The sequence below is a fragment of the Pseudomonas sp. B21-059 genome (assembly GCF_026016285.1).
Taxonomy (GTDB): domain Bacteria; phylum Pseudomonadota; class Gammaproteobacteria; order Pseudomonadales; family Pseudomonadaceae; genus Aquipseudomonas; species Aquipseudomonas danubii.
On sequence record NZ_CP087201.1, the window covers coordinates 1,893,094 to 1,949,281 of the forward strand.

Annotated in this window: 51 protein-coding genes, 6 tRNA genes and 2 pseudogenes (2 of these 59 running past the window's edge); 42 read left to right on the forward strand and 17 right to left on the reverse strand. The window is 61.0% G+C overall.

Features of this window, described 5'->3' with window-relative positions; translation table 11 throughout:
• On the forward strand, positions 1-1,424 hold the 3' portion of the coding sequence (locus tag LOY69_RS08595) for a cation acetate symporter (RefSeq protein ID WP_102878885.1). Its footprint begins 235 nt before the window's first position; only the last 1,424 of its 1,659 coding nucleotides appear in the window; its start codon lies beyond the left edge, outside the window; it ends in the stop codon at positions 1,422-1,424.
• A 302-nt stretch (positions 1,425-1,726) separates the two neighbouring features.
• On the opposite strand, the gene gltA is transcribed toward LOY69_RS08595, so the two are convergent.
• The gene (gltA, locus tag LOY69_RS08600; RefSeq protein WP_011060047.1) at positions 1,727-3,016 is read right to left on the reverse strand and encodes a citrate synthase; all 1,290 of its coding nucleotides are present in this window, start codon (positions 3,014-3,016) and stop codon (positions 1,727-1,729) included.
• Positions 3,017-3,366: 350 nt separating this feature from the next.
• On the opposite strand from gltA, the gene sdhC reads away from it, so the two are divergent.
• The 12 genes from sdhC (at position 3,367) to LOY69_RS08660 (ending at position 17,987) form a co-directional block, all read left to right on the forward strand.
• On the forward strand, positions 3,367-3,753 hold the full coding sequence (gene sdhC / locus LOY69_RS08605; protein ID WP_015634665.1) for a succinate dehydrogenase, cytochrome b556 subunit: 387 nt from the start codon (positions 3,367-3,369) through the stop codon (positions 3,751-3,753).
• Entirely contained in the window at positions 3,747-4,115 is a 369-nt protein-coding gene (sdhD, locus tag LOY69_RS08610; protein WP_011060049.1) for a succinate dehydrogenase, hydrophobic membrane anchor protein, read from the forward strand. Before sdhC ends, sdhD begins: the two co-directional genes overlap by 7 nt.
• Positions 4,116-4,118: 3 nt before the next feature.
• Positions 4,119-5,891, forward strand: coding sequence for a succinate dehydrogenase flavoprotein subunit (gene sdhA, locus LOY69_RS08615; protein WP_102878886.1), 1,773 nt, complete (start codon positions 4,119-4,121; stop codon positions 5,889-5,891).
• 12 nt (positions 5,892-5,903) lie between these two features.
• Positions 5,904-6,608, forward strand: coding sequence for a succinate dehydrogenase iron-sulfur subunit (locus LOY69_RS08620; RefSeq protein ID WP_011060051.1), 705 nt, complete (start codon positions 5,904-5,906; stop codon positions 6,606-6,608).
• Positions 6,609-6,871: 263 nt separating this feature from the next.
• Positions 6,872-9,703, forward strand: coding sequence for a 2-oxoglutarate dehydrogenase E1 component (locus LOY69_RS08625; RefSeq protein ID WP_102863970.1), 2,832 nt, complete (start codon positions 6,872-6,874; stop codon positions 9,701-9,703).
• Positions 9,704-9,745: 42 nt separating this feature from the next.
• Positions 9,746-10,963 (forward strand): 2-oxoglutarate dehydrogenase complex dihydrolipoyllysine-residue succinyltransferase, encoded by a 1,218-nt coding sequence (gene odhB / locus LOY69_RS08630; protein WP_253084453.1) that lies wholly within the window; start codon positions 9,746-9,748, stop codon positions 10,961-10,963.
• Positions 10,964-11,066: 103 nt separating this feature from the next.
• Positions 11,067-12,503, forward strand: coding sequence for a dihydrolipoyl dehydrogenase (gene lpdA, locus LOY69_RS08635; RefSeq protein ID WP_102878888.1), 1,437 nt, complete (start codon positions 11,067-11,069; stop codon positions 12,501-12,503).
• A 229-nt stretch (positions 12,504-12,732) separates the two neighbouring features.
• Entirely contained in the window at positions 12,733-13,899 is a 1,167-nt protein-coding gene (sucC, locus tag LOY69_RS08640; protein WP_009047768.1) for an ADP-forming succinate--CoA ligase subunit beta, read from the forward strand.
• On the forward strand, positions 13,899-14,780 hold the full coding sequence (gene sucD, locus LOY69_RS08645; RefSeq protein WP_068587916.1) for a succinate--CoA ligase subunit alpha: 882 nt from the start codon (positions 13,899-13,901) through the stop codon (positions 14,778-14,780). Before sucC ends, sucD begins: the two co-directional genes overlap by 1 nt.
• Before the next feature lie 464 nt (positions 14,781-15,244).
• Positions 15,245-16,558 (forward strand): branched-chain amino acid transport system II carrier protein, encoded by a 1,314-nt coding sequence (brnQ, locus tag LOY69_RS08650; RefSeq protein WP_102878889.1) that lies wholly within the window; start codon positions 15,245-15,247, stop codon positions 16,556-16,558.
• A gap of 169 nt (positions 16,559-16,727) precedes the next feature.
• On the forward strand, positions 16,728-17,465 hold the full coding sequence (locus tag LOY69_RS08655) for a DUF599 domain-containing protein (RefSeq protein WP_102878890.1): 738 nt from the start codon (positions 16,728-16,730) through the stop codon (positions 17,463-17,465).
• Positions 17,466-17,516: 51 nt separating this feature from the next.
• Positions 17,517-17,987, forward strand: coding sequence for a hypothetical protein (locus LOY69_RS08660; protein WP_265074382.1), 471 nt, complete (start codon positions 17,517-17,519; stop codon positions 17,985-17,987).
• A 115-nt stretch (positions 17,988-18,102) separates the two neighbouring features.
• Here the strand turns inward: LOY69_RS08660 and LOY69_RS08665 are convergent, their stop codons facing one another.
• Entirely contained in the window at positions 18,103-18,354 is a 252-nt protein-coding gene (locus tag LOY69_RS08665; protein WP_016968094.1) for a hypothetical protein, read from the reverse strand.
• A gap of 158 nt (positions 18,355-18,512) precedes the next feature.
• Between LOY69_RS08665 and LOY69_RS08670 the strand changes: the two genes are divergently transcribed.
• The 4 genes from LOY69_RS08670 (at position 18,513) to LOY69_RS08685 (ending at position 22,233) form a co-directional block, all read left to right on the forward strand.
• On the forward strand, positions 18,513-18,989 hold the full coding sequence (locus LOY69_RS08670) for a PaaI family thioesterase (RefSeq protein ID WP_102863964.1): 477 nt from the start codon (positions 18,513-18,515) through the stop codon (positions 18,987-18,989).
• The gene (locus LOY69_RS08675) at positions 18,986-19,438 is read left to right on the forward strand and encodes a PaaI family thioesterase (protein WP_115581881.1); all 453 of its coding nucleotides are present in this window, start codon (positions 18,986-18,988) and stop codon (positions 19,436-19,438) included. Before LOY69_RS08670 ends, LOY69_RS08675 begins: the two co-directional genes overlap by 4 nt.
• Positions 19,439-19,528: 90 nt before the next feature.
• Positions 19,529-21,433, forward strand: coding sequence for a molecular chaperone HtpG (gene htpG, locus LOY69_RS08680; protein WP_265074383.1), 1,905 nt, complete (start codon positions 19,529-19,531; stop codon positions 21,431-21,433).
• 71 nt (positions 21,434-21,504) lie between these two features.
• Positions 21,505-22,233 (forward strand): dienelactone hydrolase family protein, encoded by a 729-nt coding sequence (locus LOY69_RS08685; protein ID WP_110595178.1) that lies wholly within the window; start codon positions 21,505-21,507, stop codon positions 22,231-22,233.
• Between the two features lie 100 nt (positions 22,234-22,333).
• On the opposite strand, the gene LOY69_RS08690 is transcribed toward LOY69_RS08685, so the two are convergent.
• Positions 22,334-23,206, reverse strand: a complete 873-nt coding sequence (locus LOY69_RS08690; RefSeq protein ID WP_110595179.1) for a pirin family protein — start codon at positions 23,204-23,206, stop codon at positions 22,334-22,336.
• 62 nt (positions 23,207-23,268) lie between these two features.
• The gene (locus LOY69_RS08695; protein WP_102878895.1) at positions 23,269-23,685 is read right to left on the reverse strand and encodes an OsmC family protein; all 417 of its coding nucleotides are present in this window, start codon (positions 23,683-23,685) and stop codon (positions 23,269-23,271) included.
• 193 nt (positions 23,686-23,878) lie between these two features.
• Between LOY69_RS08695 and LOY69_RS08700 the strand changes: the two genes are divergently transcribed.
• The 4 genes and pseudogenes from LOY69_RS08700 (at position 23,879) to LOY69_RS30515 (ending at position 27,158) form a co-directional block, all read left to right on the forward strand.
• On the forward strand, positions 23,879-24,856 hold the full coding sequence (locus LOY69_RS08700; RefSeq protein ID WP_110595180.1) for an amidohydrolase family protein: 978 nt from the start codon (positions 23,879-23,881) through the stop codon (positions 24,854-24,856).
• Positions 24,857-24,928: 72 nt separating this feature from the next.
• On the forward strand, positions 24,929-25,393 hold the full coding sequence (locus LOY69_RS08705) for a DUF3859 domain-containing protein (RefSeq protein ID WP_102863958.1): 465 nt from the start codon (positions 24,929-24,931) through the stop codon (positions 25,391-25,393).
• Between the two features lie 139 nt (positions 25,394-25,532).
• A pseudogene (locus LOY69_RS30510) lies at positions 25,533-26,303 on the forward strand (MCP four helix bundle domain-containing protein); the annotation flags it as partial.
• Complete coding sequence (locus tag LOY69_RS30515) at positions 26,295-27,158, forward strand: methyl-accepting chemotaxis protein (RefSeq protein WP_372342471.1); 864 nt, start codon at positions 26,295-26,297, stop codon at positions 27,156-27,158. The pseudogene LOY69_RS30510 and the gene LOY69_RS30515, both read left to right, overlap by 9 nt.
• Positions 27,159-27,278: 120 nt before the next feature.
• Here the strand turns inward: LOY69_RS30515 and fabB are convergent, their stop codons facing one another.
• The 5 genes from fabB to LOY69_RS08735 all read right to left on the reverse strand — a co-directional run bounded on the left by fabB (position 27,279) and on the right by LOY69_RS08735 (position 34,228).
• Positions 27,279-28,499, reverse strand: coding sequence for a beta-ketoacyl-ACP synthase I (fabB, locus tag LOY69_RS08715; protein ID WP_047302756.1), 1,221 nt, complete (start codon positions 28,497-28,499; stop codon positions 27,279-27,281).
• Positions 28,500-28,510: 11 nt separating this feature from the next.
• On the reverse strand, positions 28,511-29,026 hold the full coding sequence (gene fabA / locus LOY69_RS08720; RefSeq protein WP_011060067.1) for a 3-hydroxyacyl-[acyl-carrier-protein] dehydratase FabA: 516 nt from the start codon (positions 29,024-29,026) through the stop codon (positions 28,511-28,513).
• Positions 29,027-29,272: 246 nt separating this feature from the next.
• Positions 29,273-31,174 carry an ATP-binding protein gene (locus LOY69_RS08725; RefSeq protein ID WP_102878898.1) on the reverse strand — a complete coding sequence of 634 codons (1,902 nt, stop codon included), beginning with the start codon at positions 31,172-31,174 and terminating at the stop codon, positions 29,273-29,275.
• On the reverse strand, positions 31,171-32,100 hold the full coding sequence (locus LOY69_RS08730) for an ABC transporter substrate-binding protein (protein ID WP_265074384.1): 930 nt from the start codon (positions 32,098-32,100) through the stop codon (positions 31,171-31,173). Before LOY69_RS08730 ends, LOY69_RS08725 begins: the two co-directional genes overlap by 4 nt.
• Before the next feature lies 1 nt (position 32,101).
• The gene (locus LOY69_RS08735; RefSeq protein ID WP_265074385.1) at positions 32,102-34,228 is read right to left on the reverse strand and encodes a TonB-dependent receptor plug domain-containing protein; all 2,127 of its coding nucleotides are present in this window, start codon (positions 34,226-34,228) and stop codon (positions 32,102-32,104) included.
• A gap of 195 nt (positions 34,229-34,423) precedes the next feature.
• Between LOY69_RS08735 and LOY69_RS08740 the strand changes: the two genes are divergently transcribed.
• The 10 genes from LOY69_RS08740 to LOY69_RS08785 all read left to right on the forward strand — a co-directional run bounded on the left by LOY69_RS08740 (position 34,424) and on the right by LOY69_RS08785 (position 42,994).
• The gene (locus tag LOY69_RS08740; RefSeq protein WP_102878901.1) at positions 34,424-35,449 is read left to right on the forward strand and encodes an NAD(P)H-dependent glycerol-3-phosphate dehydrogenase; all 1,026 of its coding nucleotides are present in this window, start codon (positions 34,424-34,426) and stop codon (positions 35,447-35,449) included.
• Between the two features lie 18 nt (positions 35,450-35,467).
• Positions 35,468-35,815 (forward strand): DUF4389 domain-containing protein, encoded by a 348-nt coding sequence (locus tag LOY69_RS08745; RefSeq protein ID WP_102863952.1) that lies wholly within the window; start codon positions 35,468-35,470, stop codon positions 35,813-35,815.
• Entirely contained in the window at positions 35,812-36,261 is a 450-nt protein-coding gene (gene sixA, locus LOY69_RS08750; protein ID WP_265074386.1) for a phosphohistidine phosphatase SixA, read from the forward strand. The genes LOY69_RS08745 and sixA overlap by 4 nt, the downstream gene beginning before the upstream one ends.
• A 172-nt stretch (positions 36,262-36,433) precedes the next feature.
• The gene (locus tag LOY69_RS08755; protein ID WP_265074387.1) at positions 36,434-38,101 is read left to right on the forward strand and encodes an AMP-binding protein; all 1,668 of its coding nucleotides are present in this window, start codon (positions 36,434-36,436) and stop codon (positions 38,099-38,101) included.
• A gap of 33 nt (positions 38,102-38,134) precedes the next feature.
• Complete coding sequence (locus LOY69_RS08760) at positions 38,135-38,578, forward strand: hotdog fold thioesterase (protein ID WP_102863949.1); 444 nt, start codon at positions 38,135-38,137, stop codon at positions 38,576-38,578.
• A gap of 114 nt (positions 38,579-38,692) precedes the next feature.
• Complete coding sequence (locus LOY69_RS08765; RefSeq protein WP_102863948.1) at positions 38,693-39,499, forward strand: alpha/beta fold hydrolase; 807 nt, start codon at positions 38,693-38,695, stop codon at positions 39,497-39,499.
• Positions 39,496-40,350: an alpha/beta hydrolase gene (locus LOY69_RS08770; RefSeq protein ID WP_102878905.1), complete on the forward strand. Its 855-nt coding sequence runs from the start codon at positions 39,496-39,498 to the stop codon at positions 40,348-40,350. The genes LOY69_RS08765 and LOY69_RS08770 overlap by 4 nt, the downstream gene beginning before the upstream one ends.
• A gap of 50 nt (positions 40,351-40,400) precedes the next feature.
• Entirely contained in the window at positions 40,401-41,060 is a 660-nt protein-coding gene (locus LOY69_RS08775) for a glutathione S-transferase family protein (RefSeq protein WP_102878906.1), read from the forward strand.
• A gap of 8 nt (positions 41,061-41,068) precedes the next feature.
• On the forward strand, positions 41,069-41,872 hold the full coding sequence (locus LOY69_RS08780; protein WP_180988369.1) for a DUF4892 domain-containing protein: 804 nt from the start codon (positions 41,069-41,071) through the stop codon (positions 41,870-41,872).
• A gap of 69 nt (positions 41,873-41,941) precedes the next feature.
• Positions 41,942-42,994: an AI-2E family transporter gene (locus LOY69_RS08785; protein WP_102863944.1), complete on the forward strand. Its 1,053-nt coding sequence runs from the start codon at positions 41,942-41,944 to the stop codon at positions 42,992-42,994.
• A 197-nt stretch (positions 42,995-43,191) separates the two neighbouring features.
• Here LOY69_RS08785 and LOY69_RS08790 read toward each other — a convergent pair whose 3' ends face one another.
• Together LOY69_RS08790 and LOY69_RS08795 are read right to left on the reverse strand one after the other, a co-directional pair.
• Complete coding sequence (locus LOY69_RS08790; RefSeq protein ID WP_102878908.1) at positions 43,192-44,241, reverse strand: sensor histidine kinase; 1,050 nt, start codon at positions 44,239-44,241, stop codon at positions 43,192-43,194.
• Positions 44,241-45,002, reverse strand: coding sequence for a response regulator (locus tag LOY69_RS08795; RefSeq protein WP_102878909.1), 762 nt, complete (start codon positions 45,000-45,002; stop codon positions 44,241-44,243). The genes LOY69_RS08790 and LOY69_RS08795 overlap by 1 nt, the downstream gene beginning before the upstream one ends.
• 316 nt (positions 45,003-45,318) lie before the next feature.
• Between LOY69_RS08795 and pyrF the strand changes: the two genes are divergently transcribed.
• The gene (gene pyrF / locus LOY69_RS08800; protein WP_162884117.1) at positions 45,319-46,020 is read left to right on the forward strand and encodes an orotidine-5'-phosphate decarboxylase; all 702 of its coding nucleotides are present in this window, start codon (positions 45,319-45,321) and stop codon (positions 46,018-46,020) included.
• A gap of 42 nt (positions 46,021-46,062) precedes the next feature.
• Here the strand turns inward: pyrF and LOY69_RS08805 are convergent, their stop codons facing one another.
• Positions 46,063-47,067, reverse strand: a complete 1,005-nt coding sequence (locus tag LOY69_RS08805) for an NADP-dependent oxidoreductase (protein WP_123392174.1) — start codon at positions 47,065-47,067, stop codon at positions 46,063-46,065.
• A gap of 237 nt (positions 47,068-47,304) precedes the next feature.
• On the opposite strand from LOY69_RS08805, the gene LOY69_RS08810 reads away from it, so the two are divergent.
• The 3 genes and pseudogenes from LOY69_RS08810 (at position 47,305) to LOY69_RS30525 (ending at position 50,234) form a co-directional block, all read left to right on the forward strand.
• Positions 47,305-48,066, forward strand: a complete 762-nt coding sequence (locus tag LOY69_RS08810; protein WP_102878911.1) for an SDR family oxidoreductase — start codon at positions 47,305-47,307, stop codon at positions 48,064-48,066.
• Between the two features lie 1,082 nt (positions 48,067-49,148).
• Positions 49,149-49,373: pseudogene (locus tag LOY69_RS30520) on the forward strand (HAMP domain-containing protein); the annotation flags it as partial.
• Positions 49,371-50,234, forward strand: coding sequence for a methyl-accepting chemotaxis protein (locus LOY69_RS30525; protein ID WP_371826160.1), 864 nt, complete (start codon positions 49,371-49,373; stop codon positions 50,232-50,234). The pseudogene LOY69_RS30520 and the gene LOY69_RS30525, both read left to right, overlap by 3 nt.
• A 69-nt stretch (positions 50,235-50,303) precedes the next feature.
• On the opposite strand, the gene LOY69_RS08820 is transcribed toward LOY69_RS30525, so the two are convergent.
• Positions 50,304-51,062 carry a hypothetical protein gene (locus LOY69_RS08820; protein ID WP_170001250.1) on the reverse strand — a complete coding sequence of 253 codons (759 nt, stop codon included), beginning with the start codon at positions 51,060-51,062 and terminating at the stop codon, positions 50,304-50,306.
• A 379-nt stretch (positions 51,063-51,441) separates the two neighbouring features.
• Between LOY69_RS08820 and LOY69_RS08825 the strand changes: the two genes are divergently transcribed.
• From LOY69_RS08825 to LOY69_RS08850, 6 genes are all read left to right on the forward strand, one after another.
• A tRNA-Glu gene (locus LOY69_RS08825) sits at positions 51,442-51,517 on the forward strand.
• Positions 51,518-51,519: 2 nt separating this feature from the next.
• Positions 51,520-51,595, forward strand: a tRNA-Gly gene (locus LOY69_RS08830).
• Positions 51,596-51,699: 104 nt separating this feature from the next.
• A tRNA-Glu gene (locus tag LOY69_RS08835) sits at positions 51,700-51,775 on the forward strand.
• Between the two features lie 3 nt (positions 51,776-51,778).
• Positions 51,779-51,854 (forward strand) — tRNA-Gly (locus LOY69_RS08840).
• Between the two features lie 104 nt (positions 51,855-51,958).
• Positions 51,959-52,034 (forward strand) — tRNA-Glu (locus LOY69_RS08845).
• 3 nt (positions 52,035-52,037) lie between these two features.
• Positions 52,038-52,113: transfer RNA gene (locus tag LOY69_RS08850), tRNA-Gly, on the forward strand.
• A gap of 124 nt (positions 52,114-52,237) precedes the next feature.
• Here the strand turns inward: LOY69_RS08850 and LOY69_RS08855 are convergent.
• On the reverse strand, positions 52,238-52,870 hold the full coding sequence (locus tag LOY69_RS08855) for a LysE family translocator (RefSeq protein WP_265074388.1): 633 nt from the start codon (positions 52,868-52,870) through the stop codon (positions 52,238-52,240).
• Positions 52,871-52,913: 43 nt separating this feature from the next.
• Positions 52,914-53,540 (reverse strand): alanyl-tRNA editing protein, encoded by a 627-nt coding sequence (locus tag LOY69_RS08860; RefSeq protein ID WP_110595191.1) that lies wholly within the window; start codon positions 53,538-53,540, stop codon positions 52,914-52,916.
• An 89-nt stretch (positions 53,541-53,629) separates the two neighbouring features.
• On the opposite strand from LOY69_RS08860, the gene LOY69_RS08865 reads away from it, so the two are divergent.
• Positions 53,630-54,583 carry a LysR family transcriptional regulator gene (locus tag LOY69_RS08865; RefSeq protein WP_102863935.1) on the forward strand — a complete coding sequence of 318 codons (954 nt, stop codon included), beginning with the start codon at positions 53,630-53,632 and terminating at the stop codon, positions 54,581-54,583.
• Between the two features lie 161 nt (positions 54,584-54,744).
• On the opposite strand, the gene LOY69_RS08870 is transcribed toward LOY69_RS08865, so the two are convergent.
• Positions 54,745-55,152 carry a PA2817 family protein gene (locus tag LOY69_RS08870; RefSeq protein ID WP_016968255.1) on the reverse strand — a complete coding sequence of 136 codons (408 nt, stop codon included), beginning with the start codon at positions 55,150-55,152 and terminating at the stop codon, positions 54,745-54,747.
• Between the two features lie 85 nt (positions 55,153-55,237).
• Positions 55,238-56,188, reverse strand: partial view of an acyl-CoA dehydrogenase gene (locus tag LOY69_RS08875; protein ID WP_253084465.1) — the 3' portion only. Its footprint extends 1,497 nt past the window's final position; 951 of the gene's 2,448 nt are visible here — the last part of the coding sequence; its start codon lies off the right edge, out of view; the stop codon is at positions 55,238-55,240.

Here is a 56,188-nt window from a genome sequence, read left to right on the forward strand (position 1 = left end):
TGGCGATTGCCGGTGACTACATGTCGGCGGCGTCCTTCCTGGGGATTTCCGCGCTGGTGTTCACTTCCGGCTATGACGGCCTGATCTACTCCATCGGCTTCCTGGTGGGCTGGCCGATCATTCTGTTCCTGATCGCCGAGCGCCTGCGCAACCTGGGCAAGTACACCTTTGCCGACGTGGCGTCCTATCGCCTCGGGCAGACTCAGATCCGCACTCTGTCGGCCTGTGGTTCGCTGGTGGTGGTGGCGTTCTACCTGATCGCGCAGATGGTGGGTGCCGGCAAGCTGATCCAGCTGCTGTTCGGCCTCGACTACCATGTGGCGGTGATCCTGGTGGGGATCCTGATGTGCCTGTATGTGCTGTTCGGCGGCATGCTGGCCACCACTTGGGTACAGATCATCAAGGCAGTGCTGCTGCTGTCCGGTGCGTCCTTCATGGCGCTGATGGTGATGAAGCACGTCAACTTCGATTTCAACACCCTGTTCTCCGAGGCGATCAAGGTTCACCCCAAAGGTGAGGCGATCATGAGCCCTGGCGGACTGGTGAAGGATCCGATCTCGGCGTTCTCCCTGGGTCTGGCGCTGATGTTCGGTACAGCCGGCCTGCCGCATATCCTGATGCGCTTCTTCACCGTGAGCGATGCCAAGGAAGCCCGTAAGAGCGTGCTCTACGCCACTGGCTTCATCGGTTACTTCTACATCCTGACCTTCATCATCGGTTTTGGCGCGATCCTGCTGGTGAGCACCAATCCGGCCTTCAAGGATGCCGCAGGCGCCTTGCTGGGTGGCAACAACATGGCGGCAGTGCACCTGGCCAATGCGGTGGGCGGCAGCGTGTTCCTCGGCTTCATCTCGGCGGTGGCTTTCGCCACCATCCTGGCGGTAGTAGCGGGCCTGACCCTGGCAGGTGCTTCGGCGGTGTCCCACGACCTGTATGCCAGTGTGGTCAAGAAGGGCAAGGCCAACGAGAAGGATGAGATTCGCGTTTCCAAGATCACTACCGTGGCCTTGGGCGTGCTGGCCATCGGCCTGGGCATTCTCTTCGAGAGTCAGAACATTGCGTTCATGGTGGGCCTGGCGTTCTCCATCGCTGCCAGTTGCAACTTCCCGGTGCTGCTGCTTTCCATGTACTGGAAGAAGCTCACCACGCGTGGCGCCATGATTGGCGGCTGGTTGGGTCTGGTCAGTGCGGTGGCATTGATGGTTCTCGGTCCGACCATCTGGGTGCAGATCCTGCACCACGAGAAGGCAATTTTCCCGTACGAGTACCCGGCGCTGTTCTCGATGATCATTGCCTTTGTCGGTATCTGGTTCTTCTCCATCACTGACAAGTCGGCTTCGGCGGCCAATGAGCGGGCCTTGTTCTTCCCGCAGTTCGTGCGTTCGCAGACCGGCCTGGGCGCCAGTGGCGCGGTGTCGCACTAAGCTCGGCCTGTGTATCGGCTTCTATATAGAAGCTGCGTAATAGCAAAATGCCTCGATCGAAAGATCGGGGCATTTTTTTGTCTGCTCGCCCTGTTCAGATACCCTCGACTGCGGGCGCAGCGATAGTCCAGATACAAGGAACTGGCGTGCCAGCGAAGGCTTATTCGAGGGGGAGGCAGGGCTGCGGGGTTCTTCGCCGGCAAGTCGGTTCCGACAGGGTGTAGGTGAGGGGAGCAGAAACAAATACGACCTCTGTTAGAGGCCGTATCCGGTGCAGCTAAGACGTGTGCGCAAGGCAGGTCTTACTTGCGGTCTTCCAGCTTGGTGATGTCGCGCGATTCGTAGCCGGTGTACAGCTGACGAGGACGGCCGATCTTGTAAGGGCTGGAGAGCATTTCCTTCCAGTGGGAGATCCAGCCGACGGTCCGCGCCAGGGCGAAGATCACGGTGAACATGCTGGTTGGAATGCCGATCGCCTTGAGGATGATCCCCGAGTAGAAGTCGACGTTCGGGTACAGGGAGCGTTCGATGAAGTACGGATCGGTCAGGGCGATCTCTTCCAGGCGCATGGCCAGTTCGAGCTGAGGATCGTTGTTGATGCCCAGTTCTTTCAGGACTTCGTCGCAGGTCTGCTTCATTACGGTGGCGCGCGGGTCGCGGTTTTTATACACGCGGTGACCGAAGCCCATGAGTTTGAACGGATCGTTCTTGTCCTTGGCCTTGGCGATGAACTTGTCGATGTTCGATACATCGCCAATTTCGTCGAGCATGGTCAGTACGGCTTCGTTGGCGCCGCCGTGGGCAGGGCCCCAGAGCGCGGCGATACCGGCAGCGATACAGGCGAACGGGTTGGCACCCGAAGAGCCGGCCAGACGCACGGTGGAAGTCGAGGCGTTCTGTTCGTGGTCGGCGTGGAGGATGAAGATCCGGTCCATCGCCTTGGCCAGTACCGGGCTGATCGGTTTGATCTCGCACGGGGTGTTGAACATCATGTGCAGGAAGTTTTCCGCGTACGACAGGTCGTTGCGCGGATACATCATCGGCTGGCCCATGGAGTACTTGTAAACCATCGCTGCCAGGGTCGGCATCTTGGCGACCAGGCGCACGGCGGAAATTTCGCGGTGCTGCGGGTTATTGATGTCCAGGGAGTCGTGGTAGAACGCCGAGAGTGCACCCACTACGCCGCACATTACCGCCATTGGGTGGGCGTCGCGGCGGAAACCGTTGAAGAAGCTCTTCAGCTGCTCGTGAACCATGGTGTGGTTTTTCACGGTGCTGACGAACTGGGCCTTCTGTTCGGCGGTAGGCAATTCACCGTTGAGCAGCAGGTAGCAGGTTTCCAGGTAGTCCGACTTTTCAGCCAGCTGTTCGATCGGGTAGCCGCGGTGCAGCAGAATGCCGTTGTCGCCGTCGATATAGGTGATTTTCGACTCGCAGGAGGCGGTCGACATGAAACCCGGGTCAAAAGTGAAGCGGCCCGTGGCCGTCAGGCCCCGAACATCAATTACATCGGGACCAACGGTGCCGGTTAAAATGGGCAGCTCGACGGGGGCTGCGCCCTCGATGATCAACTGCGCTTTTTTGTCAGCCATGTGGCCTCCTATTTATGCTTGAAATCATCAGACAGACCCCCCACGCAGGGCCCGCACCACTATAGTGAGATAAATCTGAATGTCAATTTGCCTAAAGTCTTGTCCCAGAAGGCTTTGGGAGGGATTTTTTAGCGAAATTCAGCGCCATTTACGCCTTTTATAAGGCTAACGCAATCAGCTATTAGGGGAAGGTGTTTGCGTTGTCATTAGTAGCCTAACTGTCTATACTCGGCCACCGACCTCCGTAGGCTTCTGGGCCCGCTTTATTGGGGGTCGCACTCCCTGGGTAGTGGTTACCTGACCAGTGCACTCCCCAACAACTTTGCCCTGATTGTTAGGGGCTCTTCAGTGTGAAAAAAGCCGTGAATAGCCAACGACCTGTAAACCTAGACCTAAGGACCATCAAACTCCCCATCACCGGCGTTACGTCGTTTCTTCACCGTGTTTCCGGCATCATCCTCTTCCTGGGCATCGGCATCATGCTTTATGCATTGAGCAAATCCCTGGGCTCCGAGGAAGGCTATGCCGAGGTGAAGGCGTGCTTGACCAGTCCGCTGGCCAAATTCGTTGCGTGGGGCCTCCTGTCCGCCTTGCTGTATCACTTGGTGGCCGGTGTACGCCATCTGATTATGGACATGGGCATCGGTGAGACGCTGGAAGGCGGCAAGCTGGGCTCGAAAATCGTTATCGCCGTATCCGTGGTGGTAATCGTTCTGGCGGGAGTTTGGATATGGTAACCAGCGTTACGAACCTGTCGCGTTCGGGCCTTTATGACTGGATGGCACAGCGTGTGTCTGCGGTCGTTCTCGCGGCTTATTTCATTTTCCTGATCGGATACCTCGTAGCGAATCCGGGCATTGACTACACCCAGTGGCATGGCCTGTTCGCAAACAACTGGATGCGTATCTTCAGTCTGCTGGCCATGGTGGCCCTGGGCGCTCACGCCTGGGTCGGTATGTGGACCATCTCGACTGACTACCTGACGCCGATGGCGCTGGGCAAGTCGGCGACAGCAGTGCGTTTCCTTTTCCAGGCAGTATGCGGCGTTGCAATGTTCGCTTACTTCGTCTGGGGTGTGCAGATTCTCTGGGGTATCTGATTCATGGCTAACATTCCAACCATTTCTTTCGACGCCATCATCATTGGCGGCGGCGGCGCCGGCATGCGTGCCGCACTGCAGCTGGCCCAGGGCGGCCACAAGACTGCTGTGATCACCAAGGTGTTCCCGACCCGTTCGCACACTGTGTCTGCCCAAGGCGGCATCACTTGCGCGATCGCCTCGGCGGACCCGAACGATGACTGGCGCTGGCACATGTACGATACCGTCAAGGGTTCCGACTACATCGGTGACCAGGACGCTATCGAATACATGTGTCAGGAAGGTCCGGCTGCGGTCTTCGAGCTGGACCACATGGGGCTGCCGTTCTCTCGTACTGAAACCGGTCGTATCTATCAGCGTCCTTTCGGTGGTCAATCCAAGGATTACGGCAAGGGCGGCCAGGCTGCTCGTACCTGTGCTGCGTCCGACCGTACCGGTCACGCGCTGCTGCACACCCTCTATCAGGGCAACCTGAAAGCCGGCACCACGTTCCTCAACGAGTGGTACGCGGTCGATCTGGTGAAGAACCAGGACGGCGCTTTTGTCGGCGTGATCGCGATCTGCATCGAAACCGGCGAAACCACCTACATCCGCTCCAAGGCCACCGTTCTGGCTACCGGCGGTGCAGGTCGTATCTACGCTTCCACCACCAACGCCCTGATCAACACCGGTGACGGTGTAGGCATGGCGCTGCGTGCCGGCGTTCCGGTGCAAGACATCGAAATGTGGCAGTTCCACCCGACCGGTATCGCCGGCGCTGGTGTACTGGTGACTGAAGGCTGCCGCGGTGAAGGCGGTTACCTGATCAACAAGCACGGCGAGCGTTTCATGGAGCGTTATGCTCCGAACGCCAAAGACCTGGCAGGTCGCGACGTTGTTGCGCGCTCCATGGTCAAGGAAATCATTGCTGGCAACGGCTGTGGCCCGAATGGCGACCACGTGATGCTCAAGCTCGATCACCTGGGCGAGGAAGTTCTGCACAGCCGCCTGCCTGGCATCTGCGAGCTGTCCAAGACCTTTGCCCACGTTGACCCGGTGGTTGCTCCGGTTCCGGTCGTTCCAACCTGCCACTACATGATGGGCGGCGTTGCCACCAACATTCATGGTCAGGCAATCACTCAGAACGCTGCTGGCGAAGACACCATCATCCCTGGTCTGTTCGCAGTGGGTGAAGTGGCTTGCGTATCGGTACACGGCGCCAACCGTCTGGGCGGCAACTCGCTGCTGGACCTGGTGGTGTTCGGTCGTGCAGCTGGCCTGCACCTGGAAAAAGCGCTGACCGACGGTATCGAATACCGCGATGCCAGCGACACCGACGTTGACGTTGCCCTGAACCGCCTGGCCAAGCTCAACGAGCGCACCACCGGTGAAGACGTTGCAACCCTGCGCCGCGAGCTGCAGAACTGCATGCAGAACTACTTCGGTGTATTCCGTACCGGCGAGTACATGCAGAAGGGTATTGCTCAGCTGGCTGAGCTGCGCGAGCGTATCGCCAACGTCAAGATCAACGACAAGTCTCAAGCTTTCAACACTGCGCGTATCGAAGCACTTGAGCTGCAGAACCTGCTGGAAGTGGCTGAAGCCACTGCCATCGCTGCCGAAGTGCGTAAAGAGTCCCGCGGCGCTCACGCCCGTGAAGACTTCGAAGACCGTGACGACGAAAACTGGCTGTGCCACACCCTGTACTTCCCGGGTGAGAAGCGCGTTGCCAAGCGTGCGGTCAACTTCTCGCCGAAGACTGTTCCGACTTTTGAACCAAAAGTCCGGACTTACTAAAGGGTGATCGATATGTTGCAAGTTGAAGTTTATCGTTACAACCCTGACACCGACTCGGCTCCGAAAACCCAGGTTTTCCAGGTCGACACCGGTGGCAAGGACTTGATGGTGCTGGACGTGCTGGCGCTGATCAAAGAGCAGGACGAGGGGTTCTCCTATCGTCGTTCCTGCCGTGAAGGCGTTTGCGGTTCCGATGGCATGAACATCAACGGCAAGAACGGCCTGGCGTGCATCACGCCGCTGTCCGCCGTGGTCAAGAAGAACAAGCTGGTTGTTCGTCCGCTGCCAGGTCTGCCGGTTATCCGTGACCTGGTCGTCGATATGAGCATCTTCTACAAGCAATACGAGAAGGTGAAGCCATTCCTGCAGAACGACACGCCGGCTCCGGCCATCGAGCGTCTGCAGTCCCCAGAAGAGCGCGAAAAGCTCGACGGTCTGTACGAGTGCATCCTGTGCGCTTGCTGCTCGACCTCTTGCCCGTCCTTCTGGTGGAACCCGGACAAGTTCCTGGGCCCGGCTGCTCTGCTGCAAGCCTATCGCTTCCTGGCAGACAGCCGTGACACCAAGACTTCTGAGCGTCTGGCTTCTCTTGATGACCCGTTCAGCGTATTCCGCTGCCGGGGGATCATGAACTGCGTCAACGTTTGTCCGAAGGGCCTGAACCCGACTAAGGCCATCGGTCACATTCGTAACATGTTGCTGCAGAGTGGCGTGTGATTCAGCTGTTGTACCCGTAGGACCGCTGTACCCGTAAAAGCCAAGGCGCGGGCTTCAACCCGCGTCATGGCTCTAACCTGAGCAGCAGCTCACAAAGTGGCTGCTTTTATTTTTGAAGAAATGAGACAAGCAGGGGCATCCGGGCTGGTACCCGGACTATCAGCGTGATCCTAAGTGGCTTGTTTTGGTCGCTGCATTCGGACTTCTGCAAGCTTGCTCGGTGTCTTCGCCGGTGGTGTTCCCCTAACCGAGGGTGACCAAGCATGCAAGAAAGCGTGATGCAGCGCATGTGGAACAGCGCCTACCTATCCGGTAGTAACGCTGCCTATGTGGAAGAGCTCTACGAGCTCTACCTGCACGACCCTAACGCTGTGCCAGAAGAGTGGCGCACTTACTTTCAGAAGTTGCCTACCGACGGCAGCACTGCCATCGATGTTTCGCACTCGACAATCCGCGATCATTTCGTCTTGCTGGCAAAGAACCAGCGCCGCGCCCAACCGGTATCCGCCGGCAGCGTGAGCAGTGAGCACGAGAAGAAGCAAGTTGAAGTGCTGCGATTGATCCAGGCCTATCGGATGCGTGGCCACCAGGCAGCCCAGCTGGACCCGCTGGGGCTGTGGCAGCGTCCTGCACCTGCAGACCTGTCGATCAATCATTACGGCTTGACCAATGCCGATCTTGATACGACCTTCCGTGCCGGCGACCTGTTCATCGGCAAAGAGGAAGCGAGCCTACGCGAAATTCACGAAGCGTTGCAGCAGACATATTGCCGCACCATCGGCGCTGAATTCACGCACATCACCGATTCCGAACAGCGTCAGTGGTTCCAGCAGCGTCTGGAAAGCGTACGCGGCCGTCCGACCTATTCCGCCGACATCAAGAGCCACCTGCTCGAGCGCGTCACCGCCGGCGAAGGCCTGGAAAAATACCTGGGTACCAAATACCCGGGCACCAAGCGTTTCGGTCTGGAAGGTGGTGAAAGCCTGATTCCAATGCTCGACGAGCTGATCCAGCGTTCCGGTTCCTACGGCACCAAGGAAGTCGTGATCGGCATGGCTCACCGTGGCCGTCTCAACGTCCTGGTCAACACCTTCGGCAAGAACCCGCGCGAGCTGTTCGACGAGTTCGAAGGCAAGAAGAAGGTCGAGCTGGGCTCCGGTGACGTTAAGTATCACCAGGGCTTCTCGTCCAACGTGATGACCGCCGGCGGCGAAGTTCACCTGGCCATGGCGTTCAACCCGTCCCACCTGGAAATCGTTTCTCCAGTGGTCGAGGGTTCGGTGCGCGCCCGTCAGGATCGTCGCAACGACCAGACCGGCGACAAGGTTCTGCCGATCTCGATCCACGGTGACGCGGCGTTTGCCGGTCAGGGCGTGGTGATGGAAACCTTCCAGATGTCCCAGACCCGCGGTTTCCGTACCGGCGGCACTGTGCACATCGTGATCAACAACCAGGTAGGTTTCACCATCAGCAACCCGCTGGACTCGCGCTCCACCGAGTACGCTACCGACGTTGCTAAGATGATCCAGGCGCCGATCCTCCATGTGAATGGTGATGATCCGGAAGCCGTGTTGTTCGTGACCCAGCTGGCCATCGACTACCGCATGCAGTACAAGCGCGACGTGGTGATCGACCTGGTCTGCTACCGTCGTCGCGGCCACAACGAGGCCGACGAGCCAAGCGGCACCCAGCCACTGATGTATCAGCAGATCACCAAACAGCGCACCACCCGTGAGCTGTATGCCGATCGCCTGATCCAGAGCGGTGTGCTCGACGCAGAGCGTGTTCAGGCGAAAGTCGATGAGTACCGCAATGCGCTGGACAACGGTCTGCACGTAGTGAAGAGCCTGGTCAAGGAACCGAACAAAGAGTTGTTCGTGGACTGGCGTCCATACCTGGGCCACACCTGGACCGCACGTCACGACACCACCTTCGATCTCAAGACCCTGCAGGAACTGTCCGCCAAGTTGCTGGAGCTGCCGGAAGGCTTCGTGGTTCAGCGTCAGGTTGCGAAGATCTACGAAGACCGTCAGAAGATGCAAGCCGGCGGCCTGCCGATCAACTGGGGGTACGCTGAAACCATGGCGTACGCGACCCTGGCGTTCGAAGGTCACCCGATCCGCATGACCGGCCAGGACATCGGCCGCGGCACCTTCTCGCACCGCCACGCCGTTCTGCACAACCAGAAAGATGCCAGCACTTATGTGCCGCTCAAGCATCTGTTCGAAGGTCAGCCGCGCTTTGACCTGTACGACTCCTTCCTGTCGGAAGAGGCGGTACTGGCATTCGAATACGGCTACTCGACCACCACGCCGAACGCGCTGGTGATCTGGGAAGCCCAGTTCGGCGACTTCGCCAACGGTGCGCAAGTGGTGATCGACCAGTTCATCACCAGCGGCGAGCACAAGTGGGGCCGTCTCTGCGGTCTGACCATGCTGCTGCCTCACGGTTACGAAGGTCAGGGCCCTGAGCACTCCTCGGCGCGTCTGGAGCGTTACCTGCAACTGTGCGCCGAGCACAACATTCAGGTGTGCATGCCGACCACTCCGGCACAGATCTACCACTTGCTGCGCCGTCAGGTGATCCGCCCTCTGCGCAAACCACTGGTGGTTCTGACTCCGAAGTCGCTGCTGCGCCACAAGCTGGCCATCTCGACTCTGGAAGATCTGGCCGAAGGTTCGTTCCAGACCGTGATTCCGGAAATCGACGTACTGGACCCGAAAAAGGTCGAGCGCCTGATTCTGTGTAGCGGCAAGGTCTACTACGACCTGTTGGAAAAACGCCGTGCCGAAGGTCGTGAAGACATCGCCGTCGTGCGTATTGAGCAGCTGTATCCGTTCCCTGAGGACGATCTGAACGAAGTCCTGGCTCCGTACACCAACCTCAAGCATGTGGTTTGGTGTCAGGAAGAGCCGATGAACCAGGGCGCCTGGTACTGCAGCCAGCACCACATGCGTCGCATCGTAGGCAATCACGACAAGTCGCTCGTACTCGAGTACGCGGGCCGTGACGCCTCTGCTGCGCCAGCTTGTGGCTACGCGTCGATGCACGCCGAGCAGCAGGAAAAACTGCTGCAAGATGCCTTCACTGTTTAACGCCTTCGCGCACCTGAAACCGAATTTAAGGAACCACTGATAATGGCTATCGAGATCAAAGCCCCCACTTTCCCGGAATCGGTTGCCGATGGCACCGTTGCCACCTGGCACAAGCAACCGGGCGAAGCCGTCAAGCGCGACGAGCTGATCGTCGACATCGAGACCGACAAGGTTGTGCTGGAAGTGCTGGCCACCGCTGATGGCGTGCTGGGCGCTATCGTCAAGAACGAAGGCGACACCGTTCTGTCCGACGAAGTTCTGGGCTCCATCGTTGAAGGCGCAGCTGCTGCCGCTGCTCCTGCTGCCGCCGCTGCTCCGGCCGCTGCTGCCCCTGCTGCCGCTGACGGCGAAGACGATCCAATCGCCGCTCCTGCCGCGCGCAAGCTGGCTGAAGAGAATGGCATCAACATCGCCTCCGTTGCCGGTACCGGCAAAGGCGGTCGTGTGACCAAGGAAGACGTGGTGGCTGCCGTTGCCGCCAAGAAAGCCGCTCCGGCTGCCGCGCCTGCCAAGGCTCCGGCTCCAGCCGCTGCTGCTCCAGTCTTCGCTGCCGGCGATCGCGTCGAGAAGCGCGTACCTATGACCCGTCTGCGGGCCAAGGTTGCCGAGCGTCTGGTTGAAGCCCAGTCGAACATGGCCATGCTGACCACCTTCAACGAAGTCGACATGACCGAAGTCATGGCTCTGCGTTCGAAGTACAAGGACCTGTTCGAGAAGTCCCACAATGGCGTGCGCCTGGGCTTCATGTCGTTCTTCGTCAAGGCCGCCACCGAAGCGCTGAAGCGCTTCCCGGCAGTCAACGCTTCGATCGACGGTTCCGACATCGTCTACCACGGCTACGCCGACATCGGTGTTGCGGTGTCCAGCGACCGTGGCCTGGTGGTTCCGGTCCTGCGTAACGCCGAGCTGATGAGCCTGGCCGAAATCGAAGGCGGCATCGCCACCTTCGGCAAGAAGGCCCGCGACGGCAAGCTGTCGATGGAAGAGATGACCGGTGGTACTTTCACCATCACCAACGGTGGTACTTTCGGCTCGATGATGTCGACCCCGATCGTCAACCCACCGCAAGCCGCTATCCTGGGCATGCATAACATCCTGCAACGTCCTATGGCGATCAACGGTCAGGTAGTAATCCGTCCGATGATGTACCTGGCGCTGTCCTACGATCACCGTCTGATCGACGGTAAAGAAGCTGTGACGTTCCTGGTGACCATCAAGAACCTGCTGGAAGACCCGGCGCGTCTGCTCCTGGACATCTAAAAAGCAGTTGCAAGCTGCAAGCGACAAGTTCCGAGCCCTTAAGGCGAGGGGCTTCAAGCTTGCGGCTTGCGGCTTCTAGCTTGCCGTTAAAAGGAACCTTTTTATGACTCAGAAATTCGACGTGGTAGTGATTGGCGCGGGCCCAGGCGGTTATGTCGCCGCAATCAAGGCCGCACAACTCGGTTTCACCACCGCTTGCATCGAGAAGTACACCGATAAAGAGGGCAAGCTGGCCCTCGGCGGTACTTGCCTGAACGTCGGTTGCATTCCTTCCAAGGCGCTGCTGGACAGCTCCTGGAAATTCCATGAGGCCCAGGACGGTTTCGCCATCCACGGTATCAGCCACGCTGGCGTGACCATGGACGTACCGGCCATGGTCGGTCGCAAGGCCAACATCGTCAAAGGCCTGACCAGCGGTGTTGCCACCCTGTTCAAAGCCAACGGCGTAACCTCGATCCAAGGCCACGGCAAACTGCTGGCAGGCAAGAAAGTCGAAGTCACCAAGCCGGACGGTTCGGTTGAAGTCATCGAAGCTGAAAACGTGATCCTGGCTCCAGGTTCGCGTCCAATCGACATTCCACCGGCCCCGGTCGATCAGAATGTCATCGTCGACTCCACCGGCGCGCTGGAATTCCAGGCCGTACCAAAACGTCTGGGCGTGATCGGCGCTGGCGTTATTGGTCTGGAACTGGGCTCGGTCTGGTCGCGTCTGGGCGCGCAAGTGACTGTCCTGGAAGCCCTGGACACCTTCCTGATGGCAGCTGACACCGCTGTTTCCAAGGAAGCGCTGAAAACCCTGACCAAGCAGGGTCTGGACATCAAGCTGGGCGCTCGCGTGACCGGCTCCAAGGTCAACGGCGAAGAAGTCGTGGTGACCTACACCGACGCCAACGGCGAACAGACCATCACTTTCGACAAGCTGATTGTCGCCGTTGGTCGCCGTCCGGTGACCACCGATCTGCTGGCTGCCGACTGCGGCGTGACCCTCGACGAGCGCGGTTTCGTGCACGTTGACGATCACTGCGCTACTACCGTACCGGGCGTCTACGCCATTGGTGACGTGGTGCGCGGCATGATGCTGGCTCACAAGGCCTCGGAAGAGGGCATCATGGTTGCCGAGCGCATCAAGGGCCACAAGGCCCAGATGAACTATGACCTGATCCCTTCGGTTATCTATACTCACCCGGAAATTGCATGGGTCGGTAAAACCGAGCAGGCCTTGAAAGCTGAAGGCGTTGAAGTTAACGTCGGCACCTTTCCGTTTGCCGCCAGCGGCCGTGCCATGGCAGCCAACGACACCGGTGGTTTCGTCAAAGTCATCGCCGATGCCAAGACTGACCGCGTATTGGGCGTCCACGTGATTGGCCCAAGCGCTGCGGAACTGGTTCAGCAAGGTGCAATCGGCATGGAATTCGGCACCAGCGCCGAAGACCTGGGCATGATGGTTTTCTCTCATCCGACCCTGTCCGAAGCCCTGCACGAAGCAGCTCTGGCTGTGAATGGCACTGCCATCCACATTGCCAACCGCAAGAAACGCTAAGCAATAATAAGAAACCACGGCGGTTGGCCCGTCGTGAGCCTTGTGCGCAAGACTCACCGCGGAATATCCGCTGGACTCGACCTCTTGAGGTAGCACCACACACTGGATCGGGGCCCAGGCTCCGGGTTCAGGTGTGGCGCTGGTTTGAGAGTAGCGGTCACAGGTGGTGCGGCACTCAATCTTGAGCGCAGCGCCGAATGCGCAGTACCTAACGAAGACGGTAAAAAGCATGAATCTTCACGAGTATCAGGGTAAGCAGCTGTTCGCTGAATACGGCCTGCCAGTATCCAAAGGCTACGCGGTAGACACCCCGGAAGAAGCAGCAGAAGCTTGCGACAAAATCGGCGGCTCCGAGTGGGTTGTCAAAGCCCAGGTTCACGCCGGTGGTCGCGGTAAAGCGGGCGGCGTTAAGCTGGTTCGCAGCAAAGAAGACGCTAAGGCATTCGCTCAGCAGTGGTTGGGCAAGCGTCTGGTGACCTATCAGACTGACGCCAATGGCCAGCCTGTCACCAAGATCCTGGTTGAATCGTGCACTGATATCGCTAAAGAGCTGTACCTGGGCGCTGTCGTTGACCGTTCGAGCCGTCGCATCGTGTTCATGGCTTCCACCGAAGGTGGCGTGGACATCGAGAAAATCGCTCACGACACTCCAGAAAAAATTCTGAAAGCCACTATCGACCCACTGGTTGGCGCTCAGCCATTCCAGGGTCGCGAGCTGGCTTTCCAGCTGGGTCTGGAAGGCAAGCAAGTTGCCCAGTTCGCCAAGATCTTCGTGGGTCTGGCCAAACTGTTCCAGGATCACGATCTGGCCCTGCTGGAAGTGAACCCGCTGGTGATCAAGGCTGACGGCGATCTGCACTGCCTGGACGCCAAGATCAACATCGACGCCAACGCCATGTACCGTCAGCCTAAGCTGAAGACCTTCCACGATCCGTCGCAGGACGATCCGCGCGAAGCGCACGCTGCCAAGTTCGAACTGAACTACGTAGCCCTGGAAGGCAACATTGGCTGCATGGTCAACGGTGCCGGCCTGGCCATGGGTACCATGGACATCGTCAACCTGCACGGCGGTAAGCCAGCCAACTTCCTCGACGTGGGCGGTGGTGCTACCAAAGAGCGCGTGACCGAAGCTTTCAAGATCATCCTGTCCGACACCAACGTCGCTGCAGTACTGGTCAACATCTTCGGCGGCATCGTTCGCTGCGACATGATTGCCGAAGGCATCATCGGCGCTGTGAAAGAAGTCGGCGTGAAAATCCCGGTTGTTGTTCGCCTTGAAGGCAACAACGCTGAACTGGGCGCTAAAGTACTGGCAGAAAGCGGCTTGAACATCATCGCTGCTACCAGCCTGACCGACGCTGCTCAACAAGTTGTCAAAGCTGCGGAGGGCAAATAATGAGCGTCCTGATCAATAAAGACACCAAAGTTATCTGCCAGGGTATTACCGGTTCGCAAGGTAGTTTCCACACCCAGCAAGCCATCGAATACGGCACCCAGATGGTGGGTGGCGTAACTCCAGGCAAAGGCGGTACCGAGCACCTGGGCCTGCCAGTGTTCAACACCGTGAAAGACGCTGTAGCTGCCACTGGCGCCACCGCCAGCGTGATCTACGTTCCAGCTCCTTTCTGCAAGGACTCGATCCTGGAAGCAGCTTTCGGCGGCATCAAGCTGATCGTCTGCATCACCGAAGGCATTCCTACCCTGGACATGCTGGACGCTAAAGTTAAGTGCGACGAGCTGGGTGTTACCCTGATCGGCCCTAACTGCCCAGGCGTGATCACTCCAGGCGAATGCAAGATCGGCATCATGCCAGGTCACATTCACTTGCCAGGCAAGGTCGGTATCGTTTCCCGTTCCGGCACCCTGACTTACGAAGCTGTGAAGCAGACCACTGACGCCGGTTTCGGTCAGTCCACCTGCGTCGGCATCGGTGGTGACCCGATCCCAGGCTCCAACTTCATCGACATCCTGAAGCTGTTCCAGGAAGACCCGAAGACCGAAGCGATCGTGATGATCGGCGAGATCGGCGGTTCGGCTGAAGAAGAAGCGGCTGCCTACATCAAGGCTCACGTGACCAAGCCGGTTGTTTCCTACATCGCTGGTGTGACTGCTCCTCCGGGCAAGCGCATGGGCCATGCTGGCGCAATCATCTCTGGCGGCAAAGGCACTGCAGACGAGAAATTCGCTGCGCTGCAAGACGCAGGCGTGAAAACCGTGCGTTCGCTGGCAGACATCGGCAAGGCCCTGGCCGAGCTGACCGGTTGGGCTGTCAAGTAAGCCTCGCGCTTAACTGACGCTTCAACCACAAAGGCCACCTTCGGGTGGCCTTTGTGCTTTCTGCCCCAGCAGCCGGCTTGCCGGCGAAGAGGCCTTCAGTTCAGTTGTTGCCCTGGGGGGAGGGCTTCGCTGGCAAGCCAGCTCCTATACAAGCCTCGCTTACCTAATTCGGCTTCTATACGGTTCGGCTCCCAGCATGCTGGCTGGTGTGCGGGGATGGGATTAAGCCCGATGGAAATATAATTTCGAAAATGCGACATCCCAATGTCGCATATCAGAAAATTCTCATTGCGCCGGTGCGTTCGTCTTGCAGATTCGGTAGGCTAGCCGCCTCTTTTTGCGTCTGCTGCCCACAAGGTAACTGCGCGCTAAACGGGTCAGTCTTATACGGATTGACAGCATTTCCCTCACCCATAAGGGAAATCCCTCTCTAAATTCCGATTCAGTAGTGTGGTATTTCCTTAATGAAAGTGTTGAAAGGCCAGGACATTCTGGCACTCGGCTTCATGACTTTTGCCCTGTTCGTCGGGGCTGGCAACATCATCTTCCCTCCTATCGTCGGTTTGCAGTCCGGACCCCATGTCTGGATGGCGGCGTTGGGTTTTCTGATCACGGCGGTCGGCCTGCCAGTGATCACCGTGGTTGCCCTGGCCAAGGTCGGTGGCGCCATGGATGCCCTGAGCAGCCCCATCGGTAAAGTCGCTGGCGGTCTGTTGGCGGCGGTCTGCTACCTGGCGGTTGGCCCGCTGTTCGCCACGCCGCGGACGGCTACTGTGTCCTTTGAAGTGGGCCTGGCGCCACTGACGGGCGAGAGCCCGCTGGCGCTGTTCCTCTACAGCTCGGCCTACTTCCTGCTGGTGTTCTTCATCTCCCTGTATCCGGGCCGCTTGTTGGATACCGTTGGCCGTTTCCTGGCGCCGTTGAAGATCATCGCGCTGGCGGTTCTGGGTATTGCAGCGGTCGCGCTGCCAGCGGGTACTGTTGGCGAGGCCACGCCCGAATATGTGGCAGCGCCGTTTTCTCAAGGTTTCATCAATGGTTACCTGACCATGGATACCTTGGGCGCTCTGGTGTTCGGTATCGTTATCGTCAACGCCATTCGCTCGCGAGGAGTCGAGTCGCCTCAACTGATCACCCGTTACGCGGTGATCGCCGGCCTGATCGCCGGGGTTGGTCTGGCGCTGGTCTATGTCAGTCTGTTCCGTCTCGGTTCGGGCAGCCATGAAGTGGCCGCCGGGGCCACCAATGGCGCGGCGGTGCTGCATGCCTATGTCCAACACACCTTTGGCTCCCTGGGCAGCGGCTTCCTCGCGGTACTGATCTCCCTGGCTTGCCTGGTGACCGCCGTGGGCCTGACCTGTGCCTGCGCCGAGTATTTCAGCCGCGTAACACCGTTGTCCTATAAGACTCTGGTGGTGATCCTCGCGGTCTTCTCGCTGTTGGTGTCCAACCTTGGCCTGACCAAGCTGATCGCCTTCTCGATCCCGGTACTGACTGCCATCTATCCACCGTGCATTGCCCTGGTGGCCCTGAGCTTCTGCAAGGACTTCTGGCAGGACCAGCGGCGTATCGTTGGCCCGGTGATGCTGGTGTCTTTCGTGTTCGGTCTGATCGATGCGCTCAAGGGGGCCGGCCTGGCCGATGGTTTGCCTAGCCAGCTGGCCCACTTGCCGTTGAGCGAGCAAGGCCTGGCCTGGCTGGTGCCTTCGGTGATCGTCCTGGCGGTTGCGGTGGTTTTCGACCGTATTCTGGGCAAGCCGGCCCAAGCCCTGGCTTGATCTGCCGCTGATGGCTCTGGATCGCCACAAGCGATCCATGAGCGCCAAGGAAAATGCCTCGTATCCATCGATACGGGGCATTTTTTATGGGGCTTGGGCGGTGTCTTTTTCCTCGGCGTGGCGTCGAAGCAGTGTCCTTGTCTTTTGCCAACGCCTTACAGGAATTTGCATGTCGTTTGTCCAAGCCAACCTGATTCATCTACTGGCCGCTCTGTGGTTCGTCGTCTGCTGGGGCGGCTATACCCGCTATGCCACCTGGAAGGGCCGGGACACGGCATGCCTGGCCAGCGTCCTGCACCTGTACCGCGAGGACTGGATGCGTCGCATGCTGCTGCGGGACAACCGTATCGCCGACGCCAGTGTGATCGGCAACCTGGAGCGCAACGCTTCGTTCTTCGCTTCCAGTACCCTGATCATCCTGGCAGGCATCCTCACAGTGCTCGGTGCATCGGAGCGCGCGGTGTCGCTGCTGGCGGACATTCCGCTGGTGCAGCAGGCGTCCCAGGGCATGTCGGAGATCAAGTTGCTGTGCCTGGCGCTGGTGTTCGTATATGCCTTTTTCACCTTCAGCTGGTGCATGCGCCAGTACAACTTTGCGGCGGTGCTGGTGGGGTCGGCGCCGATGATCGGCGAGCGACATGTCTCCGAGCAGGAGCGCAAGGCGTTTGCTTTGCGGGCAGCCCGGGTGATTTCCATGGCGGCCAACCAGTTCAACTTCGGGCTGCGTTCCTACTATTTCGGCATGACCATGCTGGCCTGGTTCGTCAGCCCCTGGTTGTTCATGCTGATGAGTGCAGGCGTGGTGTTTGTCCTGTACCGGCGGGAGTTTCATTCCGACGTACTTGACGTCATGGTCTATACCCCGACTGAACAGCCTTTGGCCGATAGCCCCAAAGACGCAGTCTGAGCGGGGAGGGCTGATCGATTGATCTGTTGCCCGGTTAAAAGGAGTTGGCCAATGAGTAAGCTGCGTGCCCTGATGTGCCTGTGCCTTTCATTCATTTTGTTGTCCGGTTGCCGGGTGCAAACCCTGTATCTGAATGGCGACGCCCGTGGCCAGGTGGTGGATGCATTGAGCGGCATGCCGATCGTCGGGGCCAGGGGCACCTTCTGTGGGGCGCAGTTCCTGACTGGCGAGGACGGACGCTTCCAGGTCGAGCAGGCAACCGACTGGGAACTGGTGATGGTGCTGGCCGGCCGCGCGCCCCAGGACACCCCGCACCCTTGCTACATGAGTATCACCGCGGTCGATTACCAGACTCGCCAGTGGTTGGCACCCTTTACCGCCCACTACGACTTTCCCATCAGGCTATTGCCCGTATCCAGTTCCTCGCACTATGCGTTGGAGTCTTCAGCCAGTGGAGTGTCTGGACACCCGTTGCAGGCAGAGCCGCTCCAGGATGAGTTGTTCCTGGAGTCAGGGTATTGAGCTTCAGTGCTTAGTTACCTATTCGACAACTAAACTCCGTTGTATTGAGCTGCTGTTTTGCAGACAAGAAAAAGCCCGCACTTGGCGGGCTTTTTGGTGTTGCGCTAAAACCGACTTAGTTGGTTTTAGGTGCTGCTTCCTTGGCGCTTTCTTCAGCAGCGGCCTTGTTGGATTCAGCCTGATCTTTGGCGGCTTCGGCGTTTTCTTTCGCTGCCTCGTTCACTTTATCCTGAGCTTCGTTCATTTTTTGTTGAGCTTGCTCAGCATGTTGGTTGGCATCTTGAGCTTTGTCCTCGGATTTTTTGTCGCAGGCAGCCAGACCGAGGGAAGCGGTCAGCATCAGGGCAATAGCTAAAGTCTTACGCATGGGGTGTTTCTCCTTAGTGAAGATATCTACTGGCCTTTCGATCATGGCCTTGTGATTTAAGTTCCTTGAGGCTCACAGATATATTAAGTATTCGTTTCACGGAACTTTTGTCTGCTTCATTCAATGCACATTCCTGACAATAACAAGAGGCATAAGCCATGGTGCAGAACCCAATTTTCGAGCGTGCGACGCGCTTTCTTTCCGCTCTGCGCCACTGTCAGGTGCTGGATATCAGGGTACACAGCGCCTCGGTGGAAGGCATGACTCTGACCTTGCCCTACAGCCCGCAGATTGTCGGTGACCCGCAAACCGGGATCATTCATGGCGGCGCCCTGACCACGCTGATGGACAGCGCCTGCGGCATGGCCACGCTTTGTGTGCTGCCGGAGTTCGAAGTGTGTCCGACCCTGGACCTGCGCATAGACTATATGCATCCGGCGATGCCTCATCATGACGTGCACGGCTTTGCCCAGTGTTACCGGGTCACCACTGACGTGATCTTCACCCGTGGCTTTGCCTATCAGGACGATCCCGAACGCCCCGTGGCGCACGTGGTCGGTACCTTCATGCGCATGGGCAAGGGGCTCAAGGGCAGTCGTGGGTTTGCCGGCTCCATCAAGGGAGAGCGGGCATGAGCGTGGGTCTTGCAGGGTTATTGGAGCAGGCTCGTCAGCAGGGCGATTACGCCGCGTTGCTGGAGCAGATTCCCTACGCCAGATTGATCGGCATCGAGTGCACGCCGCTGGGGGATGAGCTGCTGTTTCGCCTGCCGGCCAATAAGGACAATATCGGCAATCCTCTGCTGCCGGCCCTGCACGGTGGAGTGATCGCCGGTTTCATGGAGCTGGCGGCAGCCCTGCATTTGCTGATTCTCACCGGCTCGCCCGGCGTGCCGAAGATCATCGATTTTTCCCTCGACTACCTGCGTGCCGGACAGTTTCGTGACACCTTCGCTCGCTGCCAGGTGTGGCGGCAGGGGAGGAGGGTGGCCAACGTCGCCATCACGGCCTGGCAGAGCACCGCCGACGAGCCAATTGCTACCGCCCGGGCACATTTCAAGATTGAAGAGAGTCTCGCCCCTTGAAATCCAGTCAGCTACCCCCACTTCCATGTCATCCCGCCGCTCTCCGCTTCCGGAGCGCGACCACAGCCATCTGATTGGAGTTTGATGACCATGAGTGTGGAAACTCAAAAGGAAACCCTGGGCTTCCAGACCGAGGTGAAGCAACTGCTGCACCTCATGATCCATTCGTTGTATTCCAACAAGGAAATCTTCCTTCGCGAATTGATCTCGAACGCCTCTGACGCCGTCGACAAATTGCGTTTCGAAGCCCTGTCCAAGCCTGAGTTGCTGGAAGGTGGCGCCGAACTGAAAATCCGTGTGAGCTTCGACAAGGACGCGAAAACCGTCACCCTCGAAGACAACGGTATCGGCATGAGCCGTGAAGATGTCATCACTCACCTGGGGACCATCGCCAAGTCCGGCACTGCCGATTTCATGAAGAACCTCACCGGCGACCAGAAGAAGGACTCGCACCTGATCGGTCAGTTCGGCGTGGGTTTCTACTCCGCGTTCATCGTTGCCGACCAGGTTGAAGTGTTCAGCCGTCGTGCCGGCCTGCCGGCCAGCGAAGGCGTGCACTGGTCGTCCAAGGGCGAAGGCGAGTTCGAAGTGGCGACCCTCGACAAGGCCGAGCGCGGTACCCGCATCGTCCTGCACCTCAAATCCGGTGAAGACGAGTTCGCCGATGGCTGGCGCCTGCGCAACATCATCAAGAAGTACTCCGACCACATCGCGCTGCCGATCGAGTTGCCCAAAGAAGTCGCTGCCGCCGAAGGCGAAGAGAAACCGGCGTTGGAGTGGGAAACCGTCAACCGCGCCAGTGCCCTGTGGACCCGTCCGCGTACCGAGATCAAGGACGAGGAATACCAGGAGTTCTACAAGCATATTGCCCATGACTTCGAGAACCCGCTGAGCTGGAGCCACAACAAGGTCGAAGGCAAGCTGGAGTACAGCTCGCTGCTCTACGTGCCGGCCCGTGCACCGTTCGATCTGTACCAGCGTGAAGCGCCGAAGGGCCTCAAGCTCTACGTGCAGCGCGTGTTCGTCATGGATCAGGCTGAGTCCTTCCTGCCGCTGTACCTGCGCTTTATCAAGGGCGTGGTGGATTCCAACGACCTGTCGCTGAACGTCTCGCGGGAAATCCTGCAGAAAGACCCGATCATCGATTCGATGAAATCGGCACTGACCAAGCGCGTCCTCGACATGCTGGAAAAACTGGCGAAGAACGAGCCAGAGCAATACAAGGGCTTCTGGAAGAACTTTGGCCAGGTGATGAAGGAAGGCCCGGCCGAAGACTTCGCCAACAAGGAAAAGATCGCCGGCCTGCTGCGCTTCGCGTCCACTCAGGGCGACGACGGCGAGCAGACAGTATCCCTGGCCGACTACCTGGCTCGCGCCAAGGAAGGTCAGGACAAGATCTACTTCCTCACCGGCGAATCCTACGCTCAGGTGAAGAACAGCCCGCATCTGGAAGTCTTCCGCAAGAAAGGCATCGAAGTGCTGCTGCTCACCGACCGTATCGACGAGTGGCTGATGAGCTACCTCAACGAATTCGACGGCAAGAGCTTTGTCGACGTGGCGCGTGGTGACCTGGACCTGGGCAACCTGGACTCGGAAGAGGACAAGAAGGCTGCCGAGGAAGTCGCCAAGACCAAGGAAGGCCTGGTGGAGCGGATCAAGACCGCCCTGGGCGAGAGCGTCAGCGAAGTGCGGGTTTCCCACCGCCTGACCGACTCCCCGGCGATCCTGGCCATCGGCGAGCAGGACCTGGGGCTGCAAATGCGCCAGATCCTTGAAGCCAGCGGGCAGAAGGTTCCGGATTCCAAGCCGATCTTCGAGTTCAACCCGACTCACCCGCTGATCGAGAAACTCGACGGTGAGCAGAGCGAAGAGCGCTTTGGCGACCTGTCGCATATCCTCTTCGATCAGGCGGCCCTGGCGGCCGGTGACAGCTTGAAAGACCCGGCGGCCTATGTGCGCCGACTGAACAAGCTGCTGGTTGAACTGTCGGTTTAACCACGTTGCAAGAAAAACCCGCTTCGGCGGGTTTTTTCATTCTGGTGTCCCTCTACTGGAGAAGCTGAGTCATGAGTCAAATCACAGTGCGTTCCGTGGTCTATCAGATCGATGGCCAGCCCTATGAAGGTCGACTGGCCTTCGATGCCGCCCATCAAGGCGCGCGCCCGGGGTTGCTGATGGCGCCGAACTGGATGGGCGTCAGCGCCGGCGCGGAGAAGATCGCCGAGGCGGTGGCGGCCAAGGGCTACGTGGTACTGATCGCTGATCTGTATGGCCAGTCGCTGCGTCCCAGCGATGCCAGTGAGGCCGGGGCCGCGATGATGCCGCTCAAGGATGACCGGGCGTTGTTGCGCAAGCGCATGCAGGCGGCCTTTGCGGCCTTGCAGAGTCAGGGCGAAGCAGCGGTGGACACTTCCAGGCTGGCCACCTTCGGTTTCTGCTTTGGCGGCTGCTGCGCCCTGGAGCTGGCCCGCAGTGGCGCGCCAGTGAAGGCGGCGGTGTCGTTCCACGGCACCCTGGACACCCCCAACCCTAGCGACGCGAACAATATCAAGGGTTCGGTACTGGTACTGCACGGTGCGGCGGACCCGTTAGTGGCTAAGGAGCAACTGCCGGCCTTCGAGGCGGAAATGGATGCGGCGGGTGTGGACTGGCAACTGGTCAGCTATGGCGGTGCGGTGCATTCCTTCACCGATACCCACGCCAATGTACCGGGCAAGATGATGTACGACGCCAAGACCTCGGCGCGGGCCTTCGCCACCATGCATTACCTGCTGGACGAAGTTTTCTGCGGCTGACCCGCCGCCTCTGATTCCGGAGCTGGCTAGCCAGCGAAGGCGTCAGTGAGAGCAACGCCAGACTCACGGGCCTGTTCGCCGGCAAGTCGGCTCCTAGCGATCAGTGGCGGGCGGGTGGCAATTCGATGCGCTCGCTTTCTCCTGGCACCTGCGGCCAATCCCCGGCCGCCCAGCGTTGGCGCGCCTCCTCGATACGCGCCGGATCGCTGGCCACGAAGTTCCAATTGATCCGGCGCGGACCGTCCAGGGGCGCGCCGCCGATCAGCACTGCGTGACAATCGCTTTCGGCGAACAGTGTGGCGTTCTCCCCCTCCGGCAATACCACTAGCGCGTGCACGGGCAAAGGCTCGCCGTCCAGTTGTGCCTCGCCGTCCAGTACATACAGCGCGCGCTGCGGGTGCTCGGTGGGAATCAGCAGGCTGGTGGCGGTCTGCAGTCGCAGTTCGGCGTACAGGGTGGGGGAGAGTACCGGCACCGGCGATTCCAGGCAGAAGCCGCTGCCGGCGATCATGCGGATGCTCACCCCCAGGTTGTCGCTCACCGGCAGGCTGCTGGCCGGGTGATGGCTGTAATGCCCCGGGCCTTGCTCCTGCTCTTGGGGCGAGGCCAGCCAGACCTGCAGGCCGTGCATGGCGAACCCCTGGGCCAGCAAGGGGGCTGGCGTGCGTTCGACATGGGCGATGGCGCTGCCGGCGGTCATCCAGCTGACGTCTCCGGCCTCCACGATCTGGTCGGAGCCCAGGCTGTCCTTGTGCTGGATCTGCCCGGCGAACAGGTAGGTCAGGGTGGACAGGCCGATATGCGGATGTTGGCGGATATTCATGCCCTTGCCCGGCGGGTAGCGGGTTTCCAGCATATGGTCGAAGAACACGAAAGGCCCGACACTGCGGCACTGGGCCGAAGGCAGGGGGCGGAGGATGGGCTGGCCTTCAACGTCCTCGGCACGGGGACGGATCACGAGGGGTGAGTTCATGGCGGATTCCAGGCTGATCGGGTTATGCCTGGGAGCATAACCCGCGTGTGCCAGCCTTGCCGCTATTGGCTGAAGGCGCCTTCGGAGAGGTGGGTCTCGATGCTGACTTCGCTGGTGGTCATCAGCTTGTGGATCGGGCAACGGTCGGCCACCCGGTGCAGCTCATCACGCTGGGCATCGGTGAGCACGCCCTTGAGGGTCAGCTTTACATGCAGGGCGTATTTGCCTTGCGGCTCCTGGCTGTTGTCGTGCTTGAGCTCCACCGTGACCCCGGTCAGCGGGATGTTCTTCTTCTGCGCATAGAGCTTCAGGGTCAGGGCCTTGCAGGCCCCCAGGGCGGCATCGAAGTAGTCATGGGGCTCGGGGGCGGTGCCTTCGCCACCGGCGTACTGGGGCAGGTCGGTGAACAACTGGTGGTCATCCACCTGGATGCTGTGGCGGAAACCTTCGCTGGACTCGGTATTGACGGTAATGGTCATGGCAAACCTCAGGCAGTGATGAATATCGGATCAGGCTGTAAAGGTGCTGAAGTTATAGAGCATGGGGAGGCACAGGCGTTCCCCTTTTTTCTGAACCTGCTGCTGGGGTGCAGGGTCTACCCGGCTGCAACCCTTTGGAGACGCTGCGGTGTACTGGAATCATTTATACGGAACCTGCCTTGGAGCGTTGCTGATGCTGCTGCCCGGCGTGGCGGCCCAGGCACGGGATTACCGCTACAGCGATGCTCACTTGCATTACGTGGACTTCTTCCAGGAATCCGCCGGCATGGATGCGTTGCTCAAGGCCATGGCTGACAACCGTATTGAACAGGTGATGATTTCCGGCATTCCGGTGGCCAAGAAATGGCACGAGGATGAACCCAAGCGTCCACGCTATTACGCCGGTGATGATGCTGATGCCTATTGGTACAGCGCCACCGACGTGCTGGTGGCGGCTGCGGTTAAGCAACTGCCCCCTGAGCAGCGTCAGCGTTTTCATCCCTTCCTGTCCGGTTTCAATCCCAATGACAAGAACTCCGCGGCGCATATCCAGCGCATGCTCGACCTTGATCCGGGGCTGTGGCAGGGCATCGGTGAGGTCTTCACCCGCCATGACGACCTCACGGCCTTGACTGCCGGAGACACGCCACGGGCCAACAACGAGGCGATGACCAAGGTCTATCACCTGGCGGCGGAGAACGACCTGCCGGTCATGCTGCATTCCAACATCACCTCCAAGCGCGAACGCAACCCGCTGTACCTGGCAGAAATCGAAGAGCCGCTGCGCAATCACCCCCATACGCGCTTTATTTGGGCCCACGCTGGCACCAGCGCCGAGATCCATCGTCACCAGACCCGCCTGGAATTCTTGCTGCCGACACTGACGCGGCTGCTGGAGAGCTACCCCAATCTGTACATCGACCTGTCCTGGAGCCTGCTCACGCCCTATCTGCTGGATGAGCAGGGCAATCCCAGCCAGGCCTGGCTGCAGTTGGTGGAGCGCTTCCCGGAGCGCTTCATGCTCGGTTCGGATGTGGTCGGGCGCTTCAACAAGCTGGGGCGCGAGCTGCACAGCTTCGATGTCTTCCTTGATGCCTTGCCGGAGGAGGTGGCGCGCAAGGTGGCCCATGACAATTTCCTCGCCATCCTTCCCGCCAAAAGTCGCCCTTAGCAGGCCCCAGTCTGTCATCAGCCTGTCACGCCTGCTTCATAAGCTCGCGCCATCTCAATCAAGGAGCGCGATATGCACCTCACTCGTTTAAGCGCATTGGCGGCGCTGATGATCTTCACTGGCCTGGCCAGTGCCGAAGTCCGTGTTGAAGGACCGGTGGAATACGGCGTGTTCGAAGGGCCCAAGGCCGAGCTGCAATCGGGGGAGCGGGTGCTGCGCCGCAGCAACGAGAAGATCCAGCAAACCTCGGTGGTGCCCGCCAAGCTGGGGACCAAGTTCGGTATGCGTTACCAGTTGCTGGGCAAGGTGGCCGAGGATCAGCCCCTGACTCTGCTCTACCTGACTCCGGGCATCCGTACCCCGGACGGGGCGCGCCACGACAAGTTCGAGATCACCCAGAAACTGGTACCCAATGCTCCTCAGGATGTGATGGCCTACGAATTCACGGAGAACCATGAAGTGGTGCCCGGCGAATGGCACTTCATGGTCTTTCAGGGCGACCGTTTGTTGGCAGAACAGCGATTTTCTGTGCGCTGAATCGTTTTACGCCCAAGTATTGGAGTGCTAGGGCGTTTTGATATCACGTTTTTGTCTTACGCAATTTTCCAACGGCCCGATACCGTCTAAGAGCACCCTGCTGCAAGTTCTTGCAGCGCTCTAGGAAGGAGCCAGAGGAATGAGCCTTAGAAGTCTCAATATCGCGCCGCGCGCAGGCCTGGGTTTCGGCTTGCTGGCGCTGATGGTGTTTGCCCTCGGGGCATTCGCCCTGATGCAGATGGCCAATATGCGCCAGCAGTCCGATGAAGTGGAAAGCAATTGGCTGCCCAGCGTCATGTTCGTCGGTGACATGAGTCAGGACCTGCTGCGCATCCGTGCCCTGACCCTGCGTCTACTGATCAATCGCGACCCGCAAGCGATTGTCCAGAACGAAAAAAAGATCAACGACATCAAGACTGGCCTGGGTGTTGCCCAGGGGCGCTATGAGTCATTGATCGTGCTGCCCCAGGAACGGGTCCTGTTCGATCGTTTCAAGGCCATTGAGAAGCAGTACCTGCAGCGCCAGGCCCAGGTCATGGCCTTTTCCAGCCAGAACCAGCTGGAAGAGGCGATCAAGGTGGTCAATGGCGAAATGAATCAATTGGCCGATGACATGGCGGCGACCCTGCATGAACTGGTCGAGTTGAACAAGCAGAGCGCGACCCAGGCCACGGACCTGGCCCAGGCCGTGTTCAGCAAGTCGCGGGTCTGGGTGGTGGGCATGATCGCGGTGGCGGCGCTGGTGACCATTGGCCTGGCATTGTTGCTGACCCGCAGCATCGTCCTGCCCCTGGCCCAGTCCCTGAGTGTCGCCGAGGTGGTGGCCGGCGGCGACCTGACGGGTGACATCACGGTGGTTGGCAAGGATGAACCGGCGCGACTGTTGCAGGCGCTCAAGGCCATGCAGCACAGCCTGCGGGAAACCATCCGGCGCATTTCCGACTCTTCCAGCCAGTTGGCCTCCGCCTCGGAAGAGCTCAGTTGCGTGACCGAGGATGCGACCCGGGGCCTGCATCAGCAGAGCCTGGAAATCGAGCAGGCGGCCACTGCGGTGAATCAGATGACCGCCGCGGTGGAGGAGGTGGCCAGCAATGCCGTGGCCACCTCCGAAGCCTCTCGGGAGTCGGACCGGATCGCCCAGCATGGGCGTGAGCAGGTGCATCAGACGGTGCTCTCCATCGAGTTGCTGGCCGAGGATGTGACGACCAATGCCAGCCAGGTGGAAGACCTGGCACAGAAGGTCTATGGCATCAGCAAGGTGCTGGATGTGATTCGCTCCATCGCCGAACAGACCAACCTGCTGGCACTGAACGCGGCCATCGAGGCTGCGCGAGCCGGGGATGCCGGGCGCGGGTTTGCCGTGGTGGCGGACGAAGTGCGGGCCCTGGCCCATCGGACTCAGCAGTCGACCCAGGAAATCGAGCAGATGATTGGCGGGATCCAGCAAGGCACCGACCAGGCGGTCAGTTCCATGCAGCACAGCAACAGCCGGGCCCGCTCGACCCTGGAAGTGGCCAAGGCGGCAGGTCAGGCGCTGGAGGAAATCGCTTCGGCCTTCACCCTGATCAACGAGCGCAATATCGTGATTGCCAGTGCCTCGGAGCAGCAGGCCGCGGTGGCGCGGGAAGTGGATCGCAATCTGATGAACATCCGCGATCTGGCGCTGCAGACCTCGGCGGGGGCCAACCAGACCAGCGCCGCCAGCCAGGAGCTGTCGCGGCTGGCGGTGGATCTGAACACCATGGTGGCGCGTTTCTCGGTGTGAGGCACTTTCGCTGGCAAGCAGGCTCGTGCAGGTTGCTTGGGCGTCGGCTTACCGGCGAACGCCAGGCGAAAAAAAGCCCCGAACCAGTCGGGGCTTTTTCATTCGGCGAAGCGGCGGGGCTTACTTGCCCTGCCAGCGTTTCAGCACCAGGGTAGCGTTGGTGCCACCGAAGCCGAAGCTGTTGCTCATCACGGTGTTGATGGTGGCGTCTTCGCGAGTCTTGGTCAGGATCGGCATGTCGGCCACTTCCGGGTCCAGCTCGTCGATGTTGGCCGAACCGGCCATGAAGTTGCCTTCCATCATCAGCATGCAGTAGATCGCTTCGTGAACGCCGGCGGCGCCCAGGGAGTGACCCGACAGGCTCTTGGTGGAGCTGATGGCTGGAGCCTTGTCGCCGAACACTTCACGCACGCCCTTCATCTCGGCAACGTCGCCGACCGGAGTCGAGGTGCCGTGGGTGTTCAGGTAGTCGATCGGTGCGTCGACGGTGGACATGGCCATCTGCATGCAGCGGATTGCGCCTTCGCCGCTTGGAGCCACCATGTCGTAGCCATCGGAAGTGGCGCCGTAGCCGACGATTTCCGCGTAGATCTTCGCGCCACGGGCCAGAGCGTGTTCCAGCTCCTCGACCACCACCATGCCGCCACCGCCGGCGATGACGAAACCGTCACGCTTGGCGTCATAGGCGCGGGAGGCTTTTTCCGGGGTTTCGTTGTACTGGGTGGACAGGGCGCCCATGGCGTCGAACAGGAACGACTGGGTCCAGTGCTCTTCTTCACCGCCACCGGCGAAGACGATGTCCTGCTTGCCCATCTGGATCTGTTCCATGGCGGTACCGATGCAGTGAGCACTGGTGGCGCAGGCAGAAGCGATGGAGTAGTTCAGGCCCTTGATCTTGAACGGCGTGGCCAGGCAGGCGGAAACGGTGCTGCTCATGGTCCGCGTTACACGGTACGGGCCAACGCGCTTGACGCCTTTCTCGCGCAGGATGTCCAGTGCTTCCATCTGGTTCAGGGTCGAAGCGCCGCCGGAGCCGGCGATCAGGCCGGTGCGGGGGTTGGACACTTGCTCTTCGCTCAGGCCGGAGTCGGCGATGGCGTCTTTCATGGCCAGGTAGGCGTAAGCCGCTGCGTGGCCGACGAAGCGATAGATCTTGCGATCGATCAGTTCTTCAAGATTCAGGTCAATGGAGCCGGAAACCTGGCTACGCAGACCCATTTCGGCATATTCCGGGTTGAAGCGGATGCCAGGGCGACTTGCACGCAGGTTAGCGGAGACGGTCTCTTTGTCATTGCCCAGGCACGAAACAATGCCCAGACCAGTGATAACGACGCGGCGCATGCGGATAACCCTTAGAAGTTGTCAGTTGAGGTAAACACGCCGACCCGGAGGCCTTCGGCGGTATAGATTTCGCGGCCGTCAACGCTGACCGAACCATCGGCGATGGCCATGTTCAGCTTGCCCTTGAGCACGCGCTTGATGTGAATGTTATAGGTGACTTTTTTCGCGGTCGGCAGTACCTGGCCGAAGAATTTCACTTCCCCCGAACCCAGGGCGCGGCCGCGGCCCGGCAGGCCTTGCCAGCCGAGGAAAAAACCGACCAGTTGCCACATGGCATCCAGGCCCAGGCAGCCCGGCATCACCGGATCGCCTTCGAAGTGGCAAGCGAAGAACCACAGGTCTGGAGTGATATCCAGCTCAGCGACCAATTCACCTTTACCGTACTTGCCACCCTCTTCGCTGATATGGGTGATGCGATCCACCATCAGCATGTTGGGGGCGGGCAGTTGCGCGTTACCTGGGCCGAACAGCTCACCGCGACTGCAGCGCAGCAGGTCTTCCCGAGTAAAGGCGTTTTGTTTGGTCATGCGAGCTCCTCAATAGTCCCGTGCGGCAGGGTTGGGCAATCTTCCCGGCCGATCGAAGCGTTCATGCCTCGAGCCGGCAGCCTACTCATAGACTATTGCGTTGTAGTGAAAGTCACAGCGCAAAGGGCATGAATGTACACTTGTGCACTGAAATTTTTTTTGAGGGCCTTTTCGGGGCCCGTCGGGTGCCTAAGACTGCCGCACTTTCGCCCGTCACGCCAGTCGCACCTGTTGGAAAATAGCCTGTTACTGCACCCAACGTTGGAGAATTTGCTGCAGATCAGCCCGCTTGAACGGCTTGGCCAGGTAGTCGTTCATGCCCGCCGCCAGGCAGGCCTCACGGTCGCCCTGCAAGGCGTTGGCGGTCAGGGCGATGATCGGTAAATCAGCGCAGCCGGGCAGTTGGCGGATCTGCCGGGTGGCTTCGTAGCCGTCGACCAGTGGCAGTCGGCAGTCCATCAGAATGGCCTCGAAAATCAGGCTTTCGGCGCTGCGTACCGCCTGGGCGCCGTCGGTGACGATGCTGACGGTGAAGCCCAGGCTGCGCAACATGGCCTGGATCACGGTCTGGTTCACCGGGTTGTCCTCCACCAGTAGCACGTTGCGGCCTTCGCCCTGGTGAGCGGCGGTGTTCACTCGCGGCGCCAGCACGGGCAGGCTTTGCTGAAACAGCGCCAGGGGGATTTCCAGGGTGAACACCGAGCCCTGGCCTTCCTCGCTCTGGGCCCGCAGGGTGCCGCCCATGCGTTCAGCCAGGGTCCGGGCGATAGGCAGGCCCAGGCCCGTGCCGCCGTAGCGTCGGGAAATCGAGCTGTCGGCCTGCTGGAATGCATCGAACATCAGCTCCAGGCTGGCCGGGCTGATGCCGATCCCGCTGTCGCGCACCGAGCAGGTGAACCACAGGAGTTCGTGATCCAGGGCCTGCCACTGGGGTTCGATGGTGACGCTGCCTTGTTCGGTGAACTTCAGCGCGTTGCCGATCAGGTTGACCAGGATCTGGCGGATTCGCGTCGGGTCGCCCTTGACCTGCAGCGACTCCATGCCCGGCGGCAGCCGCAGTTGCAGGTCCAGGCCTCGTTGCAATGCGCTGTGCTGGAAGGCCTGGGCGCAGCTGCTGATCAACTCGGCGAGGTTGAACGGAATGTGTTCCAGCTCCAGGGCCGAGCGTTCGATGCGCGAGAAGTCGAGGATGTCATTGATCACCTTCAGCAGGTGCTCGGTGGACTCCGAGGCCAGTGCCGCGTACTCGCTCTGCTCTTGGGTCATCTCGGTGGTTTCCAGCAATTGCAGCATCCCCAGTACGCCGTTCATCGGGGTACGCAGCTCATGGCTCATCATCGCCAGGAAGTCCGATTTGGCCTTGTTCGCCCGCTCGGCATCTTCCCGGGTCTGGATCAGTTGTGACATTGCCTGTTGCTGCTCACGGCTAGCCAGTTCCAGGCCGGCGGCGAGGTTGTTGATATGTCGCGCCAGATTGCCCAGCTCGCCGTCGTCGACAATCGGCAGCGGCGTCTTGAAGTCGCCTTCCTGAATCGCCTTCACCGCGTGGCCCATGGCGCTGATGGGTTGCGCCAGGCCGGCCGCCAGGCGTCGGGCCAGGAAGAAGGTGAAGAGCAGGGCGAACAGGGCGAGAATCCCGGCCTTGAGGAGGATTTCCTGTTGACGCTGGCTGAAGGCGTCATTGGACATGCCGACAATGACCCGCCCCAGGTAACCGTCGCCCTGGGGGCTCAGGCTGGCGGGATCATTCTGCAGAAAGTCGTTGTGCACCTGAATGCGCTGCAAGCGCACCGGCGCCTGGAAGACCTTGATCTGCTGGGCATGGTTGTGACTGGCGGACGGCTGCTCGACATACACCAGGATGTTGTTGGCACTGTCCTGGACTTCCAGAAAGTGCACATGAGGCGTGGCCAGAGTGGCTTGCAACAGGCTTTCCAGGCCCTCGTTGTTGCCGGAGATCACCCCGTACTCAGTGGCCGGGGCCAACTGGTTGGCGATCAGTTGGCCGGTATGGTTCAACTCCTGGCGCAGATCCTGGAGGCGCACGAAGGTGAAAAAGCTGATCAGCAGCAGAGTCAGGAGCAGGGCCGGGCCCAGGCTGATGAGCTGAGTGCGGGTCTGGATATCCCACCGGCGACGCAATGTCATGGGCGTTTCTCTCCTTCACTCAACTGGTGCGCGACGGCTTGCGGGTCGATTTCCTCGATGCCCAGGGAGCGTGCCACCTGTGGATTGCTCAGTACTTTGAAGGCCGCCGGGTACAGCTCCCTGGGCCAGTGGGCTGGTGCTTGATCCAGCAGGCTGTCCAGGGTCTGCAGCCAGTCCTGCTGGTCGCTGTAGGTGCTGGCCAGGCTGCCGGCCCTGACGAAGCCGGCATTGGGCCCGATCAGCGCCTGTTGCCGGGCGTAGCTGCTCAGCAGCAGGTTCTTCACGGTTTTCGGGTTGTACAGCTTGGGGTCGTCCAGGCCCAGCAGCACCTGGCTGTTGCGCAACAGGTTTTGCAGCGGACGGCTGTCATTGGTGCTGTCCCAGGGTTCGGCGACGATTTCCATTTCCATGGATTGCGCTGCGTCGCGCAGTTCCCTGAGCAGGAACTGGCTGTCCTCGCTGTACAGCACGCCGATCCGGCGCACTTGGGGCAGCACCTTGTGGATCAGCCGCAGTTGGCGGCTCAAGGGCGGGTCGCTCCAGAGCAGGCTGAGTTTGGGGTGAGGCGCGCCTTGCAGGCGCTGCTGGGCCTGCAGGCGGCTGATCCGCAGGACCAGGGTGGCCGGCCCTTGCGGGTCTTGCAGGCGCCAGTCGAGGCTTTGCGGGTCCAGCAGGATCAGGCGCGTGGCTGCGGGCAGTTGGCTCGGTGCCGGCAGTTGTGCCAAGGGCACGAAGCGCACCTGGTCCTGAGGCCGCTGGGTGGCCAGTTCCTCGGTGAAGGTGCGCACGCTGTCGCTGCCTTCACTGGCGGTCAGCAACACGTCGGCTGCCCGCAGCGGAGTCGCCAGCAGCATGCCCAGGAGGATCAGGCAGATACCGAGACAGCGATGAATGCCCAGGGCCTTCCAGGGCCCGCGCTGGCCCATGCTAGAACTCCAGCTCGGCACTGAGGTAGGCCACGTGCCGTGAGTCGTAGAGGTTGTCGGCGAAGGTGGTGGGCTCATGGTCAAGCCGCTGTTGCAGCGTGCCTGCCAGTTCCAGGCTGGCCTTGCCCAGGGCCAGGCGCTTGGCAATGCGGGTGTCGATGCGCTGGAAGCGGTAGCCGTTGAGGGCGTTGTCACCATAGTAGAAGAGGGCGCTGGACCAGCCCTGGCCCCAATTGCGCAGCCAGCCGGCAGAACCGCTGTTGCTGGCGGTCAGGTGCTGGTCCAGGCGATTGCTGGCTTGCGCGTGGACATAGGCGTAGGTCAGGCGCAGGCGGTCGGCGCGGCTCAGTTGCCAGTCCAGCTGGCCCTCGGTGCCGGAGAAGCGCGCCGAATTGTTGTTGCTGGCGATGTACTGGTTGTTGCGCAGCGGTTCGCTGATCATTCCGCTGATTTCGTCGTAGAACAGCTTGATGTCCAGATTCAGTGCCTGGTCGCTGAAATAGCCGTTGTAGCCCAGCTCCCGAGAGCGCATGTGCTCTTGGTCAAGATTGCCGGGGCCACGGGTCCTGACGAAGTACTGGGCGCTGTTCTGGCCGTAGACCGGAGCGCTCAGACCGGTGACCCGGTAGCTCCAGTTGACGTTGTTCTCGAACATGTCCGCAGAGCGGATGGCTTCCGAATACACCGCGCGCAGCCCGTGGCGCGGGTTGATCAGGTAGTTGACGGCGATCCGTGGCGTCAGCGAGTTGCCGGTCAGCTGGGTGTCTTCGTACATAGCCCCGCCCTGGATCAGCCAGTGTTCGCTGGCCCGCCACTCCAACTGGCCGAACAGGCGCCAGGTGGTGTCGTCGAGGGTGCCGTTGAAGTAGGTTTCGGAGTCGGCCCGGTCGTAACGATAGTTCATGCCGCTGACCAGCCGCAGGTTATCGCTGAGGCTCAGGGTGTCCTGCAACTCCAGGTCGTAGCGGGTCTCCCGGGCGCTCTGGTCGATATTGCCGCAGACGGTTTGCTTGCCGCCGGCGTTCCACTGGGTGAGGACCTGCTGGGCTATGGCCTGCTCGGCGGGAGATCCCGGGGGCGGGGCACCGGCATCGCTGAAACCTTTGATGCCGCGCGCCAGGCGCTCGGCGTAATTCGGATTGATTTGCCACAGGCGGGTCAGCTCGGGGCTGAAGGAAATCGCCGCGTCACAGGCGCGCCAAGTCTGCTGGCGATCCCAGTGCTGGGCCGAGCCCTGGACATAAAGGCTGTGCTGCGGATTGAGTTCCAGGTTCCAGCGCAGTGACCCGGCGTAGTCCTTGGCCACCACATCGGAGTTGTTGCCCTGTTGGGACACGCCATAGAACACCGGCTTGTAGGTATAAGGTCGCTGGTTGGTGCCTTCCTTGGCGTTCAATTGCCAATCGATGCTCTGCTGTTCATTGAGCATCTGGCTCACCGACAGACTGACGCGATTCAAGCGCCTGCTGTCGCGGTAGTCCGAACCGTCGAGGCGGCTGTCGAAGCCATCGTCTTCCTGCCCCGACAACGACAGCCGCAGGTCGCCGCTTTCCCAGCCGGTGCCCTGGCTGGCGTACCAGTCGTTGATACCGCGCTGGCCCCTGGTCACCTTGAAGCGCGTGCCGTGGCTGTTGGCGGGTGAGCGGGTAATGATGTTGACCACCGCCATCAGTGCGTTGGCGCCGTAGCTGACGGTGTTGGGGCCGCGAAACACTTCGATGCGCTCGATGTCTTCCATGGCTACCGGAATATCGCTCCAGTCCACCGTGGCCAGACCTGCGCGATACACCGAGCGCCCATCGATCAGTACCTGCATGCGCCGGGCTTCGCTGGCGTTGGTGCCGTGGTAGTTGACCGTGGCCTGATTGCCGCTGATGGCGCCGACCATCATCCCCGGCACCAGGCGCAGCAGTTCGCTGATGTCCCGCGCGCCGCTGGCCTTGATCAGTTCATTGTCGAGCACCGTCATGCTGCCGGGGACGGCGGCTGGGGATTGCTTCAGGCGCGTGGCGGTGAGGACCTCGGGCAGGGCGCTGCCATCCATGAACAAATCGTCGGCCAGCACTGGGTAGCCGAACAACATGCCCAGCAGCAGCGACAGACGAAGAGGTGAGGGGCCAATGGACACGGCACAGCCTTGAATCTTGAAAGATGGCGCGCATGTTAACCGAGACAGTCGAGTTTTCCAGTCGATAAGCCCGACATTCCCCGAATGAGTCCACCCGTTCCCGACAGATCGTCTGAATGGCCGCTGGGGCTGGTGGTGGGGAAACCGCCCCGTATAATGCCGCCATCGCCACTGCTATGGATAAACGGATTGCATATGACACAACAGCGCCCTATTGCGGTCCTGGGAGGCGGAAGTTTTGGTACCGCCGTGGCCAATCTGCTGGCCGAGAACGGTCACCCGGTGCGGCAGTGGATGCGTGACCCCGAACAGGCCGAGGCCATTCGGGTCAATCGCGAGAATCCGCGCTATCTCAAGGGCATCAAGATTCATCCGGCAGTGGAGCCGGTCACCGATCTGCTGGCCACCCTGAATGACAGTGACCTGTGCTTTGTCGCCTTGCCTTCCAGCGCCCTGCGCTCGGTACTGGCCCCCCACGCACAACTGTTGAGCGGCAAGATGCTGGTCAGCCTGACCAAGGGCATCGAGGCCCAGACCTTCAAACTGATGAGCGAGATCCTCGAGGATATCGCCCCGCAAGCGCGGATCGGCGTGCTCTCTGGGCCCAATCTGGCCCGCGAAGTGGCCGAGCACGCCCTGACCGCCACCGTGGTCGCCAGCGAAGACGAAGAACTGTGCCAGCAGGTCCAGGCTGTGTTGCATGGCCGGACGTTCCGCGTCTATGCCAGTGCTGACCGCTTTGGCGTGGAGCTGGGCGGAGCGCTGAAGAACGTCTACGCGATCATCGCCGGCATGGCGGTGGCCCTGGGCATGGGGGAAAACACCAAGAGCATGCTGATTACCCGCGCGCTGGCGGAAATGACCCGCTTTGCCGTGAGCCAGGGTGCCAATCCCATGACCTTTCTCGGTCTGGCGGGTGTCGGTGACCTGATCGTCACCTGTTCCTCGCCCAAGAGCCGCAACTATCAGGTGGGCTTTGCCCTGGGCCAGGGCCTGAGCCTGGAAGAGGCGGTGACGCGTCTTGGCGAAGTGGCGGAGGGCGTTAACACCCTCAAGGTGCTCAAGGTCAAGGCTCAGGAGTTGGGGGTCTACATGCCGCTGGTAGCCGGCCTGCATGCGATCCTGTTCGAAGGGCGTACGCTTAATCAGGTGATCGAGCTCTTGATGCGCGGCGAGCCGAAAACCGACGTCGATTTTATCTCCACCAGCGGATTCAACTGAGTAGCACAGGAGCCAGACATGAACGATACGAATTCCGAAGCCAAATACGAATCCATCCTCCTGCGCGTGCTGTGGATGCTGGTGTTCGTGATGGTGTGGCAGGTGGCGCAGTTTCTCCTTGGTGCCCTGGTCCTGGTGCAGCTTGTTTATCGGTTGATCTACGGCGCTCCCAATGCCGGCCTGATGAACTTCGGTGACAGCCTGAGCCAGTTCCTGGCTCAGATCGGCCGTTTCGGCAGCTTCCATACCGAACAGAAACCCTGGCCGTTCTCGGATTGGCCAACCCCACGAGCACCTGAAGGGGAGGCTCCCCATAGCGTGCCGCCAGCCCCCCATCCGGTGCGCGATGAGGAGCCCAAGCTGTGAAACTGTGGGTCCTGCGCCATGGCCAGGCCGAATCCCACGCGCCCACCGATGCCCAGCGCAATCTCACCGCCCACGGCCGTGAGGAAGTGCTGGGCAGCGCCGCGCAACTGATTGGCCAGCCCATCAGCGCAATCATCGCCAGCCCTTATGTACGAGCCCAGCAAACGGCCCAGCTGGTACGTGAGGCCCTGGGGTTCGAAGCAGAGATCCGCACCGTGCCCTGGCTGACGCCGGAGGCCAATCCGCTGCAGGTGCTGCAGCAACTGGACGGTGCGGACAATCTGCTGCTGGTCAGCCATCAACCCCTGGTGGGTAGCCTGATCGGCCTGTTGCAGCATGGCCATCTGCGTGATCCCCAGCCCATGAACACCGCCAGCCTGGCGGAGCTGGAAGGCGACTGGCCTCTGGCGGGGCTGATGACCCTTAACGGCGTCAAGCACCCTTGATGCTGGCGGCGGCCAGGGAATCCCCTGGCCGTCATGACCTTTTGCCCCCGCTCGGTATCGGGTCGTGATCCGCTACATTTCTTAACTTGCAGCGCTCCTTTGTGCGTGGAATAGTCAGCCAAGCAAGTGCTTGGTTGGTGTCGCGAACAGAATAAAAACAAAGGAGCGAGTCATGGCTGCTGCTTTTCGTTTGCCGCTGCAAGTGTTCTACGAGCGCGAAGCTCGTCATCCCCAGCAACGTTTCCTGGTGCAGCCCAGCGCCGGAGGGCAGGTGCAGACGTTGAGCTGGTTCGACGTCGGCCAGCAGGCCCGTCGTGCCGCCCAGTGGCTACGGGAACGGCAGCTGGCTCCTGGCAGCCACATTGCAATCATTGGCAAGAACTCCGCGCACTGGATCATCAGCGACCTGGCGATCTGGATGGCCGGGCATGTGTCGGTGCCGCTGTATCCCAACCTCACAGCCGATTCGGTGGCCCAGGTGCTGGAGCACTCCGAGTCGGCCCTGGCATTCATCGGCAAGCTTGATGACTGGCCGGGCATGGCCCCGGGGTTGAAGCCCGGGTTGCCCACCATCCGTCTGCCGCTGGGCCCCGAGGGGCATTTCGATTTCGACTGGGAACAGGTGCAGCGTAGCGAGCCCCTGGCGGATAGCCCTTGCCCGCCTGCGGATCAACTGGCCACCATCATCTACACCTCCGGCACCACCGGCCTGCCCAAGGGCGTGATGCACAGTTTCGGCAACCTGGGCTTTGCCGCCAGCCACGGCGTCGGGCTTTTCGGCCTGGGCCCCGAGGATCGGTTGCTGTCCTACCTGCCGTTGTGTCATGTGGCCGAACGCATGTTCGTCGAGATGGCGGCGATCTACACCGGGCAGACCGTGTTCTTTGCCGAAAGCCTCGACACTTTCCTGATTGACCTGCAGCGGGCCCGGCCCACTGCACTGTTTGGCGTGCCGCGGATCTGGACCAAGTTCCAGATGGGGGTGTACAGCAAGGTGCCGGCCAAGCGTCTGGATTTTCTTTTGGGCCTGCCTTTTATCGGCAGGCGCGTCGGTCACAAGGTGCTGGCCGGATTGGGGCTAGACGCATTGCGCGTGGCCTTGTCGGGCGCGGCGCCGGTACCCCAGACCCTGTTGCATTGGTATCGCCGCCTGGGCCTGGACGTGCTGGAGGTTTACGGCATGACCGAAAGCTGCGGTTATTCCCATATCGGGCGGTCCGGGGAGCATGTTCCGGGCTGGATCGGCCGGCCCTGCCCGGAGGTCGAAGTGCGTATCGATGAGGCGGGGGAGGTCCAGGTGCGCAGCGGGGCCACCATGCTGGGGTATTACAAGGACCCGCAGAAAACGGCGGAAACCATCACCGAGGATGGTTTTTTGCGCACGGGGGACAAGGGGGAGCAGGATGCTGCCGGCAATTTGCGCCTGACTGGCCGGCTCAAGGAAATCTTCAAGACCAGCAAGGGCAAGTATGTGGCCCCGGCCCCCATCGAGAATCGCCTGGCGGTGCATGCCCATATCGAGCAGGTGTGTGTGGTGGGCGATGGCTTGAGCGCGCCCCTGGGGTTGTGTGTGCTTTCGGCGGCCGGCTTGCAGGCTGCTGGCGGCAGCTCCCGGGAAGGGCTGCACAGCAGCCTGGAAAGTCTCCTGGTTCAGGTCAACGGCAGTCTGGACAAACACGAGCGTTTGCATCGGCTAGTGGTGGTCAAGGACAACTGGGCCGTGGAGAACGGCTTTCTGACCCCGACCCTGAAGATCAAGCGCAATGTGATCGAAGCCACCTATGGCGGGAGTTTTCAAACCTGGAGCGAGCGTGGCGAAGCCGTGCTGTGGCAGGATTGATCGACAAGAACAACCCGAGAGAAGGAAGCGGCGATGAGTCTGTGGCGTACCACTCCGAACATCGAACAACTGAACGCAATCCAGAAGAACACCATCGGCGAAGTGCTGGATATTCGCTTTGAGTCCTACGACGAGGAGTCGTTGACGGCGAGCATGGTCATCGACCATCGCACCCACCAGCCCTATGGCTTGTTGCATGGCGGCGCGTCGGTGGTGCTGGCGGAAAGCGTCGGCTCCATGGCCAGCTATCTGTGCATCGATGCCAGCCAGTTCTATTGCGTGGGCCTGGAGATCAATGCCAACCACCTGCGGGGCTTGCGCAGCGGTCGGGTGACAGCGGTAGCCAGGGCCATTCATATCGGGCGAACTACCCATGTCTGGGACATCCGCTTGAGCAGTGATGAAGGCAAGGCCAGTTGCGTCTCGCGCCTGACCATGGCCGTGGTGCCGCTGGGACAGAAACCGCCGGTGGCTTGAAACAACGGGTCATAGGCTGAGCCCGGGTGTCAGCATTCCTGTCCGTTACGGTCATTGCCCTGGTACGGGGCCTTGCGGACAATCGTTGTTGGTTTGGTGGATGGATGAGTCGGTATGTCGCAACAGGTGTTTTTCGCTCACGCCAATGGGTTTCCCTCCGGGACTTACGGCAAGTTGTTCGCTGCCCTGGCGCCTGAGTTCCAGGTCAGCCATTTGCAGCAGCACGCCCATGACCCGCGTTTTCCGGTGGACGATAACTGGCGCAGCCTGGTGGACGAATTGATTCACCACCTGCAACAGCAGGCCCAGCCGGTATGGGGCGTCGGACATTCATTGGGCGGGGTGTTGCACTTGCATGCGGCCTTGCGTTGTCCGGAACTGTATCGGGGCGTGGTCATGCTCGATTCCCCGGTGCTGACCCGTGCCGATCAATGGGTGATCCGCGCCGCCAAGCGGTTTGGTTTCATCGACCGCTTGACTCCCGCCGGGCGCACTCTGGGACGTCGTGAGGAATTTGCCGATATCGAAGCGGCCCGCAGCTACTTCTCGCGCAAGACCCTGTTTCGCGCGTTCGATCCGGACTGTCTGGACGCGTATTTGCAGCATGGCCTGCAGCAAGTGGGCGACCGCCTGCGGTTGCGCTTCGATCCGGCTACCGAGATCAGCATCTATCGCGGCGTGCCCCACACCAGCCCTGGCAGCGCCCGCCAGCTAAAGGTGCCCCTGGCGGTGGTGCGGGGGCAGCAGAGCCGGGTAGTGATGCGTCATCACACCAGTGCAGTGGGGCGCATGCCCCATGGGGAATCGCTGACCATGCCCGGCGGCCACATGTTTCCTCTTGAACGGCCCACTGCCACGGCGGCCTTGCTCAAGGAGCTGTTCAGCCGCTGGGACGATCGCCAGCAACGGAGTTGTGCATGAGCCATACCGTCGAGGAAGTGCGCCTGAGTCTGCCCCACATCGAACTGGCGGCTCATCTGTTCGGGCCCGAGGACGGTTTACCGGTCATCGCCCTGCACGGCTGGCTGGACAACGCCAACAGCTTTGCCCGGCTGGCGCCCAAGCTCAAAGGTCTGCGTATCGTTGCCCTGGACCTGGCCGGCCATGGTCATTCCGGGCATCGCCCCCTGGGGGCCGGCTATGCCTTGTGGGACTACGTGTACGACGTGCTGCAAGTCGCTGAACAGCTGGGCTGGAAGCGTTTCGCCCTGATGGGCCATTCCCTGGGGGCGATCGTATCCCTGGTGCTGGCGGCCGCGCTGCCGGAGCGGGTCAGCCACCTGGCCTTGATCGACGGGGTCATTCCACCGACCGCCAAGGGCGAGGACGCCGCCGAACGCCTGGGCATGGCCCTGCAGGCGCAAATCAACCTGCAGGACAAGAGCAAACCGGTCTATCGCACTCTGGAACGGGCCATCGAAGCACGGATGAAGGGACTGGTCGCGGTCAGTCGCGAGGCTGCCGAGCTGCTGGCCCAGCGTGGCCTGATGCCGGTTGCCGGTGGCTACACCTGGCGCAGTGACAGTCGCCTGACCCTAGCCTCGCCGCTGCGGCTGACCGAGGAACAGGCCATGTCCTTCGTCCAGCGTGTCAGTTGTCCAACTCAACTGGTGGTAGCAGCCGATGGCATGTTGGCCAGGCATGAAGCGCTGTTGCAGCGTCTACCCTTTAGCCGTGAGCAGCTGCCAGGCGGCCACCATCTGCATCTCAACGATGAGACCGGTGCCCGCTTTGTCGCAGACTGTTTCAATCGGTTTTTCGCCGTTCCTTGACTTGACGGGGTCAACTGTCGAGGCTGGGCGGGTTGAAATGGGAGACAACCATGATAGATCTGTACACCGCTGCGACCCCCAATGGCCACAAGGTTTCCATCCTGCTCGAAGAGCTCGGCCTGCCCTATACCGTGCACGCCCTGAGTTTCGACAAGCGGGAGCAAAAGGCGCCAGCGTTTTTGAAGATCAATCCCAATGGACGTATTCCGGCCATCGTCGATCGCGACAATGGTGATTTCCCCGTATTCGAATCTGGCGCGATCCTGGTGTACCTGGCCGAGCGCAGTGGCCAGTTGCTGCCCGCCGACCCCAAGGGCCGCTCCATCGTCATGCAATGGCTGATGTTCCAGATGGGCGGGGTGGGGCCCATGCAGGGCCAGGCCAACGTATTCTTCCGTTATTTCCCGGAAAAGCTCCAGGGCGCCATCGACCGCTACCAGCATGAAACCCGGCGCCTGTACGAGGTGCTCGATACTCGTCTGCAGCAGGTCGAATACCTGGCCGGGGACTACAGCATTGCCGATATCGCCACCTTCCCCTGGGTGCGCGGTCATGAATGGTCCGGTGTCTCGGTACAGGGATTGCCGGCCCTGCAACGCTGGATGGCGGCCCTGGAGGCCCGGCCTGCGGTCCAGCGCGGCTTGCAGGTTCCGCAGCGCAATGATGACGCCAGCGTCGTCAAAGGCGCCCAGGCCATGCTTATCCGATGAGAGTGTTCATGCGTTCAATCAGTGCTTTGAGCTTGGCCTTGTTAAGCTCGCTGGCGCTTGCCGCCGATCTGCCGGGCAGTCATGACCTGCCTTTGGTTCCCCGTCTGACCGACGCACAAATCGTCGACTACCGCCCCGAAGTGGAGCAGGAGCGCGTCTACCCCTTGGGGTCGGTCCGCAGGATCAGCGGCCAGCTGCGTTTTGACGGACAGGTCAATGCCAGGGGCAAACTCACCGCCATTACCTACCAATTACCCGCCGAGCGCACCTCCAACGAGGCCTTCACCCTGGCCCGGGAGGCCCTGCAGAAGCAGGGGGCCGAGCTGTTGTTCTGGTGCCAGGCCAGGGATTGCGGCGAGAGCAGCCTGTGGGCCAATCAAGTGTTCGGCAACGCCAAGCTGTACGGCGCCGATGAGCAGCAGGCCTATCTGCTGTTGCGCCTGGCGGAGCCCCAGGAGAACACCCTGGTGGCCTTGTATAGCATCACCCGGGGTAATCGCCGGGCCTACCTCCATGTGGAACAGTTTGATGCTGCAGCGCCTCTGGGCGACCTGCTGCCCACCTCGGCGACCTTGCTACGGCAGCTGAAGGACACGGGAAAACTGGATCTGCCAAAACTCGCGGACCCCCAGCCCGTCTGGCTCAATCTGCTCTCTCGTGGCTTGAATCTGGACACCACGATGCGGATCAGCCTGTCCGGCAAGCAGGCTGAAGCCTGGCGCCAGGCCCTGATCAGCCAGGGCGTGCTGGCCACGCGCATGGAGACCGGCAACACCGAAGTGACCGGCTTGCACGTCGAACGGCTGCGTTAAGCTGTTTCAGGCGGCCCGCATTCGCGGGTTCGCCTACTCTTCTCTGATTCTTCTTGCGCGAGACATTTCATGCCCAATAACGATCGCCTGCTGGTGCAGATCCTGCTCCTGGTGTTGTTCGGTGCCAGCTTCTGGGTGATGGCGCCTTTCTGGTCGGCGCTGTTCTGGGGCGCGGTGCTGGCCTTTGCCAGTTGGCCTCTGATGCGATTGCTGACCCGTTGGCTCAATGGCCGCGAATCCCTGGCCGCAGCGCTGCTGACCCTGGGCTGGATGGTCCTGGTGGCGGCGCCCCTGGTTTGGCTGGGCCTCAATCTGGCGGACCATGTGCGCGATGCCACGGCCTTTATCAAGGACGTACAGGTGGACGGGCTGCCCGAGGCTCCCGCCTGGCTCGGTGGCTTGCCATTGGTCGGAGAGCGCTTGGTGGCGTTGTGGGACAGCATCGACCAGCAGGGCGCGGCCCTGATGCTGGCGGTCAAGCCGTACCTGGGGCAGGTCGGCAACTGGTTGCTGGCCCGCAGTGCGCAGATAGGCGGGGGCATCCTTGAGCTGACCCTGAGTATTGTCTTCGTGTTTTTCTTCTACCGCGACGGTCCGCGCCTGGCGCTGTTCGTGCACAAGCTGCTGGAACGCCTGATCGGTGACCGGGCCGGGTATTACATCGAACTGGTGGCCGGCACGGTGCAACGGGTGGTCAACGGAGTCATAGGTACCGCAGCGGCCCAAGGCGTGCTGGCGCTGATCGGATTCCTGATTGCCGGCGTTCCCGGGGCGCTGGTGCTGGGTATCGTCACCTTCCTGCTCAGCCTGATTCCCATGGGACCGCCCCTGGTATGGATTCCGGCCACGGCCTGGCTGGCCTGGAAGGGCGAATACGGCATGGCGGTGTTCCTGGGAATCTGGGGCACCTTCATCATCAGCGGCGTCGACAACGTGCTCAAGCCGTATCTGATCAGTCGCGGTGGCAATCTGCCCCTGGTGATCGTGCTGCTGGGCGTGTTCGGCGGCCTGATCGCCTTTGGCTTTATCGGCCTGTTTATCGGGCCGACCCTGCTGGCGGTGGCCTACAGCCTGCTGCTGGACTGGAGTGCCAGCCAGGCCCGGGCCCAGGAACCGCGCTGACGTGCGGATTGCCGCCCCCCGAGGGAGCGGCAAGGGGCCAACAGACGGCGACGTTGACGCTGCTGCCGGGGTTCAACTGATACTGCTTGCTGAGGGTGGCGATCATCTTGCCCAGGGCTTCGGCGATGTTGGCCTGCTGGTTCTGGGCGTCGCTGTCCTGGGTACTTGAGTTTAGTACCCGTCGCTACACAAGGCGCTCAGGGGCGAGGCAGGTGCAACACTGCAGTCAGGCCGCCGCCCGGGGTTTCGTCCAGCAGCAATTGCCCACCCATGCGCTCCGCCGCCTCGCGGGCGATGGTCATGCCCAGGCCGACGCCGCCGGAGTTGCGGTTGCGCGAGCCTTCGAGGCGGAAGAAGGGCTCGAACACGGCCTCACGCTTGTCGGCGGCAATCCCCGGCCCATGATCGATGACCCGGATCAGCAACTGCTCACGGTTGTCTTCCAGGGTCAGGGTGGCCTGCCCGGCATAGCGCAAGGCGTTGTCCAGCAGGTTGTTGAGGCAGGACTGCAGGGCCATCGGCTGCACCAGCAGGGGCGCGCAATGGCCTTGGGCCTGGACGTCGGCGCCCTGGTCCTGGGCGTTCTCGCACAGCGACTCCACCAGCGCCTGCACATCCATCCATTGCGCCGCCTCGCTGGTGCGCTGTTCATGTAGATAGCTGAGGGTGGCATCGAGCATCTTGATCATGTCGTCCAGGTCCTGGCGCATCTGTCCTTGCAGCTTGCTGTCCTCGATCTGTTCCAGGCGCAGCTTGAGGCGTGACAGTGGCGTGCGCAGGTCATGGGACACGGCGCCGAGCATGCGCCCCCGCTGCTGAACCTGTTCCTGTATGCGTTTTTGCATCTGGTTGAAGGCGCTGGCCGCTTGTCGCGCTTCCCGGGGGCCGACTTCTTCCAGGGGCGGGCTGTCGAGATTTTCACTCAGGCGTTCCGCGGCATCGCTGAGGCGCTGGATGGGGCGCGATAGCAGCTTGGCGCCGTACCAGGCGGCGATGATCAAGGAAATGAACTGGAAAGTCAGGGGCACCAGCGGGCCACCGAACCAGGGCCGTGGCGGGCGTCTCGGGAAATGCGGTGGCTGAACTGGAGGCTGGCCATTGTTGAACGTCGCCGAATGGGGCGGCGGCGGTGGGGGCGGTGGTCCGTAATGGTGAAACCAGAAGAACGCCAGCAGGTGGGCGAGTACGATCGCGATCAGCAGGACGCCGAACAGGCGGCCGAACAGCGTATCGAAACGCCCACGCATCAGCCGATATCTCGGGCGTCGAACAGGTAGCCCTCTCCGCGTACCGTCTTGATCAACTGCGGCGATTTCGGATCATCCCCGAGCTTCTGCCGCAGACGCGAGACCAGCAGGTCGATGCTGCGATCAAAGGCTTCGATGGAGCGTCCGCGGGCGGCGTCCAGCAGTTGTTCGCGGCTCAACACCCGGCGCGGGCGTTCGATGAATACCCACAGCAGGCGGAACTCGGCATTGGACAGCGGCACCACCAGCCCATCGGCCGAGATCAGTTGGCGCAGGACGCTGTTCAGGCGCCAGCTGTCGAAGCGGATATTGGCTCGCTGTTCGCTGCGATCATCACGGACCCGGCGCAGGATGGTCTGGATTCGCGCCACCAGCTCTCGGGGTTCGAAGGGCTTGGCCATGTAGTCGTCGGCCCCCAGTTCCAGGCCGATGATGCGGTCGGTGGGTTCGCAGCGGGCGGTGAGCATGAGGATCGGAATATCCGATTCGGTGCGCAGCCAGCGGCACAGGGACAGGCCGTCTTCCCCGGGCAGCATCAGATCCAGTACCACCACGTCAAAGTGTTCGGCCTGCAGGGCCTGGCGCATTGCTGTTCCGTCGGTGACGCCACTGGCATGGATGTTGAAGCGCGCCAGGTAGTCGATCAGCAGTTCGCGGATCGGTACGTCGTCGTCGACGATCAGGGCCCGGGTGTTCCAGCGCTTGTCATCGGCATTGACTGCTGCTTTGGAGTCGTTGAGAGGGGCTGGAGTGTTGTGCATGGGGCGTTCATCTGCCAGGTAGGCTTGCCGCCACTAGAAGGTGACGGCGGGGTTGTGGCTTCAGCATAGGCGTCCGGCCCGGGGGCTGGAAGTGCTGTTCGAGGGTATTGCGGCTGGGGAGGGTAGCGTCGGGGATTGTTGCTGACGTGTCGTCAGTGTATCCGGCTTGATACAAAGTCCGCGTCTCCCGGGGGATTTGTCGGCCGGATCGGCATTCGCGACCACCGTTGAGGATGTTTTACCTTTCATCGGGTCCCGGAGCGCCACGGCTTGCGCTACAATCCGCGCCGATTTCGACTTGCCTGAGAGCCCCTTCATGTCCGCCTGCCAGACTCCTATCATCGTCGCCCTGGATTTCCCCACCCGTGACGCCGCACTGAAACTGGCCGATCAACTGGACCCGAAACTGTGCCGGGTCAAAGTCGGCAAGGAACTGTTCACCAGCTGTGCCGCCGAGATTGTCGGGACCTTGCGTGACAAGGGTTTCGAAGTGTTCCTGGACCTGAAGTTCCACGACATTCCCAACACCACCGCCATGGCGGTCAAGGCTGCTGCGGAAATGGGCGTGTGGATGGTCAACGTGCATTGCTCCGGCGGCCTGCGCATGATGGCTGCCTGCCGCGAGGTGCTGGATCAGCGCACAGGTCCCAAACCGCTGTTGATCGGCGTCACCGTGCTCACCAGCATGGAGCGTGAAGACCTGGCCGGTATTGGCCTGGACATCGAGCCCCAGGAGCAGGTCCTGCGCCTGGCCGCCCTGGCGCAGAAGGCCGGCATGGACGGCCTGGTGTGCTCGGCCCTGGAAGCCCAGGCACTGAAGAGCGCCCATCCGACTCTGCAACTGGTGACCCCGGGGATTCGTCCGGCGGGCAGCGCCCAGGACGACCAGCGGCGGATTCTCACCCCGCGTCAGGCTCTGGACGCAGGCTCCGATTACCTGGTGATTGGTCGTCCCATCAGCCAGGCGGCCGATCCGGCCAAGGCCCTGGCCGACGTAGTGGCCGAACTGGCCCTGTAACACGCCTCCTCTTGCAGGAGCCGGCTTGCCGGCTCCTGCAGGTCAGACCTTCAGTACCAGCTTGCCGAAGTTCTCACCGCTGAACAGCTTGGTCAGCGTTTCCGGAAAGGTCTCCAGGCCTTCGACAATATCCTCCTTGCTCTTGAGTTGCCCCTTGGCCATCCAGCCGGCCATTTCCTGTCCGGCGGCGGCGAACTGCGAGGCGTAGTCCATCACCACGAACCCCTCCATGCGCGCACGGTTGACCAGCAGCGACAGGTAGTTGGCCGGTCCCTTGACCGCTTCCTTGTTGTTGTACTGGCTGATGGCGCCACAGATCACCACCCGGGCTTTGAGGTTCAGGCGGCTGAGCACGGCATCGAGAATGTCGCCGCCGACGTTGTCGAAATACACATCGACGCCTTTGGGGCACTCACGCTTGAGCCCGGCGTGCACGTCTTCGCTCTTGTAGTCGATGGCGCCGTCAAAACCCAGTTCCTCGATGAGGAACTTGCACTTGTCCTGGCCGCCGGCGATGCCCACCACCCGGCAGCCTTTGATCTTGGCGATCTGCCCGGCGATGCTGCCCACCGCGCCTGCCGCACCGGACAGCACCACGGTGTCACCGGCCTTGGGCGCGCCGACATCCAGCAGGGCGAAATAGGCCGTCATGCCGGTCATGCCCAGGGCTGAAAGGTAGCGCGGCAGAGGGGCCAGCTTGGGGTCGACCTTGTAGAAGCCCCGGGGCTCGCCCAGGAAATAGTCCTGCACACCCAGGGCACCATTGACGTAGTCGCCGACTGCGAATCCCGGGTTGTTCGAGGCAATCACCTGGCCCACCCCAAGGGCGCGCATGACCTCGCCAATCGCCACCGGAGGGATATAGGACTTGCCTTCATTCATCCAGCCGCGCATCGCCGGGTCCAGGGACAGGTATTGGTTCTTCACTAGAATCTGCCCCGCTGCCGGTTCGCCGACGGCGACCTGCTGGTAGGTAAAGGTCTCGCGGGTGGCTGCCCCGACGGGACGTTTGGCAAGCAGGAACTGGCGATTGGTCAGGGTGGTCATGACAGGCACTCAAGGGGTGAATGAAGCTCTAGTTGATAGACCCTCAAGGACGTTGTCGCAAGGTTTGCCAGTCCAGCGAATGGGAGCCAATCCAGTGTGGTGATGTAGAGAGGGGGGCGTTCATCACCAGCAGGCATAAGACCTCAACCGGCCTTTTGATAGTGCTGACGCGACCATGGCCGGCTGTGGCTAGATTGGATTGGGTAGCTGACCCGTACTTGATCGAGGATCTTTGCAATGAGCATGACGTTTTCCGGCCAGGTGGCCCTGGTGACCGGCGCGGCCAACGGTATCGGCCGGGCGACTGCCCAGGCGTTCGCCGCAGAAGGTTTGAAAGTGGTGGTGGCGGATCTGGATGTGCTCGGAGGCGAAGAGACGGTGGCGCTTATCCAGGCGGCTGGAGGCGAGGCGCTGTTCGTGTCTTGCGACGTCACCCGGGAGGCGGATGTGCAGAACCTCATGGCCCGGACAATCGAGGCTTATGGCCGTCTGGACTATGCCTTCAACAATGCCGGGATCGAGATCGAGAAGGGGCGGTTGGCGGAAGGCTCCCTGGATGAGTTCGACGCCATCATGGGGGTCAACGTCAAAGGGGTCTGGTTGTGCATGAAGTACCAGCTGCCGCTGCTGCTTGCCCAGGGCGGTGGCGCGATCGTCAACACCGCTTCGGTGGCTGGCCTGGGCGCCGCTCCGAAGATGAGCATCTATGCGGCGTCCAAGCATGCCGTGATCGGCCTGACCAAGTCTGCGGCCATCGAGTACGCCAAAAAGAAGATTCGGGTGAATGCCGTCTGCCCGGCAGTGATCGATACCGACATGTTCCGCCGTGCCTATGAGGCTGACCCGAAGAAGGCCGAATTTGCCGCGGCGATGCACCCGGTGGGGCGTATCGGCAAAGTCGAGGAGATTGCCAGTGCGGTGCTCTATCTGTGCAGTGATGGCGCTGCTTTCACCACTGGACACGCCTTGACCGTCGACGGCGGCGCCACGGCCATCTGACTGCAGGCTCGGGCCTTGGCGCAACAGCCCGCCGGGGCCCGATGGAATCGACCTCCAGTGTCCTGAAAACGACCTCGGCGTAGCTTTTTGCCATTATTCCGACGTCAGAGACTTGTGCGCCGGTGCACGCCGTTGCGACCCTTCGTAAAGACAAAATGGCCTTATTGCCATTGGGGATTGGAAGGGGACTGCGCACCATGACTTCGGCCGCGAGTGGACGTTTTGCCAACCTGGGCATGGCAAAGAAACTGGGTATCGGTTTTGCCCTGGTGTTGCTCTTGACGGCCCTGGTGGCCGGCATCGGCGTTTGGTCCCTGCAAACCGTCAGCCAGCGTTTCGATGGCCTCAAGCAGATGTCCCAGCTCAACAGTGGCGTGCTCAAGGTGCGACTGCTGGAGCAGGACTATGCCTTGCACGGCGACAGCAAGACGGTGGACAGCCTGCATGAAAGCCTGGATGCACTGTTGCTCCTGGCACAGCAGCTCAAGGGGCAGTCGACCGCCAACCAATCAGTGATGGGGGAGGTCGAACTGGCGCTGGCGGACTACCGCAAGGCCTTCGATGAATTCGTCGAGCTCACCCAGGCCAAGGACCTGGCCCTGGAAATGGCCAGTTGGTCGGTGTCCAGTGTGGCCAACAACCTTGACGTGCTGCAGGCCGGTCTGGCGGATGACGGCGCCTATACGCTCAAGGATTCCCAGGGCAAGGAGGGCGCGGAGTTCATCGAACAGGCCAATCAGATCAGCCAGGTTTCGCGCCTGATGCTGCAAGCCATGAACGAAGCTCGGGTGCGCCTGGACCAGAATCGCAAGGGGGATGAGCAAGGCAGTGCCGAGCAGGGCAATATCGAGCAGGCCGAGCAGGCCCTGGCTCAAGCCGAGCAGTTGAAGAGCGCAGTCAAGGATGGGGGCTACCAGACGGTGCTCAACGAGGTCGCTGGGCACATCGGCAACTTCAGCGAAAAACTCAACGAATACACCGGCCTGTTGGCTCAGGAGAAACAGGTCTATCAGACGTTGCATGAGCGCGCCGCCCAGGTGATGGCACGGGTCGACCAGGCTTATGCCGCTGAAGATCTGTCGATGCAGGGGGAGCTGGAGAAAAACACCCTGCTGATCATCGGCTCCTCGGCCTTGGCATTGCTGGTGGGACTGCTGGCGGCCTTGAGCATCACTCGCCTGATCGTTCGTCCGCTACGCAGTGTGATGCATGTGGCCCAGCAGATCGCGGCGGGGGACCTGAGCACCACGGTGATGGTCACCCGGCGTGACGAGATCGGCCAGTTGATGCAGGCGATGCAGCAGATGGGCAGTGGCCTGAGCGGTATCGTCAGTGGCCTGCAGGCCGGGATCGAGCAACTGGCCAGTTCGGCCCAGTCACTGTCCTCGGTGACCGAGCAGACCAACCTTGAAGTCAGTACCCAGAAGGAAGAAACCGAGCAGGTGGCCACCGCCATGAATCAGATGACCGCCACGGTGCACGATGTGGCGCGCAATGCCGAGCAAGCGGCCCAGGCCGCCCAGGCGGCGGATGACAAGGTGGAGAGTGGCCAGCAGGTCGTGCGCCAGAGCATGCAACGCATCGAGCAGTTGGCGGATTCCGCGACCCGGGCCAGCAGCGGCATCGAGAGCCTGAGCGCAGAGATCGACAACATCGGCAGCGTGCTGGATGTCATCAAGAGCGTTGCCGAGCAGACCAACCTGCTGGCCCTCAATGCCGCCATCGAGGCGGCAAGGGCGGGGGAGCAGGGCAGGGGCTTTGCGGTGGTGGCCGATGAAGTTCGGGCCTTGGCCAAACGTACCCAGCAGTCCACCGAGGAGATCGCGCGTCTGGTGACGGCATTGCATGCGGCTGCCGACTCTTCCGTGCAGCAGATCCAGAGCAGCGGCGAGCTGGTGAAGCTGGCGGTCAGCGATGCCCTGCAGACTGAAAGTGCCCTGGGCAGTATTGCCGCGGCGGTGTCGTTGATTCAGCAGATGAACCAGCAGATTGCCGCTGCCGCCGAACAGCAGAGTTCGGTGGCTGAAGAGATCAATCGCAGTGTCACCAGCATTCGTGCCAGTGCCGACCAGTCTTCCCTGGCCATGCAAGGCAATGCTGCGTCGAGCATCGAGCTGGCGCAGTTGGGTGTGGAGTTGAAGGGGATGGTGGGGCATTTCCGCTTGTAGCGGCGAAGAGGGTGCTGTTGCATCGAACCCCTGCCTGGCGCTGGATGCGCCAGGCAGGGGTTTTTCATATCAGTCGTAGATGGCTTTCTTCTTCCAGTCGGCGTCGGCTTCCACGGTCTTCAGGCCTTGGGTCAGCTCGTTGTCCTCATCTGGCGCGGGCTCCAGGGTCGATAGCACCATGGCGTTGGCACGGGCCAGGAGCTTATCCAGGTATTCCAGCTGTTCCTTGTAGACCGCCGGGTCCGGTTGCTTGCGCAGGTATTGCACGCCGCGTTCGAAGGCCAGGCGGGCCTGGCCCGGCTGGTTCTGTTGCAGGGCGTATTGGCCCAGGTTGTTGAAGAACTCGATATGCAGCAACACCAGGATATGGCGGATCTCCTTGATCCAGCGCTTGGCTTCATTGGGTTGCAGGAAGCCATCGTGGGCGGCACGGGTGACCTGGCCGTGCATGGCCTCCAGCAGGAAGCGAACATCCTTGGCCTTGGCTTCGGTCTGGATCGGCGACGGTGGATTGTTCACCGGAATCGATTCGCCCTGTCCCACCAAGGTATTGAGCTCGGCCAGACGCGCCTTGAGAGCGCTATCTGCCTTGTCGAGGTTGAGCATGCGCTGCACAACGTTGAGTTCCAGGCGTGTCAGCAGCAGCTTGAGGGCCGGTGACATGAACTGGCCAGGGAAGGTTTCGGTGATCTCGCCGCAGCGACGCAGGCGATCATTGAGTTCGACTTTGGTGCGGGCCTTTTCCAGTTTGTTGTTTTCCACCACATGGTTCATGTAGCCAATGGCGATCAATAGTGCGATCCCGGCTATTACCAGCAGGGTGATCATGAGTGGTGTCACCGTTAAAACCTCGTTATAGGATTCGCGTGCGAGTGTAGTGGCTTGGCATTTAGACGCATAGCGCCGCTCGACGAGCCGGGCATGAGTTGTGCTGCTTATATAGGTATAGAACCACCAGGGTGAGCCCCAGGTTCAAATTGCCATCACCGGCTGCGGGGGACTATAGCGTCTTGTCGAGTGCCAGAATATAGGCGTCAAAGCGCGGACGGCAGAAAAGCCCGAAGTGAGCCTAAAACCACTCCGAAGTCATTGATTTAAATAAAATTATATCTGGGGGTTGACGGCCTCCCAAAGCATCCATAGAATGCGCGCCACTTTCAACGGAAAGCAAAGCGCGAAACGTTGAAGGTAGTGAATGTTGTAGCGTGTCCCCTTCGTCTAGTGGCCTAGGACACCGCCCTTTCACGGCGGTAACAGGGGTTCGAGTCCCCTAGGGGACGCCAATGCGGGAATAGCTCAGTTGGTAGAGCACGACCTTGCCAAGGTCGGGGTCGCGAGTTCGAGTCTCGTTTCCCGCTCCAATTTTAAACGGCACTGCTTTCGGGCGGGGTCGAGTGAAACCAGAGCCAAGTCTTCGGATGCGGATCTGGACACCGAAACACACACCATGTGTTCCGGGTAGCGTGTCCCCTTCGTCTAGTGGCCTAGGACACCGCCCTTTCACGGCGGTAACAGGGGTTCGAGTCCCCTAGGGGACGCCATTTGCGGGAATAGCTCAGTTGGTAGAGCACGACCTTGCCAAGGTCGGGGTCGCGAGTTCGAGTCTCGTTTCCCGCTCCAATTTTAAACGGCACTGCTTTCGGGCGGGGTCGAGTGAAACCAGAACCAAGTCTTAGGATGCGGGTCTGGACACCGAAACACACACCATGTGTTCCGGGTAGCGTGTCCCCTTCGTCTAGTGGCCTAGGACACCGCCCTTTCACGGCGGTAACAGGGGTTCGAGTCCCCTAGGGGACGCCATTTGCGGGAATAGCTCAGTTGGTAGAGCACGACCTTGCCAAGGTCGGGGTCGCGAGTTCGAGTCTCGTTTCCCGCTCCAATTTCACAAGAACGCCGCTCACTGAGCGGCGTTTTTGTTTGTCTGCGATTCAACGCTTCGTCCTGCCATGGACAAAAAAAGGCCCGCCAGTCAGACGACTGTGCGGGCCTTTGTCGTGGGTCGCTTACAGCGACAGCAGCAGGCGTCCGGCGAACAGCAGCAGGATCAGCCCCATGCAGCGCTCGAACCAGTGGCCCAGGCGCATGAACAGCAGGCGGACCCGGGTGCTGGAAAAGAACAGCGCGACGATGACGAACCACAGCGCGTTCACCAGGCACATCCAGGCGCCATACAGCGCCTGAATGCTCAACGGCGTGGTGGCGCTGACCAGGGTGGTGAAGATCGCCAGGAAAAACAGGGTCGCCTTGGGGTTGGTGGCGTTGGTCAGGAAACCGGTGATAAAGGCCCGCAGCAACGTCTGCTGCGGCTCATCCGGCGCCGTGTCGCCTGGGATGCTGGTCTTGGCCTTGCTGCGCAACAGGCTGACGCCCAGGTACAGAATGTAGGCCGCGCCCAGCAGCTTGGCGGCGCTCAGCAGCCAGGGCGTCGCGTGCATCAGTGCACCGACCCCCAGCAGGGTGTAGAGCACATGCACCGAAATGCCGGCACCGATCCCCAGGGCGGTACAGACACCGGTCATTCGGCCAAAGCGCACGCTCTGGCGAATGGTGACGGTAAAGTCCGGGCCTGGGGCGACCACGGCAAGAAAGTGAACGACGGCCAGGGCAAGAAATTCCCCAAGATAGTTGGACAGCATGCGGACTCCGCAAGGCAGGAAGGTGGGTAAAAGCGTGGGTGGCTCAGCCGAGGCTGTAGCTGACTGAAAGGGTGCCTTTTTTCTCCGCGACCGAGTCGATGAGCACCCGTCCCAGCTGTTGCAGGTGCTGGACGTGAGTGCCGCCGCAACCGTAGGCGGGCAACTGGCCGAAGCTGATCTGGCGCGATCCGGCGGCCAGGGAAATATGCCGGGGAAAATCGTCGCTGATCCATTGTGCGAGGGCGTTCTGCACCCGGGCGCAGTCGATTGCCTGAGGCTGTTCGCCGGGCTTGAACGACACCCGTCCCTCGTTCGGCCAGTGATGAGCCTTGATCGGTATCCAGCCCAGGCTCTGTACGAAGTGGCCAATCAAGTGTCCGGCGGAGTGCATGCGGCTGTTGAACAGGCGCTGCTCTTCATCGACGCGAGCTTCATGGCTTCCCGGCGTCAGCGGCTGGGTCAGGTAATGCACGATCTGCTCGCCTTCCTGGGTGACTCGCAGCACGCGGGCCTCGCCAATCCAGCCAGTGTCGCTGGGTTGGCCGCCACCCTGGGGATGAAAGGGCGTGGCGTGCAAGGTCGCGGCGAACAGATCGTCCCGGGGCACGCAGGTCAGCAGTTCTACCGGGGCAGTCAGCAGGTCGTGTTCGAAGTACAGGCGAAGCGTCATTTCTCAAACCCTGGAACCAAGTGTTTTTTTATTATGAGGCTTGGGTAATTGCGTGATAATCCGTTCAAAACTCAATGGACTATTGCGTCATGAGCATAAATCTCCCCCTGCCTTTACTGGCAGAAATGGCCATCTTCGTCAGGGTCGTAGAAACCGGCAGCTTTTCCGAAGCAGCGCGTCAGCTGGGTTCCTCGCCGTCGGCGGTAAGCCGCAGCATCTCGCGGCTGGAGAAGGCCCTGGCCACGCGCCTGCTGCAACGCACCACCCGCAAGTTGCGCTTGAGCGACGGCGGCGAAGAGGTTTTCAAGCGCTGCAGCGAGATGGTCAGTGCGGCCCGTTCGGTCATGGAGATCAGCGGTCAGTTCACCCACGAGGCCGAGGGCGTGGTGCGGGTCAGTGTGCCCAAGGCAGTGGGGCGCTTCGTGGTGCATCCCCATATGCCGGAGTTTCTTCGGCGCTACCCGAAGGTGGATGTCGAACTGCTGCATGAAGACAGGGATATCGACCTGATTGAAGACAATGTCGACCTGGCGATTCGCATCACCGATCGCCCGCCGCCAGGTTTGATTGGTCGTCAGTTGTTGCGCATTGATCACCTGCTGTGTGCCACCCCGCAGTACCTGGCGCAGCAGGGCACGCCGCAGCATCCTCAGGACCTGCGCCAGCACAGTTGCATCTATCTCGGGGAAACCCCCAGCGATGCGCGGTGGAAGTTCACTCAAGGCGGCAAGGCGGTGACTGTCGGTGTGCGCGGGCGTTATGCCGCCAACCACACAGGGGTGCGCCTGGATGCGGTGCTGCAGCATCTGGGCATTGGCAGCCTGCCGTATTTCACCGCGCGGCATGCTCTGGAACAGGGGCTGATTGTCCAGGTGTTGCCGGAGTGGACCTTTCTTGCGTCCTATCATGGCGGTGCCTGGCTCCTGCATTCGCCAACCCGCTACCTGCCGCCCAAGCTGCGGGTCTTCATCGACTATCTGGTGGAGTGCCTGGCTCGGGAGCCGACCTTGAACCGCCCCGGCAAAGCCGAACGCATCTTGTAGAAACTGTCGGCTTGCCAGCGAAGATGCCTTTGAGGGCGATGCAAAAACCCAAGGGCCTCTTCGCCGGCAAGCCGGCTCCTACGAGGACGACGCGATAAGGCGGGCATAAAAAAGGCCCGCCGGAAAAGCCGGGCGGGCCTTGGCTACGCGAGGCGCGGCAATCAGTGCTTGCTGTCCTGGGCGGAGAGCGCCAGCAGCTGTTTTTCCTGGTTCCAGTCGAAGGGCTCGTCGTTCTGCTCGGCTTCGAAGCGGCGTTCTTCCAGGGCCTGGTACAGGTCGATTTCTTCATCGGGCATGTAGTGCAGGCAGTCACCGGCGAAGAACCACAGCAGGTCGCGAGGCACCAGATGAGCGATCTGCGGATAGCGCTGCATGATCTGGCACAGCAGGTCCTGGCCCAGGTACTGGCTTTCGATCGGGTCGATCGGCAGCGAGGCGCGCAGTTCATCGAAGCGCTCCAGGAATAGCGCATGGCTTTCTTCGGGAACCTGTTCGGCTTCTCCCACCGCCACCAGGATGCTGCGCAGGTGGTCCAGGAGGACGAGATGATCGGCGACGACGTTGGACATGACAGGGTCCTCAAGAGCAAAACGGGCGCGGGAGTATATAGCCCTCGCGCCCGGTTTCATAATCGACCTGTCCCAAGGGGCCCGTTTAGCGGGTCTTGCCCTCGCTCAAGGTCAGTTCCTCCTTGGCGAAATCATCCACATCGATGACTTTGCGTCGCGCCGCTTCGGCGTCCCGCAGGCTCTGGGCTTCGGCCGCTTGCAGCACGCCGGCGTCCAGGGCCGCATCGATGGGCGACTCGCCCGCCGCCGGTTTGACCTGGCCGCTTTTCAGCGCTTCGTGGAGTTTTTTCTGCAGCGGATGGGTCGCGCTCAGCAGGTCGCAGGCGTGCTGCAGGGCGCCTACCGGATCGTCCGTGGATTGCGGGCGATAGCAGCCGGCGAGCACCGCTTCCAGGGCCGGGTCGCCCTGGGCGCGGCCAATGATCGCCGCCACTTCGGCATCCAGGCGGTCCGACGGCCCGGTATGGCGACGGCCGAAGGGGAACACCAATACCCGTAGCAGGCAGCCGAACACTCGGCTGGGGAAGTTGCTGAGCAACTCGTCCAGGGCACGTTCGGAGTGGCCGAGGCTTTCTTCCAGGGCCCAGGCCAGCAGGGGCCGCAGGTACTCGGGGGAATCCAGATCGTGATAGCGCTTGAGCGCCGCCGAGGCCAGGTACAGGTGGCTGAGGACGTCGCCCAGGCGAGCCGACAGGCGCTCGCGGCGCTTGAGCTCGCCCCCCAGCAGCATCATCGACACGTCGGCCAGCAGAGCGAAGGCCGCAGCCTGGCGGTTCAGGGCGCGGAAGTAGCCTTGGCTGAGCTTGTCTCCCGGGGTTTGTTCGAAGTGGCCCAGGCCCAGGTTCAGCACCAGGGTGCTGGCGGCGTTGCTCACGGCAAAACCAATGTGCTGCAGCAGCAGGGCATCGAATTCCTGCAGGGCCTGGTCATGGTCCTCGCGTCCGGCCAGGGCCATTTCCTTGAGCACGAACGGATGGCAGCGGATGGCCCCCTGGCCAAAGATCATCAGGTTGCGCGAGAGGATATTGGCGCCTTC

Coding starts and splice junctions, on each gene's coding strand:
- gltA (WP_011060047.1), bottom strand. CDS start 3,016: ATGGCTGACAAAAAAGCGCAGTTGATCATCGAGGGCGCAGCCCCCGTC.
- sdhD (WP_011060049.1), top strand. CDS start 3,747: ATGGTAACCAGCGTTACGAACCTGTCGCGTTCGGGCCTTTATGACTGG.
- sdhA (WP_102878886.1), top strand. CDS start 4,119: ATGGCTAACATTCCAACCATTTCTTTCGACGCCATCATCATTGGCGGC.
- LOY69_RS08620 (WP_011060051.1), top strand. CDS start 5,904: ATGTTGCAAGTTGAAGTTTATCGTTACAACCCTGACACCGACTCGGCT.
- LOY69_RS08625 (WP_102863970.1), top strand. CDS start 6,872: ATGCAAGAAAGCGTGATGCAGCGCATGTGGAACAGCGCCTACCTATCC.
- odhB (WP_253084453.1), top strand. CDS start 9,746: ATGGCTATCGAGATCAAAGCCCCCACTTTCCCGGAATCGGTTGCCGAT.
- lpdA (WP_102878888.1), top strand. CDS start 11,067: ATGACTCAGAAATTCGACGTGGTAGTGATTGGCGCGGGCCCAGGCGGT.
- sucC (WP_009047768.1), top strand. CDS start 12,733: ATGAATCTTCACGAGTATCAGGGTAAGCAGCTGTTCGCTGAATACGGC.
- sucD (WP_068587916.1), top strand. CDS start 13,899: ATGAGCGTCCTGATCAATAAAGACACCAAAGTTATCTGCCAGGGTATT.
- brnQ (WP_102878889.1), top strand. CDS start 15,245: ATGAAAGTGTTGAAAGGCCAGGACATTCTGGCACTCGGCTTCATGACT.
- LOY69_RS08655 (WP_102878890.1), top strand. CDS start 16,728: ATGTCGTTTGTCCAAGCCAACCTGATTCATCTACTGGCCGCTCTGTGG.
- LOY69_RS08660 (WP_265074382.1), top strand. CDS start 17,517: ATGAGTAAGCTGCGTGCCCTGATGTGCCTGTGCCTTTCATTCATTTTG.
- LOY69_RS08665 (WP_016968094.1), bottom strand. CDS start 18,354: ATGCGTAAGACTTTAGCTATTGCCCTGATGCTGACCGCTTCCCTCGGT.
- LOY69_RS08670 (WP_102863964.1), top strand. CDS start 18,513: ATGGTGCAGAACCCAATTTTCGAGCGTGCGACGCGCTTTCTTTCCGCT.
- LOY69_RS08675 (WP_115581881.1), top strand. CDS start 18,986: ATGAGCGTGGGTCTTGCAGGGTTATTGGAGCAGGCTCGTCAGCAGGGC.
- htpG (WP_265074383.1), top strand. CDS start 19,529: ATGAGTGTGGAAACTCAAAAGGAAACCCTGGGCTTCCAGACCGAGGTG.
- LOY69_RS08685 (WP_110595178.1), top strand. CDS start 21,505: ATGAGTCAAATCACAGTGCGTTCCGTGGTCTATCAGATCGATGGCCAG.
- LOY69_RS08690 (WP_110595179.1), bottom strand. CDS start 23,206: ATGAACTCACCCCTCGTGATCCGTCCCCGTGCCGAGGACGTTGAAGGC.
- LOY69_RS08695 (WP_102878895.1), bottom strand. CDS start 23,685: ATGACCATTACCGTCAATACCGAGTCCAGCGAAGGTTTCCGCCACAGC.
- LOY69_RS08700 (WP_110595180.1), top strand. CDS start 23,879: ATGCTGCTGCCCGGCGTGGCGGCCCAGGCACGGGATTACCGCTACAGC.
- LOY69_RS08705 (WP_102863958.1), top strand. CDS start 24,929: ATGCACCTCACTCGTTTAAGCGCATTGGCGGCGCTGATGATCTTCACT.
- LOY69_RS30515 (WP_372342471.1), top strand. CDS start 26,295: ATGCAGCACAGCCTGCGGGAAACCATCCGGCGCATTTCCGACTCTTCC.
- fabB (WP_047302756.1), bottom strand. CDS start 28,499: ATGCGCCGCGTCGTTATCACTGGTCTGGGCATTGTTTCGTGCCTGGGC.
- fabA (WP_011060067.1), bottom strand. CDS start 29,026: ATGACCAAACAAAACGCCTTTACTCGGGAAGACCTGCTGCGCTGCAGT.
- LOY69_RS08725 (WP_102878898.1), bottom strand. CDS start 31,174: ATGACATTGCGTCGCCGGTGGGATATCCAGACCCGCACTCAGCTCATC.
- LOY69_RS08730 (WP_265074384.1), bottom strand. CDS start 32,100: ATGGGCCAGCGCGGGCCCTGGAAGGCCCTGGGCATTCATCGCTGTCTC.
- LOY69_RS08740 (WP_102878901.1), top strand. CDS start 34,424: ATGACACAACAGCGCCCTATTGCGGTCCTGGGAGGCGGAAGTTTTGGT.
- LOY69_RS08745 (WP_102863952.1), top strand. CDS start 35,468: ATGAACGATACGAATTCCGAAGCCAAATACGAATCCATCCTCCTGCGC.
- LOY69_RS08755 (WP_265074387.1), top strand. CDS start 36,434: ATGGCTGCTGCTTTTCGTTTGCCGCTGCAAGTGTTCTACGAGCGCGAA.
- LOY69_RS08760 (WP_102863949.1), top strand. CDS start 38,135: ATGAGTCTGTGGCGTACCACTCCGAACATCGAACAACTGAACGCAATC.
- LOY69_RS08765 (WP_102863948.1), top strand. CDS start 38,693: ATGTCGCAACAGGTGTTTTTCGCTCACGCCAATGGGTTTCCCTCCGGG.
- LOY69_RS08770 (WP_102878905.1), top strand. CDS start 39,496: ATGAGCCATACCGTCGAGGAAGTGCGCCTGAGTCTGCCCCACATCGAA.
- LOY69_RS08775 (WP_102878906.1), top strand. CDS start 40,401: ATGATAGATCTGTACACCGCTGCGACCCCCAATGGCCACAAGGTTTCC.
- LOY69_RS08780 (WP_180988369.1), top strand. CDS start 41,069: ATGCGTTCAATCAGTGCTTTGAGCTTGGCCTTGTTAAGCTCGCTGGCG.
- LOY69_RS08785 (WP_102863944.1), top strand. CDS start 41,942: ATGCCCAATAACGATCGCCTGCTGGTGCAGATCCTGCTCCTGGTGTTG.
- LOY69_RS08790 (WP_102878908.1), bottom strand. CDS start 44,241: ATGCGTGGGCGTTTCGATACGCTGTTCGGCCGCCTGTTCGGCGTCCTG.
- LOY69_RS08795 (WP_102878909.1), bottom strand. CDS start 45,002: ATGCACAACACTCCAGCCCCTCTCAACGACTCCAAAGCAGCAGTCAAT.
- pyrF (WP_162884117.1), top strand. CDS start 45,319: ATGTCCGCCTGCCAGACTCCTATCATCGTCGCCCTGGATTTCCCCACC.
- LOY69_RS08805 (WP_123392174.1), bottom strand. CDS start 47,067: ATGACCACCCTGACCAATCGCCAGTTCCTGCTTGCCAAACGTCCCGTC.
- LOY69_RS08810 (WP_102878911.1), top strand. CDS start 47,305: ATGAGCATGACGTTTTCCGGCCAGGTGGCCCTGGTGACCGGCGCGGCC.
- LOY69_RS30525 (WP_371826160.1), top strand. CDS start 49,371: ATGGGCAGTGGCCTGAGCGGTATCGTCAGTGGCCTGCAGGCCGGGATC.
- LOY69_RS08820 (WP_170001250.1), bottom strand. CDS start 51,062: ATGATCACCCTGCTGGTAATAGCCGGGATCGCACTATTGATCGCCATT.
- LOY69_RS08855 (WP_265074388.1), bottom strand. CDS start 52,870: ATGCTGTCCAACTATCTTGGGGAATTTCTTGCCCTGGCCGTCGTTCAC.
- LOY69_RS08860 (WP_110595191.1), bottom strand. CDS start 53,540: ATGACGCTTCGCCTGTACTTCGAACACGACCTGCTGACTGCCCCGGTA.
- LOY69_RS08865 (WP_102863935.1), top strand. CDS start 53,630: ATGAGCATAAATCTCCCCCTGCCTTTACTGGCAGAAATGGCCATCTTC.
- LOY69_RS08870 (WP_016968255.1), bottom strand. CDS start 55,152: ATGTCCAACGTCGTCGCCGATCATCTCGTCCTCCTGGACCACCTGCGC.